This is a genomic window from Rhodococcus sp. 05-339-2 (genome assembly GCF_002258965.1).
In the GTDB taxonomy this organism is placed as follows: Bacteria; Actinomycetota; Actinomycetes; order Mycobacteriales; family Mycobacteriaceae; genus Rhodococcoides.
In genome coordinates this window covers 1-57,671 of sequence record NZ_NOYW01000014.1, presented here as the reverse complement: position 1 = coordinate 57,671, position 57,671 = coordinate 1, and the positions used below count along the sequence as shown (strand labels likewise).

The 57,671-nt window shown below is 64.0% G+C and carries 55 protein-coding genes (1 of these 55 running past the window's edge); 26 read left to right on the top strand and 29 right to left on the bottom strand.

All coding sequences use genetic code 11. The features are described from left to right. The 8 genes from CH273_RS11100 to CH273_RS11065 all read left to right on the top strand — a co-directional run. Positions 1 to 1,144, top strand: partial view of an acyl-CoA dehydrogenase family protein gene (locus CH273_RS11100; protein ID WP_032394859.1) — the 3' portion only. The gene continues 59 nt to the left of window position 1, outside the view; only the last 1,144 of its 1,203 coding nucleotides appear in the window; its start codon lies beyond the left edge, outside the window; it ends in the stop codon at positions 1,142 to 1,144. After that, entirely contained in the window at positions 1,141 to 1,899 is a 759-nt protein-coding gene (locus CH273_RS11095) for an SDR family NAD(P)-dependent oxidoreductase (protein ID WP_032394858.1), read from the top strand. The genes CH273_RS11100 and CH273_RS11095 overlap by 4 nt, the downstream gene beginning before the upstream one ends. A 43-nt stretch (positions 1,900 to 1,942) precedes the next feature. Further along, positions 1,943 to 2,701: an SDR family NAD(P)-dependent oxidoreductase gene (locus CH273_RS11090; protein WP_032394857.1), complete on the top strand. Its 759-nt coding sequence runs from the start codon at positions 1,943 to 1,945 to the stop codon at positions 2,699 to 2,701. Further along, positions 2,701 to 3,777, top strand: coding sequence for an alcohol dehydrogenase catalytic domain-containing protein (locus CH273_RS11085; protein ID WP_032394914.1), 1,077 nt, complete (start codon positions 2,701 to 2,703; stop codon positions 3,775 to 3,777). Before CH273_RS11090 ends, CH273_RS11085 begins: the two co-directional genes overlap by 1 nt. Continuing rightward, on the top strand, positions 3,774 to 5,291 hold the full coding sequence (locus CH273_RS11080; protein WP_094637994.1) for a class I adenylate-forming enzyme family protein: 1,518 nt from the start codon (positions 3,774 to 3,776) through the stop codon (positions 5,289 to 5,291). The genes CH273_RS11085 and CH273_RS11080 overlap by 4 nt, the downstream gene beginning before the upstream one ends. Positions 5,292 to 5,333: 42 nt before the next feature. Beyond that, positions 5,334 to 5,957, top strand: a complete 624-nt coding sequence (locus tag CH273_RS11075; protein ID WP_032394855.1) for a TetR family transcriptional regulator — start codon at positions 5,334 to 5,336, stop codon at positions 5,955 to 5,957. A 68-nt stretch (positions 5,958 to 6,025) separates the two neighbouring features. After that, positions 6,026 to 6,361, top strand: a complete 336-nt coding sequence (locus tag CH273_RS11070) for an EthD family reductase (RefSeq protein ID WP_032394854.1) — start codon at positions 6,026 to 6,028, stop codon at positions 6,359 to 6,361. Then, entirely contained in the window at positions 6,358 to 7,374 is a 1,017-nt protein-coding gene (locus CH273_RS11065; RefSeq protein ID WP_032394853.1) for an MBL fold metallo-hydrolase, read from the top strand. Before CH273_RS11070 ends, CH273_RS11065 begins: the two co-directional genes overlap by 4 nt. Before the next feature lie 31 nt (positions 7,375 to 7,405). Here CH273_RS11065 and CH273_RS11060 read toward each other — a convergent pair whose 3' ends face one another. From CH273_RS11060 to CH273_RS27650, 5 genes are all read right to left on the bottom strand, one after another. Next, complete coding sequence (locus CH273_RS11060; RefSeq protein ID WP_032394852.1) at positions 7,406 to 8,170, bottom strand: SDR family NAD(P)-dependent oxidoreductase; 765 nt, start codon at positions 8,168 to 8,170, stop codon at positions 7,406 to 7,408. Next, positions 8,167 to 9,831, bottom strand: coding sequence for an ABC transporter permease (locus CH273_RS11055; RefSeq protein WP_032394913.1), 1,665 nt, complete (start codon positions 9,829 to 9,831; stop codon positions 8,167 to 8,169). The genes CH273_RS11060 and CH273_RS11055 overlap by 4 nt, the downstream gene beginning before the upstream one ends. Before the next feature lie 59 nt (positions 9,832 to 9,890). Further along, the gene (locus CH273_RS11050) at positions 9,891 to 11,051 is read right to left on the bottom strand and encodes an ABC transporter ATP-binding protein (protein WP_032394851.1); all 1,161 of its coding nucleotides are present in this window, start codon (positions 11,049 to 11,051) and stop codon (positions 9,891 to 9,893) included. 140 nt (positions 11,052 to 11,191) lie between these two features. After that, complete coding sequence (locus tag CH273_RS11045) at positions 11,192 to 12,232, bottom strand: ABC transporter substrate-binding protein (protein WP_032394850.1); 1,041 nt, start codon at positions 12,230 to 12,232, stop codon at positions 11,192 to 11,194. Between the two features lie 177 nt (positions 12,233 to 12,409). Beyond that, positions 12,410 to 12,583: a hypothetical protein gene (locus CH273_RS27650; RefSeq protein ID WP_155290796.1), complete on the bottom strand. Its 174-nt coding sequence runs from the start codon at positions 12,581 to 12,583 to the stop codon at positions 12,410 to 12,412. A 567-nt stretch (positions 12,584 to 13,150) separates the two neighbouring features. Between CH273_RS27650 and CH273_RS27645 the strand changes: the two genes are divergently transcribed. Further along, positions 13,151 to 13,315 carry a hypothetical protein gene (locus CH273_RS27645; protein ID WP_155290795.1) on the top strand — a complete coding sequence of 55 codons (165 nt, stop codon included), beginning with the start codon at positions 13,151 to 13,153 and terminating at the stop codon, positions 13,313 to 13,315. A gap of 474 nt (positions 13,316 to 13,789) precedes the next feature. Here CH273_RS27645 and CH273_RS11040 read toward each other — a convergent pair whose 3' ends face one another. The 8 genes from CH273_RS11040 to CH273_RS11005 all read right to left on the bottom strand — a co-directional run bounded on the left by CH273_RS11040 (position 13,790) and on the right by CH273_RS11005 (position 20,429). Continuing rightward, positions 13,790 to 14,263: an SPW repeat protein gene (locus tag CH273_RS11040; RefSeq protein WP_032394849.1), complete on the bottom strand. Its 474-nt coding sequence runs from the start codon at positions 14,261 to 14,263 to the stop codon at positions 13,790 to 13,792. 114 nt (positions 14,264 to 14,377) lie between these two features. Then, positions 14,378 to 14,833, bottom strand: coding sequence for an Hsp20/alpha crystallin family protein (locus CH273_RS11035; RefSeq protein WP_052049384.1), 456 nt, complete (start codon positions 14,831 to 14,833; stop codon positions 14,378 to 14,380). A 258-nt stretch (positions 14,834 to 15,091) separates the two neighbouring features. Beyond that, positions 15,092 to 16,018 carry a universal stress protein gene (locus CH273_RS11030; RefSeq protein WP_143546204.1) on the bottom strand — a complete coding sequence of 309 codons (927 nt, stop codon included), beginning with the start codon at positions 16,016 to 16,018 and terminating at the stop codon, positions 15,092 to 15,094. 188 nt (positions 16,019 to 16,206) lie between these two features. Beyond that, positions 16,207 to 17,499, bottom strand: coding sequence for an MFS transporter (locus CH273_RS11025; protein WP_230596701.1), 1,293 nt, complete (start codon positions 17,497 to 17,499; stop codon positions 16,207 to 16,209). A gap of 45 nt (positions 17,500 to 17,544) precedes the next feature. Continuing rightward, positions 17,545 to 18,774 carry a hypothetical protein gene (locus CH273_RS11020; protein WP_032394847.1) on the bottom strand — a complete coding sequence of 410 codons (1,230 nt, stop codon included), beginning with the start codon at positions 18,772 to 18,774 and terminating at the stop codon, positions 17,545 to 17,547. Further along, positions 18,771 to 19,016 (bottom strand): hypothetical protein, encoded by a 246-nt coding sequence (locus CH273_RS11015; RefSeq protein WP_032394846.1) that lies wholly within the window; start codon positions 19,014 to 19,016, stop codon positions 18,771 to 18,773. The genes CH273_RS11020 and CH273_RS11015 overlap by 4 nt, the downstream gene beginning before the upstream one ends. Then, positions 19,013 to 19,648 carry a VOC family protein gene (locus tag CH273_RS11010; RefSeq protein ID WP_032394845.1) on the bottom strand — a complete coding sequence of 212 codons (636 nt, stop codon included), beginning with the start codon at positions 19,646 to 19,648 and terminating at the stop codon, positions 19,013 to 19,015. Before CH273_RS11010 ends, CH273_RS11015 begins: the two co-directional genes overlap by 4 nt. Positions 19,649 to 19,676: 28 nt before the next feature. Then, on the bottom strand, positions 19,677 to 20,429 hold the full coding sequence (locus CH273_RS11005; protein WP_032394844.1) for a maleate cis-trans isomerase family protein: 753 nt from the start codon (positions 20,427 to 20,429) through the stop codon (positions 19,677 to 19,679). A gap of 252 nt (positions 20,430 to 20,681) precedes the next feature. On the opposite strand from CH273_RS11005, the gene CH273_RS11000 reads away from it, so the two are divergent. The 5 genes from CH273_RS11000 to CH273_RS10980 are packed head-to-tail and all read left to right on the top strand — an operon-like array spanning position 20,682 to position 29,073. Further along, complete coding sequence (locus tag CH273_RS11000; protein WP_032394843.1) at positions 20,682 to 22,784, top strand: hydantoinase/oxoprolinase family protein; 2,103 nt, start codon at positions 20,682 to 20,684, stop codon at positions 22,782 to 22,784. Between the two features lie 20 nt (positions 22,785 to 22,804). Then, positions 22,805 to 25,126, top strand: coding sequence for a hydantoinase B/oxoprolinase family protein (locus CH273_RS10995; protein ID WP_032394842.1), 2,322 nt, complete (start codon positions 22,805 to 22,807; stop codon positions 25,124 to 25,126). Next, entirely contained in the window at positions 25,123 to 26,802 is a 1,680-nt protein-coding gene (locus tag CH273_RS10990) for a (2,3-dihydroxybenzoyl)adenylate synthase (protein WP_032394841.1), read from the top strand. Before CH273_RS10995 ends, CH273_RS10990 begins: the two co-directional genes overlap by 4 nt. After that, positions 26,799 to 28,328, top strand: a complete 1,530-nt coding sequence (locus CH273_RS10985) for an FAD-dependent monooxygenase (RefSeq protein WP_032394840.1) — start codon at positions 26,799 to 26,801, stop codon at positions 28,326 to 28,328. Before CH273_RS10990 ends, CH273_RS10985 begins: the two co-directional genes overlap by 4 nt. 25 nt (positions 28,329 to 28,353) lie before the next feature. After that, complete coding sequence (locus tag CH273_RS10980; RefSeq protein WP_052049382.1) at positions 28,354 to 29,073, top strand: TetR/AcrR family transcriptional regulator; 720 nt, start codon at positions 28,354 to 28,356, stop codon at positions 29,071 to 29,073. 150 nt (positions 29,074 to 29,223) lie between these two features. On the opposite strand, the gene CH273_RS10975 is transcribed toward CH273_RS10980, so the two are convergent. Continuing rightward, a complete protein-coding gene (locus CH273_RS10975; RefSeq protein WP_032394839.1) occupies positions 29,224 to 29,949 on the bottom strand; it encodes an SDR family oxidoreductase in 726 nt (241 codons plus the stop codon). Between the two features lie 128 nt (positions 29,950 to 30,077). Here CH273_RS10975 and CH273_RS10970 point away from each other — a divergent pair, with 128 nt between their 5' ends. After that, on the top strand, positions 30,078 to 30,494 hold the full coding sequence (locus CH273_RS10970) for a MerR family transcriptional regulator (RefSeq protein ID WP_032394838.1): 417 nt from the start codon (positions 30,078 to 30,080) through the stop codon (positions 30,492 to 30,494). On the opposite strand, the gene CH273_RS10965 is transcribed toward CH273_RS10970, so the two are convergent. Beyond that, positions 30,481 to 31,347 (bottom strand): alpha/beta fold hydrolase, encoded by an 867-nt coding sequence (locus tag CH273_RS10965; RefSeq protein ID WP_032394837.1) that lies wholly within the window; start codon positions 31,345 to 31,347, stop codon positions 30,481 to 30,483. The two genes, CH273_RS10970 and CH273_RS10965, sit on opposite strands and share 14 nt — an antisense overlap. 163 nt (positions 31,348 to 31,510) lie before the next feature. Next, complete coding sequence (locus CH273_RS10960) at positions 31,511 to 32,086, bottom strand: GNAT family N-acetyltransferase (protein WP_032394836.1); 576 nt, start codon at positions 32,084 to 32,086, stop codon at positions 31,511 to 31,513. Between the two features lie 109 nt (positions 32,087 to 32,195). Between CH273_RS10960 and CH273_RS10955 the strand changes: the two genes are divergently transcribed. Together CH273_RS10955 and CH273_RS10950 are read left to right on the top strand one after the other, a co-directional pair. Beyond that, a complete protein-coding gene (locus CH273_RS10955) occupies positions 32,196 to 32,684 on the top strand; it encodes a nucleoside deaminase (protein WP_032394835.1) in 489 nt (162 codons plus the stop codon). Positions 32,685 to 32,757: 73 nt separating this feature from the next. Then, entirely contained in the window at positions 32,758 to 34,095 is a 1,338-nt protein-coding gene (locus tag CH273_RS10950) for an alpha/beta hydrolase (RefSeq protein ID WP_143546203.1), read from the top strand. Positions 34,096 to 34,106: 11 nt separating this feature from the next. Here CH273_RS10950 and CH273_RS10945 read toward each other — a convergent pair whose 3' ends face one another. The 6 genes from CH273_RS10945 to CH273_RS10920 form a co-directional block, all read right to left on the bottom strand. After that, a complete protein-coding gene (locus CH273_RS10945; RefSeq protein ID WP_032394834.1) occupies positions 34,107 to 34,859 on the bottom strand; it encodes a ferredoxin reductase in 753 nt (250 codons plus the stop codon). A 1-nt stretch (position 34,860) separates the two neighbouring features. Continuing rightward, positions 34,861 to 35,460 carry a sulfite oxidase-like oxidoreductase gene (locus CH273_RS10940; protein WP_032394833.1) on the bottom strand — a complete coding sequence of 200 codons (600 nt, stop codon included), beginning with the start codon at positions 35,458 to 35,460 and terminating at the stop codon, positions 34,861 to 34,863. 52 nt (positions 35,461 to 35,512) lie between these two features. Beyond that, entirely contained in the window at positions 35,513 to 36,385 is an 873-nt protein-coding gene (locus CH273_RS10935; protein WP_032394832.1) for a helix-turn-helix domain-containing protein, read from the bottom strand. An 88-nt stretch (positions 36,386 to 36,473) separates the two neighbouring features. Continuing rightward, on the bottom strand, positions 36,474 to 37,520 hold the full coding sequence (locus tag CH273_RS10930) for an NAD(P)-dependent alcohol dehydrogenase (RefSeq protein WP_032394831.1): 1,047 nt from the start codon (positions 37,518 to 37,520) through the stop codon (positions 36,474 to 36,476). A 72-nt stretch (positions 37,521 to 37,592) separates the two neighbouring features. Further along, complete coding sequence (locus CH273_RS10925; RefSeq protein ID WP_032394908.1) at positions 37,593 to 40,169, bottom strand: AMP-binding protein; 2,577 nt, start codon at positions 40,167 to 40,169, stop codon at positions 37,593 to 37,595. A gap of 69 nt (positions 40,170 to 40,238) precedes the next feature. Continuing rightward, positions 40,239 to 41,531, bottom strand: coding sequence for a competence/damage-inducible protein A (locus tag CH273_RS10920; RefSeq protein ID WP_032394830.1), 1,293 nt, complete (start codon positions 41,529 to 41,531; stop codon positions 40,239 to 40,241). Positions 41,532 to 41,622: 91 nt separating this feature from the next. On the opposite strand from CH273_RS10920, the gene CH273_RS10915 reads away from it, so the two are divergent. Then, positions 41,623 to 42,030 carry a DoxX family protein gene (locus tag CH273_RS10915; protein ID WP_032394829.1) on the top strand — a complete coding sequence of 136 codons (408 nt, stop codon included), beginning with the start codon at positions 41,623 to 41,625 and terminating at the stop codon, positions 42,028 to 42,030. Positions 42,031 to 42,239: 209 nt separating this feature from the next. On the opposite strand, the gene CH273_RS10905 is transcribed toward CH273_RS10915, so the two are convergent. Continuing rightward, on the bottom strand, positions 42,240 to 42,998 hold the full coding sequence (locus CH273_RS10905) for a hypothetical protein (RefSeq protein WP_032394827.1): 759 nt from the start codon (positions 42,996 to 42,998) through the stop codon (positions 42,240 to 42,242). Between the two features lie 27 nt (positions 42,999 to 43,025). Next, positions 43,026 to 43,181: a hypothetical protein gene (locus CH273_RS27640; RefSeq protein WP_176459362.1), complete on the bottom strand. Its 156-nt coding sequence runs from the start codon at positions 43,179 to 43,181 to the stop codon at positions 43,026 to 43,028. Positions 43,182 to 43,298: 117 nt separating this feature from the next. On the opposite strand from CH273_RS27640, the gene CH273_RS10900 reads away from it, so the two are divergent. From CH273_RS10900 to CH273_RS10880, 5 genes are all read left to right on the top strand, one after another. Then, on the top strand, positions 43,299 to 43,946 hold the full coding sequence (locus CH273_RS10900; RefSeq protein WP_032394826.1) for a hypothetical protein: 648 nt from the start codon (positions 43,299 to 43,301) through the stop codon (positions 43,944 to 43,946). Positions 43,947 to 44,073: 127 nt separating this feature from the next. Beyond that, positions 44,074 to 44,733, top strand: a complete 660-nt coding sequence (locus CH273_RS10895; protein ID WP_032394825.1) for a response regulator transcription factor — start codon at positions 44,074 to 44,076, stop codon at positions 44,731 to 44,733. Position 44,734: 1 nt separating this feature from the next. Continuing rightward, complete coding sequence (locus tag CH273_RS10890) at positions 44,735 to 46,135, top strand: sensor histidine kinase (RefSeq protein WP_230596699.1); 1,401 nt, start codon at positions 44,735 to 44,737, stop codon at positions 46,133 to 46,135. Positions 46,136 to 46,259: 124 nt separating this feature from the next. Further along, positions 46,260 to 47,624 (top strand): MFS transporter, encoded by a 1,365-nt coding sequence (locus CH273_RS10885; RefSeq protein WP_032394906.1) that lies wholly within the window; start codon positions 46,260 to 46,262, stop codon positions 47,622 to 47,624. A 25-nt stretch (positions 47,625 to 47,649) separates the two neighbouring features. Next, positions 47,650 to 48,588 carry a TAXI family TRAP transporter solute-binding subunit gene (locus tag CH273_RS10880; RefSeq protein ID WP_032394905.1) on the top strand — a complete coding sequence of 313 codons (939 nt, stop codon included), beginning with the start codon at positions 47,650 to 47,652 and terminating at the stop codon, positions 48,586 to 48,588. A 71-nt stretch (positions 48,589 to 48,659) separates the two neighbouring features. Here the strand turns inward: CH273_RS10880 and shiA are convergent, their stop codons facing one another. Next, on the bottom strand, positions 48,660 to 50,051 hold the full coding sequence (shiA, locus tag CH273_RS10875; RefSeq protein ID WP_082322417.1) for a shikimate transporter: 1,392 nt from the start codon (positions 50,049 to 50,051) through the stop codon (positions 48,660 to 48,662). A 145-nt stretch (positions 50,052 to 50,196) separates the two neighbouring features. Continuing rightward, positions 50,197 to 50,919 carry a GntR family transcriptional regulator gene (locus CH273_RS10870; RefSeq protein ID WP_032394824.1) on the bottom strand — a complete coding sequence of 241 codons (723 nt, stop codon included), beginning with the start codon at positions 50,917 to 50,919 and terminating at the stop codon, positions 50,197 to 50,199. Positions 50,920 to 51,120: 201 nt separating this feature from the next. Here CH273_RS10870 and CH273_RS10865 point away from each other — a divergent pair, with 201 nt between their 5' ends. Continuing rightward, positions 51,121 to 51,987, top strand: coding sequence for an isocitrate lyase/PEP mutase family protein (locus CH273_RS10865; protein ID WP_032394823.1), 867 nt, complete (start codon positions 51,121 to 51,123; stop codon positions 51,985 to 51,987). Positions 51,988 to 52,017: 30 nt separating this feature from the next. Further along, entirely contained in the window at positions 52,018 to 53,007 is a 990-nt protein-coding gene (locus CH273_RS10860; protein WP_032394822.1) for a C-terminal binding protein, read from the top strand. 68 nt (positions 53,008 to 53,075) lie between these two features. On the opposite strand, the gene araA is transcribed toward CH273_RS10860, so the two are convergent. Genes araA through araB form a run of 3 tightly spaced genes read right to left on the bottom strand, consistent with a single transcriptional unit; the run spans position 53,076 to position 56,945 of the window. Then, positions 53,076 to 54,560, bottom strand: a complete 1,485-nt coding sequence (gene araA, locus CH273_RS10855) for an L-arabinose isomerase (RefSeq protein WP_032394821.1) — start codon at positions 54,558 to 54,560, stop codon at positions 53,076 to 53,078. A gap of 37 nt (positions 54,561 to 54,597) precedes the next feature. Continuing rightward, positions 54,598 to 55,275: an L-ribulose-5-phosphate 4-epimerase gene (locus CH273_RS10850; RefSeq protein WP_032394820.1), complete on the bottom strand. Its 678-nt coding sequence runs from the start codon at positions 55,273 to 55,275 to the stop codon at positions 54,598 to 54,600. After that, positions 55,272 to 56,945, bottom strand: a complete 1,674-nt coding sequence (gene araB / locus CH273_RS10845; protein WP_032394819.1) for a ribulokinase — start codon at positions 56,943 to 56,945, stop codon at positions 55,272 to 55,274. The genes CH273_RS10850 and araB overlap by 4 nt, the downstream gene beginning before the upstream one ends. A gap of 272 nt (positions 56,946 to 57,217) precedes the next feature. Here araB and CH273_RS10840 point away from each other — a divergent pair. Further along, positions 57,218 to 57,671: alcohol dehydrogenase catalytic domain-containing protein (locus CH273_RS10840; protein ID WP_179275451.1), on the top strand; the 454-nt coding region annotated here is incomplete at its 3' end.

Here is a 57,671-nt window from a genome sequence, read left to right as displayed (position 1 = left end):
GAACGACCACGTCTACCCGGCCGAGAGCGTCTACGACGCTCAGATCGCCGCGAACGACAATCCGCACGAGCAACCGCAGATCATGCGGGATCTGCAGGCACGCGCACGTGAACTCGGGCTGTGGAATCTGTTCATGACCCACGACGACCTCGGTGCGGGACTGACCAATCTCGAATATGCGCCGCTCGCCGAGATCGTCGGCCGTTCCATCATCGGGAACGAGGCGATCAACTGCTCTGCACCCGATACCGGCAACATGGAAATTCTGGCGATGTACGGCACGGAGGAGCAGAAGGAACAATGGCTGAAGCCGCTGTTGGACTGCACCATTCGATCTGCCTTCGCCATGACCGAACCCGATGTCGCCAGCTCCGACGCCACCAACATCACCTCGACGATCATCCGTGACGGTGACGAGTACGTCGTCAACGGCCGAAAGTGGTACACCTCCGGCGTTCTCGATCCGGACTGCAAGCTCATGATCTTCATGGGGAAGTCGGACCCGGACAGTTCCACCTACCGCCGGCAGAGCATGATTCTGGTTCCCGCCGACGCTCCCGGCGTAGAGGTGGTGCGCGACCTGCCCATGTTCGGGTTCCAGGATCGTCTGGGCCACGGCGAAGTTCAGTTCACCGACGTGCGCGTGCCCGCCGCCAACATGCTGGGAGAGGAGGGCGACGGATTCGCCATCGCCCAGGGGCGACTCGGGCCCGGCCGCATGCACTACGCCATGCGGGCGATCGGCATGGCCGAGCGCGCTCTGGAAATGATGTGTCGGCGCTCGCTCGCTCGGCAGGCGTTCGGCGGACCGTTGTCCGATCAAGGTGTGGTGCGTGAGTGGATTGCCCGCAGCCGCTTGGAGATCGACCAGATCCGGTTGTTGGTGCTCAAGTCGGCCTGGTTGATGGATACCGCCGGAAATGCCTCGGCTCGTTCGGAAGTGGCGGCGATCAAAGTGGCTGCGATGGAGGTGGCCCACAAGGTCGTCGACCGAGCGGTGCAGACCTACGGCGCGGCCGGAGTCAGCAACGACACCATTCTCGCTCGGCTCTATGCCATCACCCGAGCTCTGCAGATTGCCGACGGCCCCAACGAGGTCCATCTGCGGACCATCGCCCGACTCGAGGTCAAGAGGTACGCATGAGTACACCGAAATTGGACGGCAAGGTCGCTCTGGTGACGGGAGCGAGCCGTGGGCTCGGTCTGGCGATCGCACGCGGATTGAAGGACGCGGGCGCGACGGTCATAGTGTCGAGCCGCAAGCTCGACGCCTGCGAGAGCGCGGTCTCGAGCCTGGGCGATTCGGGCCAGGGCAGTGCACATCCGTACGCGCTCCACGTCGGACACTGGGACAGCATCGAACCGGCCGTCGACGACATCATCGCGCGATTCGGCAGCCTCGACATCGTCGTCAACAACGCCGGGATCGCGCCGCTGGCGGAGAATCTCGTGTCGGTCACCGAGGGTCTGTGGGACAAGACGATCGAGGTCAATCTCAAGGGACCGTTCCGGCTGATGGCCGTCGCCGGGGACCGGATGGCGGCTGCGGGAGGTGGGTCCATCATCAATATTTCGAGCATCGGTGCCGAGCGACCCAGCCCACCCGAGGCGATGTATGCAGCAGCCAAGAACGGGCTCAATGCGCTGACCCGCGCGTTCGCCCAGGAGTACGCGCCCACGGTGCGCGTCAACTGTGTGATGCCCGGCGGTTTCGCTACCGACATGTCCGAGAACTGGGACGAAGAGTTCATCGGCAAGATCGTCGACCGGCTCCCAGCCGGACGGCTGGGGCGGCCCGACGAGCTCGCCGGCTTGATCACCCATCTCGCCTCGGACGACGCCGGGTACACGACGGGCGCGATCATCCCGGTCGACGGCGGCCGTACCGCCGTGTACTGACCGATCACTCCTATTGTCCGACAATTAGTTTGGAAGTGGACACATGACCCAGGACATGTTCTCGCTGACCGGTCGCGTCGCTGTGGTCACCGGTGCCTCGTCGGGGCTCGGCCTCGGTTTCGCCCGGGCTCTCGCCGCGGCAGGTGCCACGGTGTACGCCGCCGCGCGACGGCTCGACCGGCTCGAAGCGTTGTCGGCCGAGATCCCGGCCATCGTGCCCGTGCGGTGCGACGTCACCGACGACAGCGACCGGCGAGCTCTCGTCGACCGATGCTTCGACGAACACGGCCGGCTCGACGTCGTGATCAACAACGCGGGCAAGCCCGGTCCGCCCAACGCCGAGGACGAGACACTGGACGGTTTCCAGTCCATCCTCGACGTCAACCTGATCGCCGGGTTCCATCTGGCCACCTATGCGGTCGGCAAGATGCCTATCGAGGCAACAGCGTCGATCATCAATATTTCGTCGGTGATCGGGCTGGTGTCCACGGCTCCTATCGGCGGTGCCAGTTACGCGGCGTCGAAAGCAGGCACGCTCGGCCTCACTCGTGAACTGGCCGGTCAGTGGGGTCGACGAGGCATTCGCGTCAACGCCGTGGTGCCGGGGTGGTTCGATACCGAGATGACCGATGGCCTGTTCACCAACGACAAGTCCGCAGGGTGGGTGCGGCGGAACACCATGCTCGGACGCGGTGGCGTCGAGGGCGAGATCGACGGTGCCGTGCTGTTTCTGGCCTCGGACGCCAGCTCCTACATGACCGGCCAGACCCTTGTGGTCGACGGCGGATGGACTGCTCGCTGATGTTGGCCTTGCAGATTCGCGAGTGGGGGAGCGCACCGGAGTTCCAGGAGGTGCCGGACCCGGTGCCGACCGGGCACGAATTTCTGATCCAGGTGGACGCAGCCGGACTGTGCGGATCCGATCTGCACGTGATGAACTCGAGCGCAGAGACTTTCGACTACGACCTGCCGCTGACGCTGGGGCACGAAGTGGCCGGAACGGTCGTCTCGGCGGGACCGTCGGCAGACCCTTCCTGGATCGGTCGCGCCGTGGTCGTCCACGGAATCTGGAGCTGCGGAACGTGCCCGAACTGTCTGCGGGGCAGAGAGAACTACTGTCGCAGCCTCGCTCGGCGTCCCGACGGTCGGCTGGCCCCCATCGGAAACGGTCTGGGGTACTCGGGCGGCATCGCAGAGCTGATGCTGGTGCCGTCCGAGCGCGTACTCGTTCCCATCGGCGATCTCGATCCTCTCGGTGCCGCGCCCCTGGCGGATGCGGCACTGACCGCGTATCACGCCATTCGCAGCAACTCCGCCGTGATCGACGACCGCAGCATCGTGGTCGTGATCGGAATCGGCGGTCTCGGCCACCTTGCTTTGCAGATCCTGCGCACCATGGGCGTGCCGCACATCATCGCGATCGACGCCAAGGCCGAAGCCGCTGCGCTGGCCCAGTCCTCGGGAGCGCATGAGTTCCACGACTCCGTTTCCGCTGCGACGCACCGTCTCACGACACTGGACGGTGCGGATCTCGTCCTCGACTTCGTCGGAGCCCCGACCACGATCGCGCCGGCCGCCGCCCTGCTGCGGGCCGGAGGTTCTCTCGTGGTGGTCGGTAGTGCGGGCGGCCGACTGACAGCCGGAAAGGATGTCGGCCTGGCCGCAGGATGGACGGTGGATGCACCGTTCTGGGGCACGCGCGGCGACCTCGAAGCCGTCGTCGCGCTTGCGCAGGACGGCCTGCTACGCGCTGAAACCACCACCTTCCCCTTCAGCGAGGCGATCTCTGCCTACGGCCGTTTGCGCGACGGATCCGTCACCGGCCGTGCAGTTCTCGACATGAGTGCATCACGTACCAGGAAAGAGTCACACCAGTGAAACGGCTTGCTCGCGAGATGGTCATCCGCGCCGAAAAGACCCCCGATGCCGTCGCGGTCGTCGACGAGGACGGCAGTCACACGATCCGGACCGTGGTCGAGGCGGCGACATCCCTTGCCGAGGTGTTCGGCGGTATCGACCCCAGCCCGCCGACCGTGGCGATTCAGGCCGACAACACCTGGGGAACCGTGGCGGCTGCCCTCGGTGTCGGTCTCGCAGGCGGTGTGGTCGCGGTGGTCAGCCCGCACGCGACGGAGTCGGAGTTCGCGCTGGCACTCGAGGACATCCGACCGGACGTCGTCGTGGGAACGTCCGAGGTCCTTCGTCATTGGGGTGTGTCCGACGAGAAATTTCCCGTGGACAAGCCCGCCTTCGGCTCGTACCGGGTGCGGGCGGAGAGTGGTGCGTTCGCCTCTGTCGCGCGATGGAACGGAGGCGATGCGATCGCGATGACCTCGGGTTCGACCGGCCGGCCCAAGTGCGTGGTGCAGTCCGAGGACGCCATCGAATACGCGTGCCGATCCACCATCGATGCGGTCGGCCTGCGCTCGGGTGAGGCGGTCGGTGCCTTCGTGCCGTTGTCGTCGGTCGCCGCATTCTGCTTCGGAATGTATCTGCCTGCGCTACTGGGAGGTCCGATGGTCGCCATCGGCAAGTGGTCCCAGGAGGCGGCTCTGCGGGCAGCGAAGGAACACCGGATTGCCTGGACGATGCTGGTTCCGACCATGGCGCTACAGCTATCGGTTGCTCCGAACTCCGAAGGCGGGCTGGAAGCGATGCGTGCGATGACGATCGGCGGCGGACCGATGAACGAGCGCGCACTCGCCAAGGCCGAACAGTGGTTGGACACCACATTCCTCCGCGTGTTCGGAATGTCCGAATGCTTGGGCCACACGACACCTGCTCTCGACGACCCGGTATCGATCCGACTGGGACGCGACGGTCGGCCGTTTCCCGGCACCACTGTGCGGGCCGTGGACTCGGACGGCAATCCGCTCCCGGCGGACGATATCGGTGCCGCTCAGGTCAAGGGCCCGTCTCTGTTCGTCGGGTACGCCCGAGCCGGGACGCCGGTCCCGCCCGAGCTGACACCCGACGGTTTTCTTCCCACCGGTGACCTGGTGGAAGTCGCGTCGGACGGCTCGATTCGCGTCATGGGTCGGCAGAAACAGATCATCATCCGCGGCGGACGCAACATCGACATCAACGAGGTCGAATCGGCCATCGCCTCGCTGCAGTCCGTGGTGCAGGTGTGTGTCGTACCGGTACCCGACGACCTGCTGGGGGAGCGCGCGGCAGCTCTCGTGGTCACCGGTGGTGAGGACCTCGGACTCGAGGACATCACGGCGCAGTTGGCGAACGACGACTTTCCCAAGTCCAAGTGGCCGGAATACGTCTTCACCGTCGACGACCTACCGCAGAATCGTGTCGGGAAACTGTCCCGACCCGATGCGACAGCACTGGCTCGGCAGCTCGCTGCTACAACTGACTCGAATTCACATCGAAAAATGTAAACTCGACCGAAGCTGGAACACGTGCTATCAGTAGGGGCAACCATGACCGTAGGAACCGACGTCCGGCGCGAGAGCCCGCGGTCCAAGCGAACGCGCATTCTGTCCGCGGCGATCGACCACTTCGGCAAGGTGGGCTACGAGCACACCAAATGGGCGTCGATCGCCGACGAGGTCGGCATCGGTCAGACCGCGTTGTACCACTACTTCGAGTCCAAGGCGCACTGCTTGTTGACCATCATGCGCATCGAACTCGCGGACTCCGCTGCACGGTTCGTGGCGGCCACCGATGGCGTGACGCATGCCGAGGACGCCCTTCGCGCCGCGATTGCCGCGTCCTTGGCCGCCTCGCCTCAGGACGCATTGGCTCGCCGCATTCTGCACAACCACATGGACCTCCTGGCGACCGAACGGCAGTCCGCCAAGGAGGAGGCCGAACGAATCGAGTGCCGTGCGCTCGTTCAACGGATCGAACAGAACTGGACCGCTCTGATCGGGCGGGGCATCGAGGCGGGACAGTTCGCGCAGTCGAATCCGACGATGTCAGCGCGTTTGGTCCTCGCTCTGGTGGTCAGCGTATGGCGGTGGTATCGGCCCGACGGTCGACTGACCATCGACGACATCACCGTCCTGGTCACGGACGCGGCCATCCGGGTCGTGCGGAGGTAACAGTACGCACGTCGTCACGCGCCATCCTGCGGATCGACGAACTGAACAGAATTCACTTAAGGAGAAATATGTACAACCTGGTACTTGTCGCCGCCCGCCCGGACGAGTGGACTCACGAGCAGTTCATCACGTGGTGGCGGGGCGAGCACGCCGACGTCACTTATCCCCTGCCCGGCCTGCTCCGCTGGCAGCACACTGAACTGCTCGAAGCATTCGGAAGCAAATCGCAAGGGTGGGACGGGTTGTCGGTACTCAGCTTCGAGTCGCGCGACGCACTCGAAACCGCTCTGGCAAGTGACGAGTGGAAAGCGGCCGTCGACCACGTCGGGACCATGGGTGGTCGACGGATGATGTGGTACGGCGACGAGAAGACGATGGTGCCCCTCGCGAGCGACGCGGGATGACGTCGTCGTGGGCCGACCCGGGCTGTTTCGCAGTGGCAGACGGCGTTCATCGCGTCCCTCTGCAGATGCCTCAGGACGGTCTGCGTGCGATCAATGTTTATGTGCTCGAGACCGATACGGGGCTGGTGCTGATCGATGGCGGTTGGCACCGGGCATCGACGCACGACGAACTCGTCGACGCGTTGCGTCGCATCGGGCGTCGGCCGTCGGAGATTCACGACGTGTACGTCACTCACGTCCATCGTGATCACTACACGTTCGCCGTCGAGCTGCGTCGTCGATACGGGACCCGGGTACATCTCGGTGCCGCAGAGGCTCCGGGCATCGAAGCGATCGGTCGATTGCGCAGCAACGTTCCGGTCAGCTCGATTCGTGAACTCGAGCGCGCGGGCGCGTTCGAGATCGCTCGCATCGCAGCGGAGAGCGGGAAGGCCGAACCCTTCGACGCCGCAGACTGGGAGCTACCGGACGCGTGGTTGCAACCCGGTCCCCTCGACGTTCCCGGCCATGCGGTAGTCGCTGCACACACTCCCGGACACACGAAGGGCCACATGGTGTTTCACGACACCGACCGGAACCTGTGCTACACCGGAGACCACGTTCTGCCCACGATCACGCCGTCGATCGGGTTCGAGCTCGGCGAGTGGGACCTCCCGCTGGCCGAGTATCTAACGTCTCTGACCGTGATGCTCGACGAACCGGACCGGACGATGTTGCCGTCGCACGGCCATCCGGGTGCCGGCGTGCACGAGCGCTGCCGGCAGCTGCTCGAACACCACGATCGCCGTCTCGCCGCTACAGAGAGCGTCGTCGAATCTATGGCTCGCGCAACCGGGTTGGACGTGGCGGCCGGCCTGACGTGGACTCGGCACGATCGATCGTTCGCCACTCTGGACAGCTTCAACCAGATGGTGGCAACCTGCGAGACGCTTGCGCACCTGGACGTTCTGGTCCAGCGCGGCAGACTGTCGGCGCGGACCTCCAACGGGGTGGACTTCTTCACCACCCGCTGAAGCACCGTCGCCGACAGCCCTGCCGGCTCGATCAGTCGCAGGTCCAGCCGCCGTCGACGTACAGCTCGGTCCCGGTGACGAACGTGGAGTCGTCCCCGGCCAGAAAGGCAACGGCGGCAGCCACTTCGGCCCCTGTTCCCAGTCGACCCATCGGAGTGTGCGCGATCATGGCGCTGTGCCGTTCGGATCCCTCGTAGCGTTCGAGCAGCTGCGTGGTGCCGATGAAGCCGGGGTGGATGGAGTTGACGCGGACACCTTTGGTGGCCCAGTGCAGCGCTGCGTTCTTGGTCATCGTGCGCACAGCGCCTTTGGCCGCAGCGTAGGCGAAGCTGTTACCGAGGCCGCCGACGCTGCCGAGGATGGAACAGATGTTGACGATGGACCCTCCGCCGGATTGCTCGACGTACGCGCCCGCATGTTTCATCCCGAGCCACGTCCCGGTCTGACTGACTTCGACAACTCGGTTGTAGCGGTCGAGATCCTCGTCGACGACGGTTCCGAGGCTACCGATGGCACCGTTGTTCACCACGGCGTCGAGCCGGCCGTACTGCGCGGCCGCGGCCTCGACAGCGCTGTGCCACTGATCTTCCCGGGTGATGTCGAGGGCGATCGGGAGATGGCGTTCGCTGTCGGCCTGGTCCGCCACGAGTGCGCCGCACGCGGCCCCGTCGACGTCGGTCACCACGAGCACTGCGCCTTCCGAGGTCAGCCGCTCGACGATCGCGGTACCGATCCCTCCGGTTGCTCCGGTGACCAGAACGACCTTGTCCTGGAGCCGGGACTGGACGCCCGTCACAGCTTGCTGAGCACGTTGCGGCCGCCGACGAGCATCGCCGCGGCGACACCGATCGTGGTGACGGCAGTCATGAGCAAGGCCATCGCGGCGACGAGCGGATAGGAGCCGTTCTGCCACATGTCGAACAGCAACGTGCCCATCACCTGGGTTGTCGACGCTCGCACGAGAAGCGATGCAGCGAATTCGTGGGTCAGCAGAATGAACATGAGCGCGACGGCACTGAGGATCGTCGGACGCATCAGCGGCAACATGATTCGGAGATTCGTCACGAACGGTGATGCACCACTGGTGGCCGAAGCCTCGGTGTACGTGTTGCCGAGCGACAGCATGGCGGTCATCTGCATCCTCGTCGAGAAGGGCAGCATCAGCACGATGTACACGAGGATGATCACCGTTCTGGTTCCGTAGAGGATCAGCGGCGGCTCGGTGTACGTGAGCAGGAATCCGACGCCGAATATCACGGCCGGGATGCCCAGTGGCAGTGCGGTCATGAGGTCTGCGATGAGTGCGAGAATTCTGAACCGACGACCGCGGACGAGAAGGTTTGCCATCAGGTAGCCGAGCGGAATGCAGATCGCGACCGCCCCCAGTGAGGTCAACACACTGGTCAGAACCGACTCCACCACCGCCGTCGTATCCATCAGTGCCCGAAAGTTGTCCAGCGTCAACAGACTCAGCGACAGCGATCCCGACCAGTACGGCGTCAACGAGACGATGATCAGACCCATCAGCGGGATGACCAAGGCGAAGAGCGCGAACACGACGATGGTGACCGTGGCCCACGTCGCTTTACCGGTGGAGGGAGCGAAAGCCTTGCCGCCGTGCGTGACGAAGCGAGTCTGGTTGCCCAGCAACGCTTTCTGTGCCAGCACCAGAACCAGTCCGAAGATCACCAGCGGAGAGCCCGCGGCCGCTGCCGCCGCGAAGTCGGACGGGGACTCCGACACCCGGCGGTACATCTCGGTGGTCAGCACCTTGACGCCGGTGTTCGCACCCAACAGGAGGGGGCCGGTGAACTGGCCGAGTCCGAGGAGCAGCGCGATGCCGCCGCCGTAGATGAGGGACGGTCGAAGCAGCGGGAGGACGATCTTGAAAAAGATTCCGACCGTGGACGATCCACTGACCTGAGCGGCTTCGAGGTGCTCGGAGCTGATGTTCTGCATGCCGGAACTGACGAACAGGTAGACGAACGACGTCAGACCGAAGCCCGTGAGAACGATGATCCACGGGACGGTGTACACGTCGATCGGGCCACTGTCCGATCCGCTCCACCACGGCAACAGTCGAAGGAGCACATTGAGGTAACCGGGCCCGGGGGAGAGCAGGAATGCCCACCCCACCACGCTCGCCACCGCCGGCATCACGATCGGCAGGATGGGAATGACGCGAAGCCAACCCAGCTTGGCAGGAAGCCTGCTCGCAGCGAAGGCGAGCAGCGTTCCCAGAACCATCGCGATGACCAACGAACCCAGCGCCAACGCCACCGTGGTTCGAAGGGTGACGCCGATGTCGAAGCGGCCGTACTGACTTCGGTATCCGGCAGCTCCGTCTTCGAACGCGAGCATCTGCAGACGCACCATCGGGAGTACGACCAGGTAGGCCAATACGGCGAGGACGGCGGCGTACCCGATTCGCGCGCGCCAATTCGGCGAAATAGGCATCGAGCGCTTGCCGGCCGTCTCGGTTGACTCGGGACGTTCGACGTCGACGAGCGTTGCCATCACGCGGTCTTTCCCGCGGAACCGACGAGCTCGGAGCTCGCGGCCGACGACGTGTCGGGAAGCGCGAACACCCGCAGACACGACGGCGCGAAGCTGACGAGTACCGGCTGTCCGGGCTTGCTACGCCGCAGCGCCGCACTGTGTTCGGTTGCCGTGGCTCGCAGCGTCAACTGCTCGTCACCGGTCTTGACCGCCACGTCGAAGTACCGACCGCCGTATTCGTACGTCACGAGTTCTGCGTGCAGGGCAATGTTTCCGGTCGGCACCTGCTGGGCAGTGTCGTGCAACAGCACGTCGTCCGGCCGGAACCTGGCCACCGCGCGAGTGCCCTCGTCGGCACGCTCTCGTATCGTTGCAGTCTGTAGGTCGATGACGTCGGATCCGCTGGTGACCCAGCCGTCGTGGCCGCGGTGGAGTTCGAGTCGATTGCCCATTCCGATGAACGCGGCGACGTATTCCGATGTCGGGTTCTCGAAGACGTGCTCGGGCTCGTCGTACTGCTCTATTCTTCCGGCCTTCATGATCGCGAGACGGTCGCCGAGAGCGAACGCCTCCGACTGATCGTGAGTGACGAACACAGCGGTGAAACCGAGCTGTTGGTGCAACTGGTGAATCTGAGATCGAACTTGATCCCTCAGGCGCGCATCCAGATTGCTCAGCGGCTCGTCGAACAACACCAGATCCGGTTGGGCCACGAGCCCGCGTGCCACCGCGACACGTTGCTGCTGGCCACCGCTGAGCTGCGATGGGTACCGGTCGAGCAACGCGCCACAATCGACCATGTTCGCGGCCGTCTCGACTGCGCCGTCGGCAATCGCCTTCTTCAGTTTGCGGACCGTCAGCGGGTATCGGATGTTCTCGGCGACCGTCATGTGGGGCCACAGTGCATACGACTGAAACACCATGCCGATGTTTCGCTTGTGCGCGGGGACATGGACTTTCGACGACGCGTCGAACACCGTCCGACCCGCGAACGAAATCGAACCACCCTGCGGGGCCTCCAGCCCGGCGAGGCATCGCAAGGTCGTGGTCTTGCCGCAACCGCTCGGACCGAGCAGGACCAGAAATTCGCCCTGCTCGATCTCGAGGTCGAGACTGTCGACGACGACGTTGGCACCATAGGTCTTCGTCAGTCCGGAGACCGCGAATCGAGAGGTCATTGCATACTCACTTTCGGAGCATCGGTGTGCGTACACCGGCGGCCGCTGTGCGTCGACCGCGGTGTCCGGCTCTGTCACATATCATTTCGCATCCAGCGCACAGTGGCGACGGTCTGCGTTCTCGTACCGTTCGTGGAAGGTCAGCCCTGGAACAGGGTCTGCCATTCCTGGGAGTACTGGTCGACCTTCTCGGGAGTCAGTTCGTCGATGTCGGGAGATGCGATGTCCTGAGCTCGCGCGACCGCTCCCTCGATGTCGGGAAGGACCGCTGCATATCCGCCGTTCAACGCCTGCTGTCCCTCGGCCGTCACCATGAAGTTCGCGAGCACCTGTGCTGCGTTGGGGTGTTGCGAGGCGCTGAGAACCTCCGAGTACCACGGTGTTCCCCACGGCTTGTCGGGCAGAGCCCAATCGACCGGTGCCCCGGCGGCAACCTCGGTGACGAGCGGCTGCACCATGGGACTGACCGTCACCTCACCGGAGGTGAGAGCTTGCGCCACTGCGAGTGCGCTGGGGTACACCCGCGGCGAGAGTTCGGCGATCCGGTTCCAGTAGTCCTCCCCGAAGTTCTTGGCGTAGTACTTGTACAGGTCCACGTACGACGCGAATCCGGTGGGGTTCACGATGCCGATCTTGCCCTGGAACTTCGGGTCGATCAGGTCTTCGGGTGCGCTGACGCCGTCCGGGACGGCCGCAGTGTTCCAGCCCAGCCCGAAGACCGCAGCACTGGTCAAGAAGAATCGATCGTTCATCACGCTCTTGGCCGGATCGAACGCTGCCGCATCGAGATCGGGGCCCACGAGTTCGGTCGAGAATTTTCCGGACTCGGCGGCGTTCCGAATCCACGACGCGTCGGTGGTCATGTGGACATCGGCGATGCCGGTTCCCGTCCGGTTCTCGGTCTCGACCCGAGGGTTGATCTCGGAGTCGGTGCCGCGCACGTACTCCATCGAGATTTCCGGATACTTTGCCTCGAAGGCCGCCGTCAGCGCATCGAGGTTGGCCGGTTTCTGGCTCGAGTAGAGCATCACGCTGCCCTCCTCCTCGGCGGCCGCGACCACTGCGTCCCAGTCGCCCTCGACCGGAGCGGACCCGGAGGAAGACGACCCCCCGCATGCCGTGAGGCCCACCAACACAGCCGTCGCTGCCACGGCAACCACCGTCGTCCTGAACTTGTTCATGCTGCGTTCCTTTCGGGCACGTCGATGACTTCCCGCGGACTCGGCGAGTCGTCGTAAGACGTGGAGTTAGTCGACATCCGATCGCAGGCCCGACGTGCGAGCTCGAACCAACAGCAACTTCCGCCAAACTGAACTGATGTCAGTTTGAAAGATAGCTGTCGTCTCCTGTGATGTCAATCACCAGGTGAAGGGCGGTGGCGGGTTGGCGTTCTGGGCCGGGGGTCGTACTTCGGGTTCGTCGACCTGGTTCCACTGCTCGCCGAACCGGACGCGGCCGACACCCCCGGCCTTCGACGTGATCGTGCCGTCCGTTCCAAGATCTGCCCAACCGATCGGGCCCGGCGAATGCACGCGTCCACTGGATACGGTCGTCCGAGAGCTCCGCGCAACCCGGCAACGATTCCTCCGGTGACCAACCGGTGTTCATCGAGATTCGTCGGTTGGCGTGCTCGCGATTCGTCAGGTGAGTGGCGCGACTTCTGTCCAGCACCGACCAGGCATCTGCTGTGCGGCGTCGATGCGCGTCACGATCAGGCGGGCGGAGATACAGGTGCTTCGTGCCGCAGACTCAGATGAGATGCGGCAGAGCAACATTGCGCTTTCCAGGTGACGACTGAACAAAAGGTCACTGCCGAGAACTCCTCGCACCGTCTCGCTGTCATGGTCGCGACGGACCGGTGTCCCCGCACAGCATCACGGGACCGTATCTGGCCCGACGGCTCCGATCCGGGACTGTCGCCGCGTCGCGTTGAGCCCGAGCAGCAGCCTCACCGCTGAGTCTCGGGGCGTGGTTTGTCTATGCGTTGTGCCACGGGCAAGTCGAGCCCATGAATGGTCTTTGTGCTCTCTACAAACCGCAGTGTGGATGCCATCGTGGTTTGTCACAGTGAGACGCAGAATCGACCGTGGGGGAATGCCATGGAACCGCCGCCTTCGCTCGTCAAGTTGGTCGTGGTCTCCGGACTGTTCGTGACCTGCCTGTTCGTGGGCGCGCCGCTGCTGTTGATCGTCGCTTTCGGACTGTTGGCGGCCGCACAGTGTGTGCTGGTTCTGACCGATGTCGGTTCGGGATGGCAGCAGTGAGCGGGCGACTCGGGCCGGTCTGACACCGCAGCGGGTGGGACGGTCCATGCCCGGACCTCCGCGACTGGGGACTTTGTGCTCTTTTTCCTCCTGCCGGCCCGGACCATCCTGTGGATACACCAGTCTTCGCCGCCCGATCTTTCGACGGAGGTGCCCGATGCACAAATCTGGATCGTTCGATTCTGTGCAAGCCGATCCCGTACCGGACGTCGTCTGGCGCGACCCTAGTCCGCTCGAGCCGTGGTGGGAGAGCGTCATCGGTCCCGCGCGGTCCCGTCGGCCGACACCACCCGCGCAGGAAGCCGATGATCGCGATGGGTACGAATGTCGATTCGGTGCCTCCGCGAGCGGGACGGGGTAGCGTCGTTTGCTGCTATCGGTCGGCCCGGTGCCCTCCGGTGGCGTCGATACACGGTCGATACACGACAGCGCCGAACCCGACAGGCTCGGCGTTCTCGTGTTCCGCGCGGACGGCTACCGTCCGCTGCGATGCATACCCGTGAAGCGTCCTGTGCCCATGGCCGTTGCAACTGCGCCGAGCCCGAGCACGACGATTCCGACCAGTACGTTGGACCAGATCATGCCGTTCGTGCGCTCGAGATCGGCGATGATCCACGGGGACACGATCAGCCAGATCCCCAGGAGCGGCACCACGAAGGACACCCCGTGGATTCGTCCGTACGCGGCTCCGAGTGCAAGCGCGAGGACTGCGATTGCAGAACCGGTGATCAGGTTGGTCATGGCGAACGCGGCACGGCCGTCGGCGGCTGTACTCGACAGCGGCGCGACACCGAGAATCCAGGCCGAGCTCGCCGCGTACAGACCGGCCAGCAGTAGCAGCCCATCTGTCACTTGTCCCACGGGCCTGTTGAACACCGCGTCGTAGCGATCGCGCAGTGCGGCGATGTCGGGATGTGCGTGCATGGACGCACTGGTCGTTGTGGACATTGTTCGAGTCCTTTCGAGTGAGTAGGTGAGTGTCGATGTTCAGGGGCCGCGGTGCTCGCCTGTAGGCCTCGGTTCACCCGACTACACGGTTCGGGCCGACGGACGGCGGCACCCTCAGTTGGTTCCGACCCCGTTGTTCCTGACCTCGATGTGGCGGACAGGCGTGTCCGGCTCGGCTTCGGCAAGTGTCACATCGACCGTCAGAATCCCGTTGTCGTAGGTGGCTTCGATTGCGTCGTCCTTCGCTCCGGCAGGGAGATCGATCGTGCGGTGGAAGCTGCCGTAGCGGAACTCCGATCGCGTGCCCTCCGTCTTCTGCTCTGCACGTTCGGCTTTGATGAAGAGCTTGCCGTCGTGCACGCTGATGTCCACGTCCCGTTCCGGATCGATACCGGGCAGCTCCGCCCGGAGCACGTATCGGTCGTCCTCCAGGGTTTCTTCGACCCGAATCATGTGACCTTCCAGCGCACTCCACGGCGGCATGGCCTCGAATCGTGCCATCAGGTCCGACCAGTCCGGTAGCGCCGGCCACGACGGAATCAGTGGCGTGCGGTTGGCGAGAACGGTCATCGTACATCCTCCTCGTGTTCGTGAATGTGTACTCGATCGACCCGTCGGGCCGACCCACTGACAACTACAACACCGTGACGAACTGCCGGGTAGAGCCCAAAGTCACTGACCGACAATGCGAAAGACGAACGGGAACGGATCGCGCCCACCTCGGGACTTCGACTGAGCGAGCCGTTGCGATTGGGCCCCGAGTTCGCCGCCTTCTCGGCTGCACCGGTTTCACGAGCGAAGGAAGCGCCCAGGTGAGTCGGGATGCCGTTATCCAGGTTGTCCGGCGTTCGCAGGCACGAAGACGACCGGGACTTCGGCGCGACGAAGCACCGTACGGCTGGTCGATCCGACGAACAGCGGCGAGGTCGCACCGCGGCTGCATGCACCCACCACGACGAGCTGTGTATCGAACGCGTTCTCGAGCAGCGCGTGTGACGGGCGGTCGTGTGCCGCATGAGTCGTGACCACGACGTCGGGGTACTTCTCGGACCACGAGGCAACGAGGCGATCGATCCAACGCTGTGGGGCAGAACTCCGACGAATGCGTGGACCGAGATCGATGTGTCGGACGAACCCGGCGCGTGGTTCGGTGGCCTCGTACGCGTGCACCGCGTGCAGCGGGACCCCGAGTCGTGAAGCCTGGTCGAAAGCGACGGCGAGGACTGCGTCGTCCTTCGGGGAACCGTTCACACCCACCACCACAGCTGCGGCAGCGTCGGGCACGGTCGTTGCTCGGGTGAATCCGTGCGGAACGACAACAACGGGGCACCGGGCGTGAGTGACGACATCGGTACTGACCGAACCGTGTACTGCGCGTGCGACGCTTCCCTTCCGACGCGACCCGAGGACGAGCATCCGGGCAGTGTCGGCGTACTCGTTCAGGACCTCGTCCGGTGGTCCGGGTTCGAGTACTGTCTCGACGTCTGCGTCGTCACCCAGAACGGACATTGCGACAACTCGCGCGGCGGCCAACGCGGACCGTGCGCGAGCGCGAGCACCCGACGCGGTACCGCTGTGTGCATTCGCTGCTCCGGCTCGTGCGATGTCTCGGTCCACGCCTGCACAGACGAGGAGCAGTGTGGTGTTTCGACCGACCGCGTCGGCTGTGGCCCATCCCAGAGCATTTCGCGACGATACAGAGCCGTCGATACCGACGACCGTCAGATTCCTTCGATTGTCGACAGAGCTGGTCATGCATCGATTCTCGGTGGTCGGATGGACCGGAAACAGGGCCTTCGGACCCTGTTCACACTGCAGAGGGCTCGAATTGGGCACGGGTCACGGCCGGCACCGAGGCGCTCGAAGGTCCAGGTGATCGAGAACAGAATGCTCGGGCCGGCCGAGTTGTCCTCGGATGCAATCGGTTGGGTTGCTGCCGGAGTTCACGATCGTGGACGCGACCGATCGGACGACCTGGTGGAGGAGACGTCCGCTGCGGAAGTGTCACGGCGGCCCGCCGGAATCAGAATCGTAACCGCGGCTCCGATGATTGCGGGCAGGGCGAAAGCCAACAGCTGAGTGCTGGTACCTGCACCGGCGGCGACGAACAGTCCACCGTAGGTGGGGCCGACGATCGCGCCGAGTCGCCCCACCGCGAGTGCGACGCCCAATCCTGTTGTCCGGCAGGCCACGGGGTAGTAGCCACCGATGAAGGTGTTCAGCAGGATCTGCGTCCCGGTCGTACCCATTCCTGCGATCAGCACCAGAACGTACACGATGCCGATCGGGGGAGTGGTCGCGATCAGGGCCAACGATACTGCTGCACAGAGGAATCCGAGGGTGGTCACCGGTTTGATTCCGTAGCGATCGGCCAGGTGAGCACCGCCGAGAGCGCCTACTGCACCGCCCACATTGAGCACCAGCAAGAAGGACAGCGCGGCGCCGAGTGGGTATCCGGCCGACCTCATGACAGCGGGCAACCAGGTCGCGACACCGAACAACACGAGAAGGCACAGCAGGGTCATCACCCAGAAGGACAACGTCACTCGCGCACGGTTCGCGGTGAACAGCGCGCCGATTCCGCGATCCGTCGATGTCGGGTCGCCACCGGCACTCTCCGATGCTTCCTCGAGTCCGTAATGGGTCGAGATCCTCTGTGCTGCATCCGTCCTGCCCCGCGAGTTGAGGAACGCGGGTGATTCGGGAAGATGTCTGAGCATTGCCGGCAGAATCAACAACGCTGGGATCATCCCTGCGGCGAACATCGCTCGGAAGCCGAACGCCGGGACGAGCCACAGCGACAGGATCCCCGCCGCGATACCGCCGACGCTGGTGCCCACGAATCCCAGTGCGACCGTTCGTGCTCTCGTGTCCAGTCGGGAGAATTCGATCAGCATCGAGGCAGCGGTCGGCATCAGCACTCCTGCTCCGACGCCGACGACGAATCGCGCTGCTCCGAAGATCTCGGGTGAGGGTGCAATCGCACAGCATCCCATTGCGGCCGAGAACAACGCGACCGCGGCGATCAAGGCGCGTCGCCTACCCCAGCGATCCGCGATGCTGCCCGCGGCGAGTGCCCCGGCGAGCATGCCGACTCCCACCACGGATCCGAGTACCCCGACGGTCGCCGGATCCAGATCCCACGGCTCGTACGCCAGGAGCGACGGAACCACCGTTCCGTACATCAGAAGGTCGTACCCTTCCAGCGTCAGCGCCGCCAGACAGAGTGCGACCACGGGAGAAAAAGTGTTACGTGACATGTGTTTCCGCTCGCAAGAGGGTCAGATGAAGTGGTCGGACAACCAGGCACCGATATCGGCAGCAGCCAGAGAAGCGCCGGTGGGCGCCCCGTCGCGAATGGGGCCGCCGAAGTGGGTGCCCTCGATCGCCACGCGGGTCTTGTCGACCGAGCCGAGAGCCTCGACCATCCTCGACGCGTCCTCCGGGAAACACGCCTGATCGCCGGTCAGTTCGACGAACAGCGACGGAACCGTCACCGACGGAGCACACCGGACGAAGTCGGCGTTGGAGCTCAGACCGGACCACGTCGACAACCACGCATCCGGCGTCGACAAGCGCGCGAAGCCGACGAGTCCGTAGTTCGTCAGATCCGGCCGTCGGCCGAACAACGAACCGTACGGTCGAGCGTTCGGACTGAGCGAGAGGTCGGTGAATCTCAGGTCCGCGTCGGTACGATAAACGGTCAATATGCGCGGTGCCAACGCATTTCGACGGTCGGCAGGATCACCGCTTGTCTCGAAACGCCGCCGGGCCTCGGATGCCTCGCCGACCCGTGACCGCGCGAGAGTATCCAGCCGAGCGACGCGCTCGTGCTGCGCGGCGCGATACCGATGAACGAAGTCCTCCGGATACGACGAACTTTCCGGTGCGTCGACGAATCCGTTGGCTGCATCGAAGGGAGCGAGCGACGGGTCGATGGACATGGGGTCGGATTCGTCGACGACGGAAGGATCGATCAGTCGCAGCAGCAGCGCACCCTGTCCGGGGTGCGGAGCCATGAAGATCGCACCGTCCGGCACCGGCATCTCCGCCGACGTGAGATCGATCGGCCGACCGGACGGGGTGACCGTCAGTCGATGCTCCGGCGCAAGACCGGCCTGCTCGTGGTAGAACGCGAACAGGGTGCCGCCACCGGAGTGTCCCAGCGTCACAACGTGATCGAACGACCGCGAACGCAGGAATACCTGCCCGGCGGCTGCGTCGAGCAATGCCTGCTCGTGTACCAGGGAGATGTCGTTGTTCACCGAACGCGTGCCCTGGGTCCACACCGCGTATCCGCGGGCGAGGAGTTCGGGCACCAGTACGTGGTGCGTCAGATCCTGTCTCGGGTGCATCAACGCCACGACGACGTCGGCACCGCGAACCGTTCTCAACACTCCGCTGACCTTGGCGCCGTCTGCGGTGGTCAGCTCGTGCGTCGAGGTGACGGTGTTGCTCGGTGCCTCGGCGGCGTCGATGTAGCGACCGGCCCCGAGACGGGCCGCAGTCATGATCCCTCGACGCGCAGAGCGTCTTTGTCCCACTGTGTGATTCGAGAGTCGGACAGGCCCGAGACACTGCTGTACCAGACTGCGTGCCTGCATCCGGTCGCCCGACGATCGATCACGATGTCCCCGTCCGAGACTATGCGGAAGTACGGGCCGACATGGTCCACGCGCACGGCCGGATCGATGTCCGCAACCGACGCGATCGTCGTGTTCTCCGGAATGTCGAGGACGTACAACGTGGTCACGATACCCCCACCTCGTTCTCGGCCGACCAGTCGGCCGCACGCTCGACGATCAACTCGGCCTTGCGGGTCAACAGGTTCGCCATACTCGGGTCGGGTCCGCGAACGACGTCGATCAGGGCGTCGATCGTCAGATTCGCGTCGAGGTCCTCCTGCGGCGTGACCGGACGCATCGCGCGGGTGAGCTCGATCATGTAGCCGTTGGGATCGTGGGTGTAGATGGACTCGATCGTCTCGTGCTGGATCTGCATCTCCACGGGCCAGTCGCTGCCGTCGAGCCGTCGTCGATACTCCATCAGGTCTTCTTCGCTGTCGACGTGAATCGCCAGGTGACGCGAGCGGATGAAGAAGATCGGTACGTCGTCGGCGAAGCGTGAATACGCGTCACCCTGTGGTCCACCGTCGAACGGCTCGAGACCGAAATAGTAGAAGAATGCGAGGCGATCATCGTTGCCGATGTCGAAGAAGAAGTGGATGAAGTCCGGATGCTTCTCCGGTCCCCACCCCGCTGCGCAGATGGAATGGACGACGGGGAACCCGAGCACGTCGCGGTAGAACTCGACCGTCGCGGCGGGATCGAACGTGGGATAGGCGACGTGGTCGACGCCCCGAACCTTGTGTGGCAAGTCGGACATGGAGATTTCCTCTCTACGAAGTGACGATCTACGACGCGACGACGGCGTCCGCGCGGAGCAACGAGCCGGCATCCGGTAGATCGACGGACAGGTCGAGCGCACGGAGCAGGCTGTAGGCACCTGCCGTGGCGGCCGAGAGCACGGGAATCCCGAACTCGTCCTCGGCAGCCTGGACGAGAGGCAGGGACGGCATCTGTACGCACGCGGAGATCACCAGTGCGTCGGCACCGGTGAGATCCAAAGATCTGGCCGCGTCCATGACTCGTTCGCCAGGGATGCAGCCGACTTCGGCGTTGTCGGAGACTTCGAGGGCACGCCAATCGAGTACGCGAATACCTTCGGCCTCGATGTACTCGACCACCTTCTCCGCGAGTGGTCGCATGTACGGCGTCACGAGAACGATGTTGCTCGCGTCCAGAGCGCGCAGGCCTTCCACGAGGGCTCCCGCGCTCGACCGGACGGCTGCATCGGATCCGCCCGTGGCGAGTTGCTCGGCCACCAACCCCTCGACGCGTTGGTGTTCCCCGGGCCCGGCGACCATCAGGGCGACGAGGCAGGCATAGAGAACGGCGTCGATCCCGGCATCACCCAATTCGAGGATGCACCGCTCTCGCTGGGCGTTCATCGCTCGCAGTTGCTCCGGTGACACGGCCTGCATGCGCATCCGCGAGGAGTGGAACGAGAACCGCGCCTGTCGATGTCGCGCCAACAGGGCCGGCATCTCCGTTTCCACGGTGACGTTGGAGCTCGGAACGACCAAGCCCACACGGTGAATATTCATGCACTGCCTTCCGGTATTTGACGTTGATGACGAGTATTCGACGTTTGCGATGATTCGTCAAGTGGCGTCCACCAGCGGAAGTGAACGGCAGTATCGAGTCGGACGGAATCGAGGGAGGTGACAGCACTCACATTCGTGCTTGACATGTCGTCGGTCACGTCGAATACTCGACGCAGACGTAAGCAGTGTTCGAGGGTGCCTCGCTCTCACATGCCAGAACGTCTTCGACTCGGACCTAAGGAGCACACCGGCATGACCTATGTGATCGGAGTGGACGTCGGCGGAACGTTCACGGATGCAGTACTCGACGACAGTTCCGGCACCGTGGTCGCGGCCAAGGCGCCCTCGACTCCACCCGACTATTCCCAGGGCGTCATCGACGTTCTCGAAGCGTTGGCCGAGCAGCTCGGATGCCCGGTGCAGGAGATGCTCGCGAACACCCACCACATCGCGCACGGCACTACGTCCTCGCTCAATGCTCTGGTGATGGGCAATGTCCCGCCGGTCGGGTTTCTGACCACCAAGGGGCATCGGGATTCGATCTACATCATGAACGTCGAGGGCCGTTACCTCGGTGGATCGCCCGAGCAACTGCAGAACGTGTTGGGGCAGAGCAAGTCCCACGGTCTGGTTCCCAAGCGGCATGCACTCGAGGTCACCGAACGGCTCGATCGAGACGGCAATGTCGTCGTTGCCCTCGACGAGGAGTCCGCGCGCGTCGCCATCCGAAGCCTCGTCGACGACGGCGTCTCCGGCATTGCGGTCTCGCTGCTCTGGTCGTTCCGTAACCCGGTGCACGAGCAGCGTATTCGTGAACTGGTGCACGAGATCGCGCCCGACATGTTCGTCTCGCTGTCCTCCGAGGTGAGCCCGCGCATCCGTGAGTTCGCCCGCAACGCGACCACGATCATGAGCACTCAGATCGGTCCGGGACTGCGCGACTACCTCGGTTCGTTGGAGAAGAAGCTGCGTGCCCTCGACCTCGCCGGCCCACTGCTGGTGATGCAGAGCAACGGCGGTGCCGTTGCCGCAGCCGAGGCCCCGAAGAACGCTATCAGCACAGTCGGTTCCGTGTTGACCGGCGGCGTGGTCGGTGCCGTGTCGCTCGGAAAGCAGCTGGGACACGAGAACATCATCGCCACTGACGTCGGCGGAACCACGTTCCTCGTCGGCTTGGTCGTCGACGGTGAACCGGTACGCGCGTCGAGCACCATCATCAATCACCACCCGATCAACGTGCCCACCCTCCAGGTACACGCCATCGGCTCCGGCGGCGGTGCCATCGCCTGGGTGGATGCAGGCGGTAATCTTCAGATCGGACCGCACAGCGCGCAAGCCGTACCCGGTCCCGCCTGTTACGGGCAGGGCGGAACCGAACCCACCAATGCCGATGCCAACCTCGTCCTCGGTATCCTCCCCGAACGCGGATTGCTCGGCGGTCGCAAACCACTCGACAAAGAGCTTGCGCGCGAGGCCATTCGACGCCGAATCGCGGAACCGCTCGGTCTGTCGATCGAGGATGCGGCGGCTGCGATCTACGCCGTGCAGAACGCCCAGACCGGCGATCTCCTGCGCAAGACCGTCGTCGAAGCCGGACACGATCCGCGCAACTTCGTCCTCTACGCATTCGGCGGAGCCGGACCGTCGCACTGCGCCGCGTATGCCGCCGAGGTCGGCGTCAAGGAGGTCATCGTTCCACTCGGGCAGGTGGCGTCGGCGTTCTCGGCCTACGGCCTGGCGTCGTCGAACATCGTGCTCGCGGCCGAGCTGTCCGACCCGGCCGCGATGCCCCTCGATCCGGCCCGCGCCGAGGCCAATTTCGAAAGCCTCGAGAAGCGGGTGCGCGACGCCCTCGGTCGGCAGGGTCTCAATTTCACATCCGTCGAGGTCGAACGTGAAATCGACATGCGGTACACGATGCAGCTGGCCGAGGTGGCCACGACCGTTCCAGGAGGCTCGCTGGACTCGGCGAGTGTCGCCCATGCCTCGGACCTCTTCGAGCAGCGGTACGCAGATCTGTACGGCAAGGACAGTGGATTCCGCGAAGCCGGCATTCAGGCGATCACCTATCGCGTTCGCGCGACGGGCGTGCTGCCGTTCTCGCCGACTCTGCCCGAATTGAAGTCGGCCGACTCCGCCGACGCATCGGCGGCCCGCATCGGCTCCCGAAAAGTCAACCTGGACGGTCGAATCGGCTACGTCGACACCGACATCTACGACTACAGCAAGCTCGCTGCCGGGCACGTCCTCGCCGGCCCCGCCATCGTCGAGGTCCCCACGACGACCGTCGTCGTCCCGCACGGCACCACCGGAACTGTCGACCGCCTCGGCAACCTCAACATCGTCGCCGGCTGAGACCACAGGAGAACCGCACCATGACATCAGCAATTCCCGGGTCCGAGATCTTCTCGTCCCGCCCCGTCGATCCCGACGCCCTCGCGCGCACCCTCCCACCGACCCTGCCGGTGCACACCGTCACGCAGCAGCAGATCGACGACCTCGATCCGTTGACCTACGAGGTCATCCGGCACCGACTCTGGTCGGTCACCGACGAGATGGGCGAGGCACTCAAACGAATGTCGGGCTCACCCATCGTCACCGACGCGAACGATTTCGACTTCGCGATCAGTGACGAACTGGGACAAGAGGTTCAGGTCGGCCTCTACAACACCATGCTCGTCGGAGCCGTGGACCTGGCGATCTACTGGACCCTGCAACATCGCGCCGCCAACCCCGGAATCGCGCCGGGTGACATGTTCCTGTGCAACGACCCGTGGGTCGGCGGGGGACTGCACCAGAGCGACGTCATCGTCTACCAACCCATCTTCCACGAGGGCAAGTTGTTCGCCTGGACCAGCGCGATCTGCCACGAACCCGACCTCGGCGGTTCCGGACTCGGGTCGTTCGACCCGTCCGCGAAAGATGTGTTCTCCGAATCACTTCCGACTCCACCGGTCAAGGTCGTCCGCGACTACGAACTCCAGCGCGACATCGCCGATCTCTGGGTGCGACGCTCCCGAGTTCCGATGCTGGTCGGGCTCGACCTGCGCGCGAAGATCGGTGCGAACACCGTCGGACGCAATCGCATGCTCGCCGTCATCGAGCAGTACGGTGCCGACACCGTCAAGGCCGTCATGAAGCGCATGATGACCGACGCCGAAGGCCGACTGCGCAGCAAACTCTCGTCGCTGCCCGACGGGACATGGAAGGCCACCGGCTACCAGGACCAGTCACACACCGGTGATCGCGACGTGCACAAGATCACCGTCGCGATGAGCAAGACCGCCGACCATCTCACGTTCGACTTCACCGGCACCGACAAGCAGACGGGCGTCATCAACTGCACCTACGCAGGAATGCGCGGCGGCGTCATGCTCGCCTTGCTTCCGATCCTCGCGGGTGACATTCCCTGGTCCGCAGGCGGATTGATGCGATGCTTCGACCTGGTCTCCGAAGAGGGCACCATCAACAACGCGAGCTTCCCGGCGGCGGTCAGCCGTGGTCCCATCGGACCGGCGTGGCTGACCGGAACCCTCATCGCCGAATGCCTGTCGCAGATGCTCGACCGATCGGTGGACCTCGGCAAGAGCGTGCAGGCTGCATGTTGCGGCACCTGGGACACCGCCGTGATCGCAGGCCTCGACGAACGCGGAGAACAACCCGTTCCGTTCCTCAACATCATGATGGAACCGATGGCAGGCGGTTACGGCGCACGCCCGACCGCAGACGGCATGGATACCGGCGGACTCTTCTGTATTCCGATGGGGCGCATCCCCGATACGGAAATGACCGAGTTCCTCTACCCGCTGCTCACGCTGTGGCGTCGTGAAGAGCCGGACTCCGGTGGACCCGGTCGTCAACGAGGTGGCGTCAGTGCATCGCTCGCTGTCACGCCGTACGGCACCTCGCTCCCGATGGGCCTCGTGCTTGCGTCTGCGGGTAAAGCCGTGGCGCAGAACAACGGTCTCGCCGGCGGATACCCGGGTAACACCGGACTCGAAATCCTGGCACGCAGTACCGACGTCATCGAACAGTTCGCAGCGGGAAAGATTCCCGGGGCCCTCGAAGAGCTGGGCGGCGGAAAGGAATTCGGCGCGTGCTACGCCGAAAGCTACGTCGCTCCGGGTGAAGTGCTGTACATGCACTGGCAGGGCGGCGGCGGTTACGGAGATCCGTTGCATCGCGATCCGGAGGCCGTCGTGGTGGACCTACGCGAAGGCAAGGTCACCGCGGAGGGCGCGAACATCGTCTACGGCGTGGTGATCGACGGGGGAAAGGTGGACGAGGCAGCAACTACGCGACGACGTCGGGACATGATCGACGAACGGCGCACGCGTTCCACCCAGCATTCCGACGCCCCCATCATGGATCTTTCGCTGGCCAGGCGGCTCGACGACAACCTGTCCGAGGTGACCGTCGGGGACGTTCGGGTCATCGCCTGCGCACAGTGCGGGCGACTGCTCGGTGACGAGAAGAACAGCGGTGTACTGGATCTGGCTCGCTACGAGGGCCCGTCCTCGGCGGCCGGACCGCAGGTGACCTCGGATCCGGCCGAGTACGTCGACACTCCCATCGTCTTTCGCCAACTGTGCTGCCCCGGATGCTGGACGGCCGTCTACTCGGGAATCGTCCCGGCCGACCACCCCGATCATTCGTTGGAGATCTCTCGATTGCTTCCTGCGGTGGCTCAGCGATGACGGTGACCACCGAGGCGACCCACTCGGACTGGGACGGCAGGCTGGTGCGATACCCGCAGGACCGAGCACAGCACTATCTGCAGAGCGGGTCGTGGAGTTCGCTACCGACCAGCCGACGGTTCCGCGACATCGCTGTCCGGTATCCCGACCGGCTCGCCGTCATCAGCGCCGAGGGGTCGATGACCTTCGCCGAACTCGACCGTCGTACCGACGCCATCGCCGCCGGATTGGTTCGACTGGGTCTGCTGCGCCTCGATCCGGTGCTGTTCCAACTGACGAACCGGCTGGAGACGGTGCTGGCGTGGTACGGCTGTCTCAAGGCCGGGCTCGTTCCCGTCGCCACACTGGCCGCGCACCGGATGCACGAGATCGCGCACATCGGTGCCGCGGTGGGTGCGGTCGCGCACGTGGTGGAGGCCGGTCTGCCGTCGTTCGATCTGGTCTCGTTCGCCCACGAGCACGCCGCGGGCAGCCAGACCGTTCGCCATGTTGTGACCGTCGGAGCAGCAGAGGGTGGCGAGCTGCGCCTCGAGGACCTCGGGCAGGGCATCGACCCCACCGAGGCCCGAGCAGTCGTCGAAGCCATCGAGGCCCAGACCGATCCCGAGGACGTCGTTGCCTTCCAATTATCCGGCGGGACAACGGGAGTACCGAAGGTCATTCCGCGGATCCATGCCGAGTACTGGAACAACGCACTCATGTACGCGCAGCGGCTCGAGTGGACATCGGACAGCCGCGTCGCCCATCTGATTCCCATCGTCCACAACGCAGGGATTGCCTGCGGTCTGCACGCCTCGCACTCGGTCGGCGCGTGTCTCGTACTCGCGACCGCCGACGTCCGATCGGCGTTCGACCTCATGGAACGCGCGGAAGCCACCGAGGTGTTGATCGGCCACGGTCACTACCAGGCCGTGTCGAGTCCCGAGTTCGATCGCGTGCGTGAGCGTCTGCGGCACGTGATCCTGTCCGGTGCCAAAGTGTCACCGGCACTGATGGACCGCGTCGACGACGGTCGAGATCATTGGGCGGGTCAGTTGTTCGGAATGTCCGAGGGGTTGCTCACCGTCACCCCGGTCGCCGCTCCCCGCGACGCCCGGATCGCCACCGTCGGCACCCCGGTCTGCGCGGAGGACGAGGTGCGCATCCTCGATCCCGGTACGGAGATCGAGCTGCCCGACGGGGAAGTCGGGGAACTGTGCTGCCGTGGTCCGTACACGATCACCGGGTATTTCGGTGCCCCCGAGCACAATCGAACTGCCTTCACCTCCGACGGTTTCTACCGGACCGGCGATCTGGCGTCGATCTCCGTCGTCGCAGGCGAGCGGTACGTCACGATCGAGGGGCGGATCAAGGACCTCATCAACCGCGGCGGCGAGAAGATCAACGCCGAGGAGGTGGAGCTGCTGCTGCTCGATCACCCAGCCGTTCGTTCCGCGGCCGTGGTCGCGATGCCCGACCCTCGGCTCGGCGAGAAGACGTGCGCGTATCTCGTCACCGACGGGGCTCCGTTGACGATGGCCGACGTGCAGGAACACCTCACGGGGCTCGGCGTGGCCAAGTTCAAGTGGCCCGAACGTCTCGAATGGGTGAACGAGCTTCCCCGAACCAACGTCAACAAGATCGACAAGAAGCGTCTGCGGCTCGACATCGCCGCGAAGCTCGAGAGGCAACGATGAAACTCGACCGCGTCGTAGTCATCGGCGGAGGCCCGGGCGGGCTCTACGCCGCACGGCTGTTGAAACTGTCCAATCCCGACGCGGAGATCACGGTCTACGAACAGAGTTCACCGGATACGACGTTCGGCTTCGGAGTGGGGCTGGCGTCACGGACGCAACGCAACCTTCGGCAGGCCGACGCCAGATCTCTCGACGCGATTGTGGCCGAATCCTATTCGCACGAGATGTCCATGCAGGTCGGCGACAGCACGGCCCGCTTGGCCCACGGCGATCTTCTCGCGATCGGCCGCGCCCGACTGCTGTCCGTGCTGCAGCAGCAAGCACACGACGCCGGGGTTCGACTCGTGTTCGGCGAACGTCACCGAGCGCACGAATTCGATGCCGACCTCGTGATCGCATCGGACGGAATCAACAGCGCGACACGCACGGCCGACGATCGATTCGGTGCGGACATCACCACCGGAACCGGGCTCTACCTTTGGTGCGGAACGGATTTCGCACTGCCGAGTGCCATCTTCGTGCCCGTCACCACCGAGCACGGCACGTTCGTCGCTCACGCGTATCCCTATGCGGCAGATCGCAGTACGTTTCTGATCGAGACCGATCTCGACACGTGGCACCGGGCGGGCTTCGACGTCACGACAGCTGCCACGGATCCGGCCGACAGCGACGAGGCGTCGTTGCGCTACCTCGAGAAGGCATTCTCCGAGACACTCCAGGATCACAGCCTCATCGGCAACCGGACCAGGTGGATGCAGTTCCGAACCGTCAAATGCCGAAAGTGGGCGGTGGACAACACAGTTCTTCTCGGAGACGCCGCCCACACAGCCCACTACTCGATCGGATCGGGAACGAAGCTCGCCATGGAGGACGCCATCGCCCTCGATGCCGCACTGGCGTCGGCTGAGACGGTCGACGAAGCCCTCACCGAGTACGAACGGGTGCGTCGCCCTGCGGTGGACCACCTCCAACAGATCGCGGTGCGCAGTGAACAGTGGTGGGAGTCCTTCCCGCAGCGGATGGATCTACCCGTGGACCAGCTCATGGTTGCGTACATGACGCGAGCCGGGAAGGTCGGTCTCGAGCGGTTTCTCGACTCCGCCCCCGAGGTGGCGTGGAAGGGAATTGCCGGCTACGCACAGGTCCCGGCCGACTCGGAGGTTCCCGTCGACGTATCTCGGTGGATCCTCTCGCGTCCCATCGACCACGGTGGGCGGTCGTTCCCCGACCGATTCGCCCCGTCCGATCTTCGCGACGATCCGACGACGACGGTGGTCTCCGTGGACGTCGAGTCTGCGTGGAACGAGAAGGCGACGGCCGTCGTCGACGAGGCCAAGGCGAGCTCAACGGTGTGGTTGACCGGGTCCGAGGAGCGTGATCACGTCCTCACCCGTCTCGATGTCGCGGAGCGAATGATGCGCAACACCAGCGCACTCGTCGTCGTCGATGTGCCGAAGGAGTGCATGCCCGACGCGGTGGCAGGTCTCGTCGGTGCGCGCACCCACCTGGTGTCTGTCGGTCCTTGACGAGAGCGACGGTTATTCTTCGGTCATGACACGCGAGGACTCACCACGGGGATCGGCGCGCAATCCGCGTCGGGAGCTGGTCGAGAAGCAGATTCTCGACCAGGCCACGCGGTTGTTCGCGGAGAAGGGTTTCGCCAGTACCACCCTGCAGGACATCGCCGACGCCACCGGTCTCACTCGGCCGGCGCTGTACCACTACGTAGCGAACAAGGACGAGTTGCTCTCGCGACTGATCAGCGAGAGCACCGAGACGCCGGCCGCTGTTCTGCACGATATCAACGAGCGATCCGACCTCGGGCCCACGGAGAAGCTGCGGAAGATGGCGACCGCGATCGCGTTGAATCAGGCCCAGAGCGCCGATCGCTTCAAGCTCATCATCAGATCTGAAGCCGATCTCCCCGAGGAGATGTCGCACACCTATCAGCAGAGTCGCCGGCACGTGCTCAAGGAGTTCGTGACGGTCGTCGAAAGTGGTGTCAAGGCAGGGGAATTCCGGCCGGTCGATCCGCGCACTGCGGCACTCGGCATCATCGGCATGCTCAACTGGGTCGCGTGGTGGCACCAGAGCGGTGACCCCGACGCCGATCGGAGCGTGGCCACTCAACTCGCCGACATGGCACTGCGCACCGTTGCTCAGGACAGCGGCAAGCCCGTCGTACCGGAGGGGCCCGAGCGGGCCATCTCGATGCTCCGCGAGGATCTCGACTACCTCGAACGCATCCTGGCTCGGGATCGAACCCGGTAGAGCGTGAAAGAGTGGCTCCGCAGTGCGACACTTCGCCGCTCATATCCCTCTGCACGACCGAACGGTTCGGTGCACCCCGGAGTTCTCGGATCGGACCCGTATGGCCCCGCCCAGCGCCTTTCGGTGGCGGGCGGGAGTTGGAATGGAAAGTCAGTTCGCTCCGAGTAGTTCGGCCATCTGTGCATAGAAAGCTGCGGGATCGCCGGCGAGAGAGGACTTCACCATAGCGGTCCATTCGTCGACGATGATTTCGATGGAGCCGGCCGCCAGACCGTCCAGGGCGGCACGCGGCACTGTGCGGGGATCGATCTTCGGTCCGTCGTATCCGGCGGCGATGTCGGTATCTGCAGCGCCGAGAAGTACGCCCTGTACGAATGTTCCCTGCGGTGCAAGTTCCAGGCGTACTCCGTTCGTCATGTTCCATTCGGCGGCCTTCGCGGCAGCGTAGGCACCGGATCCCGTTGTGGCGAACCATGATAGAGCCGACAAGATATTGACGATCGAACCGCCACCCTGTGCTGCGAGCACCGGGGCGAATGCCCGAACGACGTGCAGTGTGCCCCAGAAATGTGTGTCCATCTCGCGTCGAACCTCGGTGAGGTCACCGGTGACGAGCGCGGCGCCGGTGGAGATGCCCGCATTGTTGACGAGCAATGTGACATCGGACGCCGCCGACGCCGCTGCTCTTACCGATTCGCTGTCGAGTAGGTCGAGCGTCAACGGCACCACCCGGTTGTCGTCGAAGTCGAGCGTTTCGGGTCTGCGAGCCGTCGCGTAGATTTTTTTCGCGCCTCGATCGAGTAGTTCGAGGACGAAGTGACGGCCGATGCCGCGGTTGGCTCCGGTGACGAGGGCGATCTGGTCGGAGAAGTCCATGGGACCTTGCTTTCTTCGCGAGTTTCGTTCTTTCGGTCCTGATCGGTCCGATATCGACAAGGCTAAAACTTCACGTTAACGTCAAGGGCAAGTCCGAAAATCGAACGTTGCTCCGAGGGAGATACTGGATGCGTATAGGCGAGGTGGCACACCTGGCAGGAGTGAGCACGCGAGCTCTTCGCTACTACGAAGAGCAGGGCTTGCTGGCGTCCGAACGTACCTCCAGCGAACAACGCGTCTATGCGGAGTCTGCCGTCGAGCGGGTGAAGTTACTCCAGCAACTTTTCTCCGCTGGTCTTTCGAGTCGGAAGATTCTGCAACTACTGCCGTGTATAGACAGCGGCCAGAGCTCGCCCGAGGCCTTCGAGATCATGAGAATCGAACGAGACCGAATCACCGCGGCCATGGCCGATCTGGCCGCCACGCGTGACGTCCTCGATCGGATGATCGACATTGCACACAACCCGACACCCGAACACTGTCCTGCGCTTCGAGACACCCCATGGGCACCGTTCGAGGCCGACGCATCTGCTATGCATCGATGAACTGCCCGACTCCATCCGCACCCGCGTCGATTGCTTCGTCGATCGTTTCTCCCACTGCGGCCGCACCGAACGCAGTCATGATCGTCCCGGCGTGATCGAGTCCCGGCATCGCGGTGATGGACGTCAGGTCGAGCGCGTCGACGATCTGGCTCGAGTACATAGGCGCGGAATCGGCGCCAACGCTCCACTGCGCGTGCAGGAATCGAATCGGCATCGTCAGTTCCCGGAACCGCGAGGCACCGAAGAAGACGTCCGTGGCGTCCGCGACGACCGCATCGGACGACAGCCGGACCGATCCGTCGACCAGATCATGTTCGGCGTACGTTCGCAAGAGCGGATCGGCGGGGTCGAGTAGCGGCAACGACGTCGAGACCAGGAATTCGATGTAATCGCCGATGTCGTTCCAGTGCTGCTGAGTTCGAGCGATCCTGTCCGAGAAGACCGCGGCAACGTTCTCCTGCGTGAGGCCGGCGGGCGGAGCCACCGGCACGCCCCCGTCGACGAGGACGAGACTCTTCACCCTTGACGGGTAGCGGACCGCGAACTCGACCGCCACGAATCCACCCATCGACATTCCGCAGACGTGCACCGCGCCGAGCCCCAATGTATCCAAGACGGAGTCGAGATCGTCTGCGTGCTGCGCCAACGACGACGGTCCGGTGACGTCCACGCTGTCACCTCTGCCGCGAAGGTCCGGGGCGACGAGTGTCAGGTGCGGAGACTCGGCGCGCAGCCAGCTCCACAGCATGCGCTGGCTCGAGACCCCGTGCACCACGAGGATGGGCTCGCTGGTGCCGGTGTGTGTTTCGACGGCGAGGTGCCCGCCGGATACCGGTACTCGATCGATGGTCATGTCTGCAGACAGTATGGGAAGCCCATCGCACGCGACATGGATCTCACACCCACTGTGCTTGTCGAATTATGGCTGGATCATCCGTACCGCGGTGCCAGGTCGGCCGGAACCACTCGCGGAAAGGTGCGACGATGTGGGTCGGCGCTGGGTAGGACGCATCACCTCAGCGGCGCAGCTCTTTTCGCATGATCACCCGTGGGATACCGCCGGATACCGACGTCGTCTCGGCTGCGAACTCGAAGCCCGCCGACTCGAACAACCCGCGGGTGCCGACGTAGGCCATCGTGAGGTCGACCTTCGCACCCTTGTTGTCCACCGGATAGCCCTCGATCGCGGGAGCACCGTGATCGGCTGCGAACCGAACCGCACCGTCCAACAACGCATGCGCGATGCCGCGTCGGCGGTGGCCGGCCTTGACTCGGAAGCACCAGGCCGTCCAGACCGGCAGATCGTCGACGTGCGGAATGTTGTTGGACCGCGCGAACGGTAACTCCGAGCGTGGCGCAACCGCAGCCCAGCCGACCACCTCGTCTCCGTCGTAGGTCAGCACGCCCGGCGCGACTTTTCGACGGGTCAGCTTCTCGACGTACGCGGCGCGTTCCGGGCCGACGAGTGACCTGTTGGTCGCGGAATCGATGCGGTGACTCAGGCACCAACACACCGACGAGGTCGGATTCTTCGGGCCGAGAATCGCACGCACGTCCGCGAACGACGTCGCAGGCCGTACCGAGAAGCTCACCCGCCGACCATACCCAGCGGCGGTGCTGTACTACTGGTCCAGCAGGCGGTGTGTTTCGAGACGGTACGGTCGAGGGCGTGAAAACTTCGATCGTCGGCACCGGTGCCGTGTGAACATCTCCGCGAGCGACCGTGCATTCCTGGCCCGGGCCGTGGATCTGGCAACGGACGCAGTGCGAACGGGCAACGATCCGTTCGGCTCGCTGTTGGTGTCGGACAGTGGTGAAGTGTTGGCCGAGGACAGGAACAGGGTCGGCGACCTGAACGATCCCACCCAGCACCCCGAGATCGCACTGTCGCGGTGGGCTGCGACCAACCTGGACGCCGATCAGCGTCGATCCTCGACGGTCTACACCTCCGGTGAGCATTGCGTGATGTGTGCTGCGAGCCATGGAATCGTCGGACTCGGTCGCATCGTCTACGCCACATCGACGGCTCAATTGCTCACGTGGCTCGAAGAATTCGGTGCTGCACCACTGGCAATCACGGCGTCGCCCATCGAACAAATCGTGCCGGGCATAGTTGTGGACGGTCCGGTGGCCGAGTTCGGCGACACCGTTCGCGATCTGCACAGGCAACGTCACGCGTCTGCTCGGTAGCGCACTCGCGAACGAAGAGGGGAAGATTGTGCCGGACGGCATCGAGGGCGGATCAGCGCGTCGTTCGAGAGCGATGACGACTGCGCTCGCGGCCACCGGCGGCGTCGGCGTCGTACTCGCGTGGCTCGAGTTCGTCCTCATCCGGCAGCAGCTCGCGGTGGGATTGTGGGTCATCGCCGTGGCTGTCGTGTCGATCGCTCTGGTGCGCGTGTCCTGCGCCGGTAAGCCCGCCGCGCTGGGAACCGCGCTCGGCGGTGTCGTCGTGGTCGCTCAGGCGGCATGGTTGGTGACGGGCCTTCACGCACTGTGGGTCACGACCTTGACCGCGGCCACGGTGCTCGGCTTCTTCATGCTCGCGTCGGCATGGGCAGGCCGTTCGAGGGCCTCCACGCGGAGGGTGGCCACCGCAATCCCGGTCGGCGTCGCTGCAGCTGTTGCATTGCTGGTCTCGGCGGTGGTCGTCGGCACGGCGGCCAGTCCGGCTCCGCTGATTCGATCCCTGCATGCAGTGGGGCAGAGCAATTCCTTCGAGGCCGACGCCCGGACTGCGACGACAGTGGTCGACGGTGCGCGCCTCACCAACGACGTCGAATACGGCTCGACGCTTCCGAATTCGTTCCTCGACATCTACATCGCCGACGACGATCCATCGGTCAGCCGGCCCACATACATCACGATTCACGGTGGTGGCTGGATCGTCGGCGACAAAACGGACGGTGCTCCTAGCGCAGATTCCGCCGGTGCGTCGTGGGCCGGCCCCATGCTCGACGCCGGCTACAACGTGGTGTCGGTGAACTACGCGTTCGCACCGAGTTACCTATTCCCCACGCAGACAATACAACTGGGCCAGGCCATGCAGTTCCTGGAAACGAACGCCGACCGTTACGGACTCGACATGAGTCGCGTCGTGCTCGCCGGAACCAGCGCGGGTGGTCACATCGTGGGCAATTACGCCACCGTGCAGACCAACTCCGAGTACGCGCGAGCACTGGGTATCGAACCCACCATGGACCGAAGCGCTCTGAAGGCGATCGTGTTCGAGAGTGCAGCCCTCGATGTCGCTAGAGCGGGCGCACCGCAATCACCGAGCCCGTCGAACGGTTTCTTCTTCGACATCGCCGCCCGAAGCTATCTCGACACCACCGACACCGCTTTGCTTGCGCAGGCGAACATCATCGACAATGTCACCGCCGACTTTCCACCGAGTTTCATCTCCGACGGCAACACCGGGACTTTTCCCGACCAGGCAGCCGAACTGAGCGCCCAGCTCGACAGAATGGGCGTCGCCAATCGCCTGAACCTGTACAGCAAGAATCAGGCGAGACTCGACCACTCGTTCATGTCGGTTGATTCACAGTGGACCGACGACTACAGCCGCCTCAAGATCGAGTTTCTCCGCGGCATCGTCTGATTCATCGCCCTTCAGCTCGGTCCGAAACGTTCCGTTCGGATGTTCGCTGCCGAGTGGCCCCGCGCCACCAGCATGTCGGCCACGGTGTCGACGAAGCTCGTGGGACCGCAGATGTAGCAGCGTGGTTCGAACTCCGCCGGCCATCCGTGGGCGTCGAGGTCTTCGATCGTGATGCGGCCGAGCGGCCGTGCGTTGCCGGCAGGAGCACGTCGCGTGTGGATCATCGTGATGTCCACGCCCGCCGGAGGGCGAGCCCACTCGTCCGCGAAGTAGACCTCCGCGGGCTCGCGCACCGAATACAGCACCCGGAACGGCACCCGTCCACCCGTTGCGGACGCCTGCGCGCGGACCATCGCGCGGAGCGGGACGATGCCGGAACCGCCACCCACCAACAGGATCGGCGGGGACGGTCTCTCGGAGGGCTGGGACGGCCGCCAGACGAACCATCGGCCCACCGGACCGCGGATTTCGATGCGATCACCGGCTTCGACGACGTCGACCAGGTAGGGCGACACCTCGCCGTCCGCGACGTTCTGCACCGTGATCTCGATACGCGACGTGCCGTCGGGTGCCGACGCCAAGGAGTAGCTTCGCTGTGCGCTGTAGCCGTCCTCGGCGGTGAGCTTGACGTCCACATGCTGCCCGGCAAGGTGGCCGGGCCATCCGTCGACGTCGAGAACGAGGGTGGACGCAGTGGGTGTCTCACGCCGCACGGCCGCCACCGTGGCAACGAGCCAGGGTTTCGCCCCGGCTGCCGATGTCACGTCAGTCGCCCTGGTATCGCTGCTCGCGCCACGGATCTCCGTAGTCGTGGTATCCACCACGCTCCCAGAAGCCTTGCTCGTTCTCCAACGTGAGCTCGATGCGTGAGATCCATTTCGCGGATTTCCAGAAGTACAGATGCGGAACGAGAAGCCGTGCGGGACCGCCGTGTTCGCGAGCCAGGGGAGCGCCGTCGAACTCGGTGACCAGCCAGGCCTTCCCATCCCTGAGGTCTTCGAGGGGGAGGTTGGTGGTGTAGCCGTCGAAGCCGTGCACCACGACGTACCCGGCATCGGTGTCGAGTCCGTCCAACAGAACGTCGAGGCTCACGCCCGTCCACGTTGTATCGAGCTTCGACCACTTGGTGACGCAGTGGATGTCGACGGTCGGGCTCTCGTGCGGAAGTGCCGCGAATTCGTCCCAGGTCCAGCTTCGAGTGTCGCCGCGTTCGGTGGCGATCGAGAAGGACCACGTGTCGGTCGCGACCACCGGCGCGGGCCCGATCGCGAGGACGGGAAAGTCCTTGGTCAGGTACTGACCGGGGGGAGTGCGCCCGTCGTCGCCGCGTCGTCGGCCCACGAAGCCCTTCGAGATCAATGCCATGGTGCCAAATTGTGCGCTCGTGGTCGGGAGTCTGACAAGTCGAAGCACCGAACTACGTCTGCGCTTTTGTATGCTCCGCCGCCCATGATCCGAGGAGGCGCAGGCGCTCGGCACTCGGCGAGCCTGGTTCAGCGGTGTAGACCATGAGGATGGATCCGGGATCCGCAGTGATGGCAAGTGCCTCGTAGGCGAGGTGGATTTCGCCTACGACCGGATGGTTGAAGCGCTTCATGCCCGCCCCGTGGGTTCGGACATTGTGGGCACCCCACAATCTTCGGAATGTCTCGTCGCGGGTGGAGAGTTCGCCGACGAGGTCCTGAAGTCCTTTGTCGTGCGGGTCGCGGCCTGCTTCGGCTCGCATGATGGCGACAGACATCTCGGCGAAGGTGTCCCAGTCGGGGTAGAACTCTCGGGACGACGGATCCAGGAACTGGAATCGGGCGAGATTGGGTGTTCGTCCGCCGTCGCCGATCACCGGGGCGTAGAACGCTTTCCCGAGTTCGTTGAACGCCAGAAGATCTTGACGTTGGTTGCGAACGAACGCGATCCCGTCCGTTATCGAGTCGAGGGCCCACTGCAGACTGATTCGCTGGGCCGAAGGGCGCGCCGTCTTGCGTCGTTGACGTCCGGAGGTCGGGACTCCGTCGACGGCTCGTGCGAGGTCGAGAAGGTGTGTGTGCTCGGTGTCGTCGAGTTGTAGTGCGCGAGAGAGTGCGTCGAGTACGGACGCCGATGCACCGCCGATGGCACCGCGCTCGATGCGCGCGTAGTACTCGACGGACAGTCCTGCGAGTGCTGCCACTTCACTTCGTCGTAGTCCGGGGACTCTGCGACGGTTGCCTCCGCCCGTGATCCCGGCTGCATTCGGGGTTAGCCTGGCTCGACGCGTCATGAGGAACTCGCGCACCTCGGCCTTGGTGTCCATGCCTTCAAGGGTAAGACTGTCCGACCGATCGAGCGATGCCCTGCTGATACACCCTTCCCGACCAGGTTCGTTTCGTGGCCTGTGCTTTTCAGGCCAGGGTCGAGGTATCGATGACGAAGCGGTAGCGAACGTCGGAGGCGAGCACCCGCTCCCACGCGTCGTTGATCTTGTCGGCAGAGATCACTTCGATGTCGGCACCGAGATGATGCTCGGCGCAGAAGTCGAGCATTTCCTGAGTTTCGGCGATCGAACCGATGGCCGAGCCGGCAAAAGTCCTGCGGTGGGGGATGAGCGAGAAGATCTGCACCGGAAGCGGTTCCGCAGGAGCACCGACGTTGACCATTGCGCCGTCGACGGCGAGCAAAGACAAGTGGGCGTTCAGGTCGATCGAAGCGCTGACGGTGTTGATGATCAGATCGAATGTGGACGCGAGTTTCTCGAACGTATCGGGGTCGCTGGTTGCGTAATAGTGGTCCGCTCCCAGTCGGAGTCCGTCCTCTTGCTTCTTCAGCGACTGCGACAGCACGGTCACCTCGGCTCCCATGGCGTGGGCGATCTTGACGGCCATGTGGCCCAGTCCGCCCATGCCGACGATAGCGACCTTCTTGCCGGGGCCGGCACCCCAGTGGCGGAGGGGTGAATAGGTGGTGATGCCGGCGCACAGCAGGGGTGCGGCGGCGTCGAGCGCGATGCCGTCGGGGATCTTGACGACGAAGTGTTCGGTGACGACGACCTGCTGGGAGTAGCCGCCCTGGGTGGTCGTGCCGTCGCGGTCGGTGCCGCCGTAGGTCTGGATGTTGCCGACGAGGCAGTACTGTTCGAGTCCCTTGACGCACTGGGCGCATTCGCCACACGAGTTGACCATGCAGCCGACTCCTACTCGATCGCCGACGGCGTGCTTGGTGACGGCGGATCCGACCTCGGCCACTGTTCCTGCGATTTCGTGGCCGACGACCAGCGGGTATGGCACCGGGCCCCACTCGCCTCGTGCGGTGTGTATGTCGGAGTGACAGATTCCCGCGAACTCGATGTCGATCCGGACGTCGTGCGGTCCGACATCGCGGCGCTCGATGGTGGAAGGAGACAGGGGCTGATCAGCTGCGGTTGCGGCGTATGCCTTTACAGAAGTTGTCATGACTCGATCCAACATGGGCAGACCGGGCCGAAACAGTCTCTGGTGAGAGGTGTACCGAAAAGGCACCCCTCGTCAGACCTCGTCGTCGAACGTCAGAATACGCGCCCGCCCTCGTGCTACCGGCGGGGTCCGATCGTATCGTCGAACCCGAGACGCGATTCGACGGCGGAGGGAGAATACGAATTCGACCGCCTGCCAGTACAGAATCCCGACGACGATCGACAGGGCGAATGCCAGCCAGGGATGGTCGTCGCGCAGCGGCAGATAGACCTGGAAATGGGTGAGGTAGATGAAGAGGGAGGCGCTCGCCAGAACTCCTGCCAACCGGCCCAGCAACGCGGGGAACGGAACCGACGACAGCCATACCACCATGCACAGGCCGATGGTGACGATGATTTCTCGTTGCGTGTCTCCGAAGAAGAACCCGGGAACCGTGGCCGCGATGGCTACCGTCACCCACAGTCGTTGCCGAATCGTATTTGCCTGCGCCGCAGCCCAACCCAACGCGAACAACCAGAAGACCACCGATGCGGTGAGGATCCGGTTGGGGCTGTCGTCGATGTCGATCAACCCGTAGCGGGTGACGAGTCCGAGGCCCACGAGGCCCATCGGGAACCAGAACGAGTGACCACGCTCGAATCGGTCGAGCAACGGAACGGACAGTGCCGCAGCAGCGGCGAGAACGATGTACACGATCGCCTCGACGAACCAGTACCGCCATTCCGCAGACCACCCGTCGGGGCCGAGGATCCCATTGAGCAGAAATGCACTGGTGATCCGATAGTCCCCGGTGAGGGCGATGACGAATCCGATCCACACCATGCTGGGTAGGGCTATCCGGGCGACGCTTCGGAGCACACGTCGCGTCCGCTCGTTTCGGTCTGCGGCCCCGAGGTGAAAGCGGGCGAAGTTGTAGCCGGCTATGCCGAGTAGCACGTGAGCCCCGCCGAGCAACGCGAACAGGTGAATGTGCGAGCCGACGATCGCAACGATCGCGAGGGCGCGCAGCAGAACGTTCGTCTCCACTCGGTGCCAGCCGCGGCGTGAGCGCGGACCTCGATCGAAGTCTCGAACCGGTGTGGTGTGCCAGTTTTCGGGCAGATGGCCGAGCATGGCCTCCAGCCGCAGGGACATACGGACGTACGACAGCGAGTCACCGCCCAAACTCACGAACGTACTGTCGTCCTCCACCTGTGAGCAGTGCAGGATCTCGGCGAACAGAGCCTTCACATCGGCGGTAGGTGGGACGGTGTCCGACGTGACGAGATCCTGCCGGGCAGCGATGTCCGCCACCGCTCGCAGATCGGGTTTGCCGGTGGGCGTTCGCGGCACTCGGTCGACGAGACACACCCGAACCGCTGCAGCGGGAAGGCCACTGGTTTGCGCGGCTGTGCGGCGGACGGCGTCGATGTCTCCGCCCTCCATGACGACGACCAGCTCGTCGATACCACCGGCGCAGCATGCCGTGAACCCACGTTGCGCGAGCGCGGACTCGACGCGCTGCAGGTCGATACGCAGGCCGAAGACCTTCGCGAATCGACTGCGTCGGCCCACCACCTCGTAGAATCCGTCGTCTGTGAGTCGCGCGAGATCGCCGGTGTGCAGTTCGCCGGCGAGGGTGTCACCGAGGCGAAGGTCGTCGGGACTCTCGGCGTAGCCGAGCATGACGTTCGGCCCCGAGTAGACGAGTTCGCCTGTCCCACTGGGACAGTCGTCGACCGTCTCCAGTCGGAAGGCTCCCCCGGGAATCGGACGGCCGATGGTGTGTGGGTGAGTGACGGCCAGATCGGATGGCAGATAGGCCATTCGGGCCGTTGCCTCGGTCTGCCCGTACATGACGAAGAGGTCCCATCCCCGACGTCGACCGAGCTCTGCGTATTTTCGGACGCGGTCCGGCGGCATCTTGCCGCCGGCCTGCGTGATGTAGCGCAGATCGGGCAGATCCAGCTGATCGAACCCCATCCGGTCGAGCAGATCGAAGGTGTACGGCACACCCGCGAACGTCGTTCCGCGCTGAGTCCGCACGAGGGTCCAGAAGTCGGGATCGGTGACGGACGAATCGGTCAGAATCAACGCGGCACCGCGTAGGAGGTGGCTGTGCACGACCGACAATCCGTAGCAGTAGTGCATGGGCAGGGTCGTCACTGCTCGGTCGGTGCCGCGGATGCCGAGATATTCGGCGATCGACTCGGCGTTGGACTGCACGTTTCGGTGTGAGAGTCGGACGAGTTTGGGTGAACCGGTGGAGCCGGACGTGCTCAGAAGCAACGCGAGGTCGGGGTGCAGGTGGCGCGCGGGCCGTCGGTCGTCCTTGTCGACGACGCTGCGGCCGTCGAGGGTGCGCACCACCACATCGGGCCGGTAGGCGTCGATCAGACCGTCGAAGTGGGCGGGATTCTCGCCTGGAGCCATCAGCACCGGATGCCCGGCCCGCAGCGCCGCCAGATACGTGACGATCACGTCGACGTCGTTGGAACCGGCGATCAGCACGAGACGACGCGTCGTTCCGAGTTCCGATGCGCGATGCTCGACGCGTTCGTCGAGGTCACGGTAGGTGAGCGTCTCGTCGGTCGTGATCAGAGCAGGGTCGTCACCGAAGCGGCCGAGGTCGAGCGCGAAGCGCACGCCGGGGCGGTCGAGGTAGGTCATCTCGCTGAGCACCGACGGAGTCTATATAAGGAATGCCGAACCTAACTAGACGGCAGTGCGCAGCAAGCTTCAGGCGTCGGTCGCCGGCTCCAACGTGTCGGCGAGCATGTGCATTGCCGCGGTGGTGGACAGTGCACGCACACTTGCCCGGTCGCCGGGGAGATGAAGGGTGCGGGTGACGGTCGGCCGGCCGGTGGAGGCGATGGCAAAACAGACGGTGCCGACCGGTTTTGCCTCGGTGCCCCCGCCCGGGCCTGCGACGCCACTGGTCGATACCGCGATGTCGACGTTCAGTCGGTTCAGCGCTCCCTCGGCCATCAGCGCGGCCACCGGCTCGCTCACGGCTCCGTGTTGCTCGATGACCTCTGCGGGGACGTCGAGCAGGCCGGTCTTGGCCTCGTTGGCGTAGGACACCACCGCGCCGATGACGTACGCCGACGATCCTGCGCGATCGGTGAGACGTGCGGCGATCATCCCTCCGGTGCACGATTCTGCCGTGGCGATGCGATGCCCGGACAGACGGTGTGCCACGATGTCGTCGATCGTGGAACCATCGGTCGAAAAGACCTGTGTGCCATGGATTTTTTCGATGAGACGTTCGAGATCGGCGTAGGCAGTTCTCGCCGACTCGGTATAGCGGGTCACCATTTCGAGCTCGCCGAGGCTCAGACAGGTGGTGATCTCGAGATCGCCGAATCCCGTGATCTCGCTTTCGGCTGTCCGCAGCGTTGCGGCAAGGTCGGCCTCGGACAGTCGATAGCCGCGAATGGTGTCCTGACGCATTTGCGTGCGGCGGGCGAGAACCTCGGCGACGGGTGCGCTGTCGAGTGCCTCCGGCCACATCGCCTGCAGTTCGCGAGGTGGGCCGGGCAGGATGAGGACGGCGGGTAGCGACCTGGAGTCGTCGGCGGGTATCGCTACCCCGGGTGCGGTTCCGGTCGGTGAAATCGACTGCGCGCCTCGAGGAACCATCGCCTGCTTTCGGATACCGGCGCGCAGCGGCTCGGAGTCGGCTGCAGAAGTCATTCGGCTTCGCCACCGCTGCACGATCGCGTGGATGCGATCTTCGAGCTCGGTGTCCAGTGTCAATTCGCGACCGTACAGCGCGGCGACGGTCGGGACGGTGAGGTCATCGGCAGTCGGACCCAAACCGCCGGTGGTGACGATCAAGTCGACGCGTTGATCGGCCAGGAATCGAACCTGCGCCGTCAGATCGTCCGGCCGATCACCGCAGACGGTGATGTGTGCGACGTCGACCCCCATCTCCAGAAGACGCTGAGCCACCCACGGGCCGTTCCGGTCTGTGACGCGACCGGCCAGAACTTCGGTTCCCGTGACCACCACACCTGCTCGCACAGTCATCCCTCGACCTTACTGACTGGGGGGCGGGCGATGACTTTTGCGGTTGGCCCGGGTCCAACACGTGACATCTACCGCTACCGAGGAGACAGCCATGACCACCACCCACACCCCGGCACCGGGGAAGATCGCCCCGCGGATCGGCCTCGTTCTACAGATCCTCGTGATCGTCTTTCTTCTGTTCGACGCGATCAGCCACATTCTGAATCTCCAGGTGGTGAAAGATGCGTCGGTCGACCTGGGCCTGCGCGACGAGATGGCGCCGATCACCGGCATCGTCATGCTGATCATCTTGGTTCTCTACGCAGTTCCCGTGACGTCGATCCTGGGTGCCATCGTGCTCACCGGCTATCTCGGCGGTGCGGTGCTGACCAATTGGCGCGTCGAGAAGCCGCTGCTGAGCACAGTGTTCTTCGCGATCTACGTGGGCATCGCAGCGTGGGGAGCGCTGTACCTACGGGACGAGCGGGTTCGCAGCATCATTCCGTTGCGCCGAACCTAGAGCTCTCCGCAAACGCGCGCGCGTTCGCTCGGGTGGCCGAGCTTCTCCCTGTCCGCCGCAAACGCGTGCGCGTTCGCCGAATGCTCGCGGAATCGTCGACGAACCTGCGCGCGCCTGGCGAATGCGCGCGCGTTTGCCGCGACTTCGTTGTCCACGAGTCGAACTCGGGCAAGCCGGCCGTGCAATTCGAGCTCGAATCCGGCCACCGGTCAGGTTGTTTCTCCCGCGCCGCCGCCGCCCGTGAACAGATGGTCGTCCATCCGAGCGTCGCCGGCGATGATCGTCAGGTCGAGGTCCGGTGCTGTGGTCGATTCGTCGCCAGGAGAGCCGACGTAGACGCAGATGCCGGTCTGGACGTCCAGTCGCACGGTTTCCGGTGGTCCCGGGACCCAGTGGTCCGCCTCGAAGTCGTAGTGCCCGCTCAGCAGAGCACAGCACTCGCATCGGGCGTCGTATCGGTTCGTCGTGACTACAGTCGCCTGCCAGGCCGGTCGGCCGTGATGCGCGACGGCCCTCACCTCGGACAGTTCCGTGACCGTCTCCGTGGACGAATGATCGTGAGCAGAGCGGGTGAGTTCGATCGGGTTGAGCATGGCGATCCACTGGTAGTTCTCGTAGAACGGATCGTCGTAATCCACGAGCCATGAACCGGTGATGGACGGTAGAGCAGACACGAGGCCGTCGGAGTCGAACGTCGGTGGAGTGTCCGACGGCCAACGCCCCTCCGCCGGACTACATGCACCGTTCGAGTACTGCACGACCGTGTCGGCGAACGGCACACCAGCGCACACTCTGTCGACAACCTTGCCCTTGGCGTCCTCCACGCGCATATTTCCAGGACGACGAATCCATGCGTGAACCGGCAGTGTGTGGCGAGAAGGTAGGAGCTCGAACTCGACGGTCTTCCACCGCCACGGTGACGACTGCGCCAACCTGCGGAACTGTTCGACGGACGGGTTCGTGATCACGTACCGATCATGCCGTCGACTCGCGGTTCAGTTCTGCACGTTTCCGTTCTCGGGAGGGTGTGGCACGTTCTCGTCGTCCACGTGTGCGCCCTCGACCGCGTCCGTTTCGGCGGTGTGCTCGCGTGGGCCGTCGTTGCTGCCTTCGGACGGAACTGCATCGCTTGCGTCGGTCGGCATTGTCATGAAGTCTCCACAGGGTCGGGGCGAGGAGTCGCCATACGTTGGACACTGTGGGTGTGCCCCAGTGAGCACAGAACTACACCCCGCGACACGCAACGTTCCGAAAATGACAAGGACCGTATGACATCGACAGGCGCACGGGGCTCGGTATGGTCGACGGTTGCAGTGATCGTCGGGATTGTTGCTGTCGGCACGGTTGTTGCCGGACTGCTGCACGAACCGCAGCCCGACCCGATCACGATTCCAGGTTGCGCGGAGGTCATTCAGCCCGAGGACTCGGTGCGAGTGAACTACGCATTCGCCATCGAGGGCGACGCCGACAACTCCGAAGTGCCGTGGAGATTCGACTCCAAAGCACAGTCGATGACCGATGCCCTGATCGCGGCACTTCCCACCGGAGCGACCGTCGAACCCGAACCGTTCGCACCGACCTTCGGCTTCGACGCGGGCGCAGTACGGCAGTCGCTCGACGGCCAGGCCGACGCGCTCGGAACCGTCACCGTCGGCAACCGGACCGGCACGCTGACAGTCACCGTCGGATTGTCCGATCAGCCCGCTGGTCCGTGCCTCGCGGGCTTCGTCGACCAGCGGTCGACGCAATCAGACGGAACTGTGCTCGACATCCAGGACAGCACGCACACGACTCGCGTCGTTGCGAGCGCGATCGACGGCACCCGAATCGATGTGAACGCCAAGGGTGTATTGACGCTCGAGCAAGTCATCGATATCGCTCTGGCACCCGGACTTCGCGCAAGTACACCTGCCTGACGAACTGGGTGCTCCCACGGGCCGCAGCCGTGCGTTCACTACCGTCACTCACCGGCGGCATCCCGCGGATGACACCCGATGGTGAACAGTCACGTCCGCGCGCGTCCAGTGGCCTATCTTGAGTTCGATGCGAATAGCTGTGGTGGAGGACGACGACGGACTCGGTGATGCGTTGGTGGACGCGTTGACCGAGGTGGGGCACACGCCTGTCCGCATGCGCCGCGGTGCCGACGCCCTGCTCGGCTATCACGAGATGGACATCGTGCTGCTGGATCTCGGACTGCCCGACATGGATGGCCTCGACGTTCTTCGAAAGCTCAGGACGCTGAGTTCGGTTCCGGTGGTGGTGCTGACGGCGCGAGACGACGAGCGCTCGGTGGTGCGGGCCCTGCGCGGCGGTGCCGACGACTACGTCGTCAAGCCGGCTCGATTGGGTGAATTGCACGCGAGACTCGAGGTGGCCGCGCATCGTCGAAGCGTGGCCACCGAACCCACGGCCGACAGGCTGACGCTCGGTGACATCGTCGTCGATCTCTCCGGCCGTGCCGTCGAAGTCGGCGGACGCGCTGTTGCGCTGACCACCAAGGAGTTCGACCTGTTGGCTCATCTCGTGACGCGACGCGGTGAAGCAGTGAGCCGGGAACAGTTGATGGACGCCATCTGGGGTGACGCCTACGTCGCGATCTCACGAACGCTCGACGTACACATGACGGCGTTGCGTTCCAAGCTTTCTCGCCCGGGTGCCATCGTCACGATCCGCGGCTTCGGCTACCGCTGGGATACCTGACGTGCGGCGGCGTGTCCTTTTGGTGTTGATGATCTACTCCACCGTGGTCGTGCTTGCTCTGTCGGTTCCCCTCGCGCTGTTGGTCGGTCGCGAACGAGCCCAACGATTCGGCGAGAATCGGGCCGCCGCAGCATCGTTCTTTGCGGAACTCAGCTCGCGAGAAGACGAATCCGGTGTAGCCCGTATCCGAGAATCGGCGCAGCGCTACCACAGTCTGTACGACGAGGGAGTTGCCGTCGTCGATCGCACCGGAGGGGTGCGGGCGGAATCAGGCCTGGACGTGCAGCGTGTCGACGTCCAGCAGTCGGTGGCAGGAGCGCTGCGCAATCAGCGCGGCGACCTACCGTCGAGTCTGACGCCGTGGTCGGATTCCTCGGTGTTGATTGCCGCCCCGGTCGGTGGGGGAACGCAAGTGGACGGCGCAGTGGTGCTAGAGGCGTCCACCGATTCTGCGCGCAGGGACGTCGCGATTGCCTGGGTGGTCATCGCTGTCGGTGCCATGCTGATCCTCGCGACGGTCGCGGTGATCGCTGTTGCGTTGTCGCGCTGGGTCGTTCGTCCGCTGAGCGCATTGTCCTCGCGAGTCCATTCGTTCGGCGACAAGTTCCACGATCAGGTGTCGGTCGAGGGGTCGCACCGACTCGAGCCGGTGCCCTACGTCGGGCCACCGGAGGTGCGTGAGCTGTCCAGTGCCTTCGAGGCCATGGCCGACGACGTCGAGGCCGCCACCGCTGCGCAACGTCGATTGGTGGCCGACACCGCCCATTCTCTCCGGAACCCACTGGCAGCATTGCGAATTCGGATGGACGTTCTGGGAATGCGGGTGCCGGATTCGGCAACCGATGCGCACCGGCGGACCACCCTCGAGGTGGATCGTTTGAGCTCCGTGGTGGAAGGTCTGCTCGTTCTCGCAGCTGCCGAAACCCCGGCGAGCACCCGGTCTCCCGGCTGCGATCTCGGTGCGGTTGTCGCAGATCGAGTCGAATTCTGGTCCAGCACGATAGTCGTGGCGGGAATGACCGTTCACGTCTCGGAGCCGGATGCCGATGCGGATTGTCGCGTTGCGATGTCGGAGGACGACCTGACTCGAATTCTCGACGCTCTGCTGAGCAATGCAACCAAGTACGCCGGCTCCGGCTCCGGCATCGAGATCGACTATCGAAGCAGTGACGCGGACGTCACGATGTGGTTGTCCGACAACGGACCGGGCGTGCCCACCGACGAACTCGGCAAGGTCGTCGATCGGTTCTATCGAGCGTCCGGTTCGCACGGCGACGGTACCGGTCTGGGTCTGTCGATCGTCCACGCCCTGACCGAGCGAGCCGGCGGATCCCTTCGCGTCATGGAGCGTCGGCCAGTGGGACTGCGGATCGAACTGCGACTTCCGAAAGTCGTTTCCTAAGGGAGTGTTAGGAAATCCGAAACGGCTTGGTTCCGGGCTGTGCTTGCCGTCACAGTAGGGAGGCTTCGGTTGCCGATCGATGACCGGCAGCCCAATTGTCCGCTGAATGTGGAAGGACCAAACCATGGCCAACGAGGCCACCTCGATCACCGGTTCGACGCCCCCGAGTCCACCCGTTTCCTCTCGCGCTGCCACCCGCCGTGCCGTCTTCAACACGTTGCGGGGGTCGTCCGGAAATCTGGTCGAGTGGTACGACGTGTACGTCTACACCGTCTTCGCGACGTATTTCGAGAATCAGTTCTTCGACTCCGCCGACAAGAACTCCACCATCTACGTGTACGGGATCTTTGCGGTCACGTTCTTGATGCGACCGGTCGGGTCGTGGTTCTTCGGCCGCTACGCGGACCGCAACGGGCGCAGGGCTGCACTGACGTTCAGCGTCTCGATGATGGCGGCGTGCTCGCTGGTCATCGCGCTGACTCCCGGACGGGAGAGCATCGGCGTATGGGCCGCCGTGATCCTGATCCTGTGCCGGCTGGTTCAGGGCTTCGCCACCGGTGGTGAGTACGGTGCGTCGGCGACGTACATGTCCGAGGCCGCCACGCGCGAGCGTCGGGGATTCTTCTCGTCGTTCCAATACGTCACCCTCGTCGGTGGGCATGTGCTCGCACAGGTGACTCTGCTGCTGATGCAGGTGTTCCTCGAGCGCGAACAGATCGAGGACTTCGGTTGGCGCATAGCCTTCTTCATCGGCGGAGTCGCGGCAGTGGTGGTCTTCTGGCTGCGCCGCAGCATGGACGAATCCTTGACCGAGGATCGACTCGACGCCGTTCGCAGCGGTGCGGACAAAGCCTCCGGTTCCTTGAAGGAGTTGGTCGCCAACCACTGGCGGGCGTTGCTGATCTGCTTCATGGTGACGGCCGGTGGCACCATTGCGTTCTACACCTACAGCGTCAACGCACCCTCGATGGTCAAGACCGCGTACGAGGACCGGGGAATGACCGGTACCTGGATCAACCTCGCCGGCCTGGTCTTCCTCATGCTGCTGCAGCCCATCGGCGGAATGATCAGCGACAAGGTGGGCCGCAAGCCGCTGCTCGTCTTCTTCGGTATCGGAGGCGTGCTGTACACCTACGTACTCATCACGTACCTGCCGACGGCGACGTCGGTGGTGCAGTCGCTCGCCCTGGTGTGCGTCGGCTACGTCATCCTCACCGGCTACACCTCGATCAATGCGATCGTCAAAGCAGAGCTGTTCCCCTCTCACGTCCGCGCACTCGGCGTCGGCTTGGGATACGCGCTCGCCAACTCGGCCTTCGGCGGCACAGCACCACTGATCTACCAAGCCGCGAAGAACGGCGAGCACGTGGGTTGGTTCATCCTCTACGTGACGGTCGTGATCGCCATCTCGCTGCTTGTGTACATCTTCGTACTGCGCAACAAGTCCGAGACCGTACTCGACCGAGAGCAGGGTCGAGCGTTCCAGTGACCTGTGACGCCCTACAGTGACTGACATGGCCGAGCATGCAGCGTCGTTCTCGCGTAGAACGGCGCTGCAGGCCGGTCTGTTGGCACTGAGCGCTGCTTTCGCGGGTGCCTGCGCCTCGGATCCGCCGATGCAGCTGCGCCTCGCTGCAGGCGAGGTCGGTGGCTTCTTCTGGGAGTTCGCCGGACTGCTTTCCGAATCTGTCGCGAAAACCGCTGTAGCACAGATCGTTCCGCTCACCTCTGCCGGCTCCGTCGACAACCTCGAGGCATTGAGTTCTCGGCAGGCCGAGCTGGCACTGACGCTCATGGACGCTGCTTACAGTCATCCGAGCGGAGAGCTGGCGGCAGTCGGGTGCGTCTACGAGAACTACTTCCAAGTGGCCGTGCGAGCAGACTCGACTATCGAGTCCGTGGACGATCTGCGAGGACGAAACGTGAGCATCGGTGCCCCGGGATCCGGTGCCACCGAAGTATCTCAGCGAGTCCTCCGTGCAGCGGGTGTTTCGGAAGACGGTGCTGTCGAAGAGGTTCAGCTCTCAATGAGCTCAGCGGCAGATGCTCTGACGGCCAACGAAGTCGACGCCGTGATGTGGGCGGGCGGGTTGCCGACACCGGCATTTGCCCAGCCTCGAGCCGCGATTCGTCTACTCGATCTGGGTACCGTCGTCGCTGATCTCAGACGCGAATTCGGTACCGCGTACGAGGCTGTGCTGGTACCGGCAAACGTGTACGGCGAACATCCGGAGGTGACCTCCGTGGGCATTCCGAATCTTCTCCTGGCACATCCGGACGTGCCGGACCGCGTTGTCGCTGCACTGGTGGGTGTGCTTCTCGATCAGTCGTCCGGGCTGGTTCCCAGCCAGGCGATCGGCAGCCAATTTCTCGATGCGCGGTCGCTGGTCATGACCGGCAGCATCCCCCTCCACCCCGGAGCCGAACAGGAATATCGCAGACGGCACGGTTGATGATGCGTCTCCATCAACCGTGTCGCCCCGATCTGTTGTACACATTGTTGCAGCACAAACGTATTCGAACTTCAGACCGATCGAGAGCCGATCGCATCGTCATGCAGGCCTTCGGGTTCGGTTCCGGGCAGCTCTGGATCGCTCGCATCGAGCGTCGCTGATCGATCGGCGTCACCGTGAGAGATGGAGGCTGCAATGACGGCCGAGACGGCGCAGCCGATTCCGAGGTACGCCGCGACCAGGTACCAGCCGCCGTCGTTGAAGCCGACGAGTAGTGCAGCGATGAACGGAGTGAGGCCGCCTGCAATGGCACTGGCAACCTGGTAGCCGACTCCGGCACCGCTGTAACGGTATTCGGCACCGAACATCTCGGTGAACAGTGGCTGCTGCGCGCTGACGACCGAATCGTGCCCGATATTGAAGAGGACTACGGCGAGGATCGCGGTACCGACCAGAGAATTGTTGTCCATTGCCATGAAGAACGGAGCCGCACAGACTGCGCCGACAATGGAGCCGAAAACATAGATCCTCTTGCGGCCGTAGCGATCCGACAGGTAAGCAAACGTCGGAATCGTGACGATTCCAAGCGCACCGACCACGAGGATGATGTCCAGCATGAAGCCGCGGCTGATCTCGGTGTGATTGGTGGCGTAGCTCAACGCGAAGGCGGTGACGATGTAGCCGATGAACAGCTCGGCAAAGCGTAGTCCGATGATCTTCAGGAATGCGGTCGGGTGCGCCTTCAGTGCCTCGAGAAGGGGGATCTTCCTCTGCTTCTTGACATCCGAATTCTCGACCTTCTCGGTGAACTCCGCTGTCTCGTTGACGCTGGAGCGGATCCACAGGCCTATTCCTACGAGGACGATGCTGGCGATGAATGGGATTCGCCAGCCCCATTGGTTGAAGTCGTCGTCGCTCAGCGTCGCACTGAGAATGGCTACCGAACCAGTTGCGATAAGTAATCCGACCGAGTATCCGACCTGTACGCCGCTGCTGTAGAACGCCTTCTTTTTCGGGGGCGCGCTTTCGACCGCCATCAAAGCCGCCCCGCCCCACTCACCGCCGACGGCGAATCCCTGAATTGCACGTAGCACGACGAGCAAGGCCGGGGCCCACCATCCGATGGAGTCGAAGGTCGGTAACAGGCCTATCCCAGTCGATGCCAGTCCCATGACGAGCATGGTGATCACCAGCATCCGTTTGCGACCCAGTCGATCTCCGAAGTGGCCGAAGACGATCCCGCCGAGCGGACGGAAGAAGAACCCCACCCCGAACGTGGCGAATGCGGCCAGGGTTCCGATTGCGGGGCTCACGTCGGGGAAAAATGCCGTGTTGAAAACCAGCGCCGCGATCAGGCCGTAAAGGATGAAGTCGTACCAATCGATGACGGCACCCGCGAAACTGCCGAACGCGGCTTTGCGGGCCTGCCGTTCCTGTTCGGGTGTGAACGCTATTTCGGTCATGGTGGTCCTGGGGTCCTATTCGTGAACGAACGCCGTGCGTTCAGGCTGCATGAGGCATGGAGGCTCTTCACTCCACAACATGGATCCCGCAACTGGGATACTAGATGAGTGTGACACGGGGCACGTCAGCTCGCAAGGGCCTCTTTCAGAGCGCTTGGAGTTTGTGTCGCATGCGATCTGCGCGGGAGCCCGTCTGTGCGCGTGTTCGCTGCGCAAGTGCGACCAGGTACATCTCCCGGGTGCGCATGATGTGTACTTCGAGTAGCGGTTCGAGATCTCCGGCGTTACCCGAGTCGAAAATTCTGGCCATGTGTTCGTGCTCGGAGAACGACCGCTCGGGTTCGGTGGGTGAGAGAAACGTGAGGTGGGTGCGGAGCGCAGCTACCCGTGTGAGGTTCATGCGATATGCGTTCTGCAGGTACCGATTTCCGCAGTTTTCGAAGAATGCCTCGTGAAAGCATGTATCGGCTTTCCCGTAGCGCTGCGAGTCCCGGGAGGGGCGCGCCTCGTCCATGTCCTCGATGGCGGAACGGAGGTCGGCGAGGGTGGCCGTGCGATTGCGCTCGAAGGCCAGCGACGCGGCGCGGACTTCGAGTGTGGCGCGAAACTCGCACAGCTCGGCGATTTCGTCCTCGGTCGGTTGGAACACGTACGTTCCGGATTTCGGCACTACCGTGACCAGGCCTTGGAGTTGTAGCAGTCTCATTGCTTCACGGACCGGAGTTCGGCTGACGCCCAGTGCTTCGGCCACTGCGTCTTCGGACAGGGCCTCGCCCAACTCGAAGTTGCCGTCGATGATGGACGCTCTCAGTGTGTCGGCCACCGACGACGCCAGTGACGGGGCCTGTGGGCGCACGGTACGTGCCATGAAATCTCCCGTTTTCGCTGCTTACGGTCTCGACTCTACCGGCATGTACGTCAGGACGGTCGGGTTGCAGCATGCAAAGGTTGCATTCCAAATTGCTTGAATCTAGGATCCTAGTTGCGGAGGATTTGATCCTTCTTCTCGATCTCCACCTCTCCCGCGGTTCGCGACCAGTTCACCGCCGATCACACCAGGAGCACCTTCGTGCATGCAGCCGAAACACTCGAGACCCTGATTTCGCCCGGTTCCTCCATTGTGCGGGCCCCGGGCGCGTTCGACTCGTTTTCGGCGCGACTTGTCGAGAGCGCCGGGTTCCCTGCGGTCTACATGACAGGGTTCGGTGCGACGGCGTCCCGGCTCGGGATGCCCGACATCGGCTTGCTCACGCAGACCGAGATGACCGAACATGCGCGAAACATGGTTCGCAGCACGTCTATCCCAGTCATCGCTGATGCCGATACCGGCTACGGAGGTCCGTCCAACATCGACCGGACCGTGCAGGAATTCATCCAAGCTGGTGTCGCTGCCATCCACCTCGAAGACCAGATCGCGCCGAAGCGGTGTGGTCAGATGGCGGGAATTCGTCTCATGTCGATGGAAGAAAGTAGCCGGCGCATCGAAGCGGCGGTGGCGGCCCGCAAGGGCGGATCTCTTCTGGTGATCGCACGGACAGACGCGCTTGCAGCCACTGGCCACGAAGATGCGATCGCCAGAGCGAAACGATACCGAGATGCCGGTGCTGACCTGGTCTTCGTGGATGGGGTGAAGACGCGGTACGACGTCGATTATGTGGCCGAGAATCTCGCCGGACCCAAGGTGGTCTCTCTGGTCGACGGCACCGAGGCGGCAACCCTGTCTGCATCCGAGCTGGAGGAGCGCGGGTTCTCGGTGGTTTTCTATGCCCTCACTGCACTCTTCTCGGCGGCCACGGCGATGCGAAAGTCGTTGTCGGACTTGAATCGAACTGGCCGGATCAGCTCCGGCGACGACGCGATCACGTACGCAGAGTATTCCGACATCGTCGGACTGCAATACCACCAGAAGCTCGACAACGAATTCGGCGCTCTCTGAGCCGTCCGGATCACAACGAGGAGTCATGCAATGCTGAAGATTGTCGTCACCGATTACGAGTTTCCCGACCTGGTGCCAGAATCGGAGGTGCTCGAGGGCTACGAGATCGATCTGGTTTCCGGTCCGTTCGCGTCCCGAGACGATCTGATCGCTGCGTGCGAAGATGCCGACGCCATCATCAACCAGTACACGATCATCGATTACCAGTTCATCGCGCGCCTGCGCAGGTGCCGAGTGATCTGCAGATACGGAATCGGGGTGAACACCATCGACGTGCCGTCGGCGACAGCATTCGGAATCATGGTCGCGAACGTGCCGGACGGGTCGCTCGACGATGTATCCGATCACGCTGCGGCACTGATCCTGTCGCTGTCGCGGGGGCTGGGGAAATATGACCGTGCTCTTCGATCGGGGCAGTGGAACTATCAGGCCGCGGCACCGTTGCACAGATTGCGAGGTGCATTGTTGGGCTTGATCGGGTTCGGGAACATTCCACAGCGGCTCGCTGCGAAGATGCGGGCCTTTGGTATGGAACCCATCGCTTACGATCCATACTTGACGGCTGAGCAGGCGGAGGAATTGGGGGTTCGACCGGTGGATCTGGCCGATTTGATGCGGCTGTCGGATGTGGTCTCCGTACATGCCCCACTGACCGAATCCACGCGCGGCCTCATCGGGAGGCCTGAGCTGGAATCGATGAAGCCTTCTGCCTTTCTGGTGAACACCTCTCGTGGAGGCATCGTGGACGAGGACGCATTGGCCGATGTTCTGCGGACAGGATCGATTGCGGGTGCAGGACTCGACGTGTTCTCACACGAGCCGCTTCCCGCGAATCACGAATTCGGATCGTTGGACAACACTGTTCTGTCCCCACATTGCGCGTGGTATTCCGAAGAGTCGGAGGTAGAGATTCGCACCAAGACTGCACGCAATGCGCTCGAAGCATTGACGAACGGACGCCCAGTGTATTTGGTCAATACCGAGGTCGAACCGCGACACTTGGACCGGGTCACGGGCTGAGCTGTTGAAGCGTCGGGCACCGGCAAGCCGCGTGGGCGGCTCACCGGTACCCAACGGGCGCAGTGTTCCTACAGTCTCGCCGCGAGTCGGTGGTAGGCCGCGTTCCATCGCAGTGTCTGTTGGAATCCACGCGTGGTGGTGCCCGCATCGATGGTGAGCAGTTCGACGCCGATCATGTCCGAGAATGCCTCCAGCACAGGCAGACCGATGGCGGTGCTCAGAACCGTGTGGTGGGGCGCACCGGCCGTCAGCCAGGATTCCGCCGACACCGCGAGTGAGGGCTGCGGTTCCCACACAGCGCACGCCACGGGTAGTTTCGGCAGCGCCTGTTCGGGCTCGACGACGTCGATCACGTTGGCTGTCAATCTGAATCGTTCACCGACATCCGAGAGTCCGACGACTACGCCGGGTCCTGGATCGGCGGTGAATCGCAGTCGCACCGGGTCTTCGCGGCCACCGATGGACAGTGGATGGATCTCCAGGGTGGGCCGCGACGCGGTGATCGACGGGCACACCTCGAGCATGTGTGCGCCGAGGATCTTCTCCGCACCGGGAACGAGGTTGTAGGTGTAGTCCTCCATGAACGACGTTCCACCGTCGAGTCCCTCGGCCATCACCTTCATGCCGCGCAACAACATCGAGGTCTTCCAGTCACCCTCGCCGCCGAAGCCGTATCCGTCGGCCATGAGGCGCTGCACTGCGAGCCCGGGCAACTGACGAAGTCCGCCGAGATCCTCGAAGTTGGTGGTGAAGGCCCTGAATCCCCCGTCGGTCAGGAACTGCCGCAGCCCGGCTTCGACACGGGCACCGTAGCGGAGGGATTCGTGACGGTCACCGCCCTTGTCGAGACTCGGTGCGATGTCGTAGGACGAGCGGTATTCGTCGATCAGGTCCGAGATCGCCGAGTCGCTCACTCCGTCCACCACCTCGACCAGATCGTTGACGCCGTAGGTGTTGACGGAGACTCCGAATCGCAACTGCGCTTCGACCTTGTCGCCTTCCGTCACTGCGACGTCGCGCATGTTGTCGCCGAAACGTGCCAGGCGCAATGACCTCAGCTCCGCTCGGCCGAGGGCCGCTCGCACCCACTGCTCCGCACGCTCCACAACCGCGGGATTGTCGACGTGGCCCGCCACGATCGTGCGCAGAACCCCCACCCGGGACTCGACGTGCCCGAACTCGCGATCACCGTGGGCGGCCTGATTGAGGTTCATGAACTCCATGTCGATCGTGGACCAGGGCAACGACATTCCCGCCTGCGTATGCAGGTGCAGCAGCGGAACGTCCAACGCATCGAGGCCGGCGATCCACATCTTGGCGGGGGAGAAGGTGTGCATCCACGTCACCACGCCCACGCATTCGTCGGCACCATTGGCCTCGCGCATGGTGCGAAGGATGGACGACGCGTCGAGCAGAACCGGCTTCCAGACCACCGAGACAGGAAGTGCCGCATCGAGTTTGTCCGCGATCTCGCGAGACTGGGCTGCTACTTGTTCGAGGGTCTCGGGCCCGTAGAGGCTTTGACTACCGGTGAGAAACCATACTTCGGACATGGGAGTACCTCCGTGGAGAGAAGATTCGGCGCGCCGGTCAGCGCTGGCCGTAGACGTTCTGATAGCGGTCGTAGAGCGCGTCGACCGATGCGCTCGGAATGCGAAGTGGCTGTCCCAGTTGGTAGGACAGATGTACCGATCGCGCGACGTCCTCGCACATGACAGCCGCCTTCACCGCCGATCGAGCGGTGGGTCCCACCGCGAACACACCGTGGTTCTGCATCAGCACGGCGGGAGATCGACTGTCCGCGAGGGTGTCGACGATGCCGCGTCCGATCGAGTCGTCGCCGATCGTGGCGAAGGGTCCGACCGGGATGTCTCCGCCGAACTCGTCCGCGCACATCGTGGTGACCACGGGAATCGGTTCTCCTCGGGCCGCCCACGCAACCGCGTACGGCGAATGTGTGTGCACCACACCGCCGATGTGTTCGAGGTGTCGGTAGACGTAGGCCTGCGCTTCGGTGTCCGATGACGGCGCATGGTCACCCTCGACCACCTTGCCGTACAGATCGCACACCACCATGTTGCCGGGCGTGAGATCGTCGTACGAAACGCCACTGGGTTTGATGACCATCAGATCCCGGCCCGGAACCCGCGCCGAGACGTTGCCTGCCGTCCACACGACCAGTCCGTACCGCACCAATTCGGCGTGCAGGGTGCAGACGTCGCGGCGGATCTGCTCGATGGCCTCGCGCACGTCGTCGACGACGGTCATCGGGCATCCACCCTTCGGGTCAGCGCGTCACGTCGCAGTGCTCGCAGACGGCGCATGGTCGGCACGTCCCGGCCGAACCGGTCGTGCAATTCCAGATAGATCTCGAACAGGGAGTCGTAGGCTTTCGATCGCGATTCGTCGGGCACGAAAGCGGCCCGGTGTACCTTGCCCATCGACTTCGAGGCGACGGGCACGTCCGGGTAGCACCCGGCCGCCACCGCCGCGTGGATGGCAGATCCCAGAGCAGGTCCCTGTGCGGAGGCGATGACCGACAACGGCATTCGCAGCACATCGGCGTAGATCTGCATGAGCAGCGCGTTGCGTGCCAACCCGCCGGCGACGACGAACTCCTCGACCGGGACGCCACTGTTGCGGAAGGTTTCCACGATGACGCGGGTTCCGAATGCCGTTGCTTCGAGCAGCGCACGGTAGGTGTCCTCGGGACGCGTGGCCAGCGTGGTCCCGACGACCAGGCCGGAGAGCTCGTGATCGACCAGAACCGACCGGTTCCCGCTGTGCCAATCGAGCGCGACGAGTCCGTGCTCGCCCACGTCCTGCGCCTGCGCCAGGCGGGTCAGGTGCTCGTGTACCGACTCACCTGCCGCAGCAGCCGCCTCGCTGTACGCCGCGGGAACCGATGTGCGCGTGAACCATCCGAAAATGTCGCCTACGCCGCTCTGGCCTGCCTCGTAGCCGAACGATCCGGCGACGATTCCGCCGTCCACAACCCCGCACATGCCGGGAACTTCCTTCAGGACGGTCGAGCTCATCACGTGGCAGGTCGAGGTCCCCATGATGGCGACCATTCGGCCCGGTTCCACCGCTCCGGCCGCGGGTGCCGTCACGTGCGCATCGACGTTGCCGACGGCGACGGCTATGCCCTCGGGAAGTCCGGTCCATCGCGCAGCCTCGGCGGTCAACGTACCTGCACGAGAACCCAACTCGCCCAAAGGCTGATCGAGCTTGTCGGCGACGAAGGAACCGAAGCCCGGTGCCAGTTCGGTGAGGAAGTCCACGGACGGGTAGTGCCCGTCCTGATAGATGCCCTTGTAACCGGCGGTACAGGCGTTGCGTACGTAGTGTCCGCACAGTTGCCACACGATCCAATCGGCAGCTTCGACCCATCGGTCCATCGCGTCGTAGATCTCGGAATCTTCCTCGTGAATCTGCAGTGCCTTGGCGAACTCCCATTCCGAGGAGATCAGTCCGCCGTAACGAGGCAGCCAACTCTCGCCGCGACGCGCGGCGAGTTCGTTGATGCGGTCCGCCTGCCCCTGTGCCGCATGGTGTTTCCACAATTTCACGTACGAGTGCGGTCGATCGGCGAAGCGCGGATCTTCGCACAGCGGAGTGCCGTCGGCGTAGGTGGGCACCATGGTGCACGCGGTGAAGTCGGTTGCGATGCCGACCACCTGCTCGGCCTCGATGCCCGCAGCGGCCAGCGCGGCGGGTACCGCCCGACGAAGGACGTCTCGATAGTCGTCCGGTACCTGCAGGGCCCATGCGTCGGGCAATCGGACCGTGCCGTCGGGCAGCGTCTCCTCGAGCACTGCGTGTCGGTAATCATGTACTGCCGAGGCGATTTCGGTGCCGTCGGACACCCGAACGACGACGGCGCGTCCGGACAGGGTGCCGAAGTCGACCCCAACCGTGTATCGGTCAACCGGCATTCAGATCTCCTTCGTGGGTCACCGACTGTGACGTGTGCAACACAGTGTGAGCGCTAACATCGTGTCGAGTCAAGTGCCTGCATCGCGAAGTGGGCGGATCCGACACGATGCGTTCGTCTCGGGTGGTCCTTGCCGCCTATGTCCGGATCGGAGTTACTCGCAGCGCTCGCATGCGCGCCTGTGCATACTGGTGTGATGCGGGCCACATGCGCGATCAGTTCGATGATCTCGGCCCGCCGGTCGCGCAACTCACTCACCGAAGAGGAGAACTCATGGCAGACAACAGAGCAGTGACGTACGCAGGACCGGGCAAGGTAGAGGTGCAGGACATCGCTTTTCCGGGCCTGGAGTTGACCGACGGCCCCGGCGTGAATCCGGCCAACGTCGGACGCAAGTGCGAGCACGGAGTGATTCTGAAGGTCGTCTCGACCAACATCTGCGGCAGTGACCAGCACATGGTTCGTGGGCGCACGACCGCGCCCGAGGGGCTGGTGCTCGGCCACGAGATCACCGGCGAAATCGTCGAGGTCGGACGCGACGTCGAGTTCCTGAAGGTGGGGGACATCTGCTCGGTTCCGTTCAACATCGCCTGCGGGCGCTGTCGAAACTGCAAGGAGCGCAAGACCGGAATCTGTCTCAACGTCAACCCCGATCGACCTGGCTCGGCCTTCGGCTACGTCGACATGGGCGGGTGGGTGGGCGGCCAGGCCGAATACGTCATGGCAC

Bases quoted from the DNA above. Each gene is read 5' to 3' on its own strand.
- CH273_RS10915 (WP_032394829.1), top strand. From the start codon at position 41,623: ATGACCACCACCCACACCCCGGCACCGGGGAAGATCGCCCCGCGGATC.
- CH273_RS10970 (WP_032394838.1), top strand. From the start codon at position 30,078: ATGCGTATAGGCGAGGTGGCACACCTGGCAGGAGTGAGCACGCGAGCT.
- CH273_RS10965 (WP_032394837.1), bottom strand. From the start codon at position 31,347: ATGACCATCGATCGAGTACCGGTATCCGGCGGGCACCTCGCCGTCGAA.
- CH273_RS10935 (WP_032394832.1), bottom strand. From the start codon at position 36,385: ATGGACACCAAGGCCGAGGTGCGCGAGTTCCTCATGACGCGTCGAGCC.
- CH273_RS10975 (WP_032394839.1), bottom strand. From the start codon at position 29,949: ATGGACTTCTCCGACCAGATCGCCCTCGTCACCGGAGCCAACCGCGGC.
- CH273_RS10990 (WP_032394841.1), top strand. From the start codon at position 25,123: ATGACGGTGACCACCGAGGCGACCCACTCGGACTGGGACGGCAGGCTG.
- CH273_RS11070 (WP_032394854.1), top strand. From the start codon at position 6,026: ATGTACAACCTGGTACTTGTCGCCGCCCGCCCGGACGAGTGGACTCAC.
- CH273_RS11065 (WP_032394853.1), top strand. From the start codon at position 6,358: ATGACGTCGTCGTGGGCCGACCCGGGCTGTTTCGCAGTGGCAGACGGC.
- CH273_RS11010 (WP_032394845.1), bottom strand. From the start codon at position 19,648: ATGTCCGACTTGCCACACAAGGTTCGGGGCGTCGACCACGTCGCCTAT.
- CH273_RS11040 (WP_032394849.1), bottom strand. From the start codon at position 14,263: ATGTCCACAACGACCAGTGCGTCCATGCACGCACATCCCGACATCGCC.
- CH273_RS11000 (WP_032394843.1), top strand. From the start codon at position 20,682: ATGACCTATGTGATCGGAGTGGACGTCGGCGGAACGTTCACGGATGCA.
- CH273_RS11045 (WP_032394850.1), bottom strand. From the start codon at position 12,232: ATGAACAAGTTCAGGACGACGGTGGTTGCCGTGGCAGCGACGGCTGTG.
- CH273_RS11050 (WP_032394851.1), bottom strand. From the start codon at position 11,051: ATGACCTCTCGATTCGCGGTCTCCGGACTGACGAAGACCTATGGTGCC.
- CH273_RS10880 (WP_032394905.1), top strand. From the start codon at position 47,650: ATGGCCGAGCATGCAGCGTCGTTCTCGCGTAGAACGGCGCTGCAGGCC.
- CH273_RS27645 (WP_155290795.1), top strand. From the start codon at position 13,151: ATGGAACCGCCGCCTTCGCTCGTCAAGTTGGTCGTGGTCTCCGGACTG.
- CH273_RS10980 (WP_052049382.1), top strand. From the start codon at position 28,354: ATGACACGCGAGGACTCACCACGGGGATCGGCGCGCAATCCGCGTCGG.
- CH273_RS11095 (WP_032394858.1), top strand. From the start codon at position 1,141: ATGAGTACACCGAAATTGGACGGCAAGGTCGCTCTGGTGACGGGAGCG.
- CH273_RS10925 (WP_032394908.1), bottom strand. From the start codon at position 40,169: ATGACCTACCTCGACCGCCCCGGCGTGCGCTTCGCGCTCGACCTCGGC.
- CH273_RS11020 (WP_032394847.1), bottom strand. From the start codon at position 18,774: ATGACTGCGGCCCGTCTCGGGGCCGGTCGCTACATCGACGCCGCCGAG.
- CH273_RS10920 (WP_032394830.1), bottom strand. From the start codon at position 41,531: ATGACTGTGCGAGCAGGTGTGGTGGTCACGGGAACCGAAGTTCTGGCC.
- CH273_RS11005 (WP_032394844.1), bottom strand. From the start codon at position 20,429: ATGAATATTCACCGTGTGGGCTTGGTCGTTCCGAGCTCCAACGTCACC.
- CH273_RS10860 (WP_032394822.1), top strand. From the start codon at position 52,018: ATGCTGAAGATTGTCGTCACCGATTACGAGTTTCCCGACCTGGTGCCA.
- CH273_RS11035 (WP_052049384.1), bottom strand. From the start codon at position 14,833: ATGACCGTTCTCGCCAACCGCACGCCACTGATTCCGTCGTGGCCGGCG.
- shiA (WP_082322417.1), bottom strand. From the start codon at position 50,051: ATGACCGAAATAGCGTTCACACCCGAACAGGAACGGCAGGCCCGCAAA.
- CH273_RS11030 (WP_143546204.1), bottom strand. From the start codon at position 16,018: ATGACCAGCTCTGTCGACAATCGAAGGAATCTGACGGTCGTCGGTATC.
- araB (WP_032394819.1), bottom strand. From the start codon at position 56,945: ATGCCGGTTGACCGATACACGGTTGGGGTCGACTTCGGCACCCTGTCC.
- CH273_RS10885 (WP_032394906.1), top strand. From the start codon at position 46,260: ATGGCCAACGAGGCCACCTCGATCACCGGTTCGACGCCCCCGAGTCCA.
- CH273_RS11075 (WP_032394855.1), top strand. From the start codon at position 5,334: ATGACCGTAGGAACCGACGTCCGGCGCGAGAGCCCGCGGTCCAAGCGA.
- CH273_RS11085 (WP_032394914.1), top strand. From the start codon at position 2,701: ATGTTGGCCTTGCAGATTCGCGAGTGGGGGAGCGCACCGGAGTTCCAG.
- CH273_RS11090 (WP_032394857.1), top strand. From the start codon at position 1,943: ATGACCCAGGACATGTTCTCGCTGACCGGTCGCGTCGCTGTGGTCACC.
- CH273_RS10940 (WP_032394833.1), bottom strand. From the start codon at position 35,460: ATGGCATTGATCTCGAAGGGCTTCGTGGGCCGACGACGCGGCGACGAC.
- CH273_RS10950 (WP_143546203.1), top strand. From the start codon at position 32,758: ATGACGACTGCGCTCGCGGCCACCGGCGGCGTCGGCGTCGTACTCGCG.
- CH273_RS10995 (WP_032394842.1), top strand. From the start codon at position 22,805: ATGACATCAGCAATTCCCGGGTCCGAGATCTTCTCGTCCCGCCCCGTC.
- CH273_RS10930 (WP_032394831.1), bottom strand. From the start codon at position 37,520: ATGACAACTTCTGTAAAGGCATACGCCGCAACCGCAGCTGATCAGCCC.
- CH273_RS11055 (WP_032394913.1), bottom strand. From the start codon at position 9,831: ATGCCTATTTCGCCGAATTGGCGCGCGCGAATCGGGTACGCCGCCGTC.
- CH273_RS10870 (WP_032394824.1), bottom strand. From the start codon at position 50,919: ATGGCACGTACCGTGCGCCCACAGGCCCCGTCACTGGCGTCGTCGGTG.
- CH273_RS10895 (WP_032394825.1), top strand. From the start codon at position 44,074: ATGCGAATAGCTGTGGTGGAGGACGACGACGGACTCGGTGATGCGTTG.
- CH273_RS10985 (WP_032394840.1), top strand. From the start codon at position 26,799: ATGAAACTCGACCGCGTCGTAGTCATCGGCGGAGGCCCGGGCGGGCTC.
- CH273_RS10900 (WP_032394826.1), top strand. From the start codon at position 43,299: ATGACATCGACAGGCGCACGGGGCTCGGTATGGTCGACGGTTGCAGTG.
- araA (WP_032394821.1), bottom strand. From the start codon at position 54,560: ATGTCCGAAGTATGGTTTCTCACCGGTAGTCAAAGCCTCTACGGGCCC.
- CH273_RS10850 (WP_032394820.1), bottom strand. From the start codon at position 55,275: ATGACCGTCGTCGACGACGTGCGCGAGGCCATCGAGCAGATCCGCCGC.
- CH273_RS27640 (WP_176459362.1), bottom strand. From the start codon at position 43,181: ATGACAATGCCGACCGACGCAAGCGATGCAGTTCCGTCCGAAGGCAGC.